This is a genomic window from Comamonas sp. 14P8.1.4 (genome assembly GCF_057799285.1).
The window spans coordinates 112,535-170,205 of sequence record NZ_JBYOKN010000004.1; the positions used below are offsets into that span (position 1 = coordinate 112,535).

Here is a 57,671-nt window from a genome sequence, read left to right on the forward strand (position 1 = left end):
CAAGTCGCTGTTCGGCATGATCCGCAACACCGAGGCCGTTTCGCCCCAGCACACGGTGGTGGCGTATTCGGACAACGCCTCCATCATGGAAGGTCATGCGGTGGAGCGATTCACCGCCAAATTCGATGCCAGCCAAGGCACAGCAAGCGCTCCCAGCTATCAAAAGCAGAACGCCACCAACCATGTGCTGATGAAGGTGGAAACGCACAACCACCCGACCGCCATTTCTCCGTTCCCTGGCGCATCGACTGGCGCGGGCGGTGAAATCCGTGACGAAGGTGCTACCGGCCGTGGCTCCAAGCCCAAAGCCGGTCTGACCGGTTTCACGGTTTCCAAGCTGTGGGGTAGTGAAGTGGGCAAGCCCGAGCACATTGCCAGCCCGTTGCAAATCATGATCGAAGGCCCGCTGGGTGGCGCGGCGTTCAACAACGAGTTTGGCCGCCCGAACCTGACCGGTTACTTCCGCGAGTACGAACAGCAAGTGGGTGATATCACCCGCGGCTACCACAAGCCCATCATGCTGGCCGGTGGCCTGGGCGTGATCGATGCCGATCAGACCAAGAAGATCCTGTTCCCCGCTGGTACGCTGCTGATTCAGCTGGGTGGCCCCGGCATGCGCATTGGCATGGGCGGTGGTGCAGCCAGCTCCATGGCATCGGGCACCAACGCGGCGGAGCTGGACTTTGACTCCGTGCAGCGCGGCAACCCTGAGATCGAGCGCCGTGCGCAAGAGGTGATCAACCACTGCTGGCAGCAAGGCGACAAGAACCCCATCTTGGCCATCCACGACGTGGGTGCCGGTGGTCTGTCCAATGCGTTCCCCGAGCTGACCAACGACGCCGGTCGCGGTGCACGCTTTGATCTGCGGGCCGTGAACCTGGAAGAGTCCGGTCTGGCTCCCAAGGAAATCTGGTCCAACGAATCGCAAGAGCGCTATGTGATGGCGATTGCGCCCGAGTCGCTGGCACAGTTCACCGCCTTCTGCGAGCGCGAGCGCTGCCCGTTTGCGGTGATCGGTACGGCCACCGAAGCGCGTGAGTTGATTCTGGAAGACACGGCGGTTGCGTCTGGCGACCAGCAGTTCCCCGTCAACATGCCCATGGACGTGTTGCTGGGCAAGCCGCCCAAAATGACCAAGGACGTGACCACCGCGCAGCGCGCGCTGCCCGCCATGGACTTGAATGGCTTGCCGCTGGAAAAAGCTGTGATCGAAGTGCTGGCCCACCCCACCGTGGCTTCCAAGCGTTTCCTGATCACCATCGGCGACCGTGCCGTGGGTGGTTTGACGCACCGCGACCAGATGGTCGGCCCCTGGCAAGTGCCCGTGGCTGACGTGGCCGTGACGCTGGCCGATTACCAAGGCTTCAAGGGCGAAGCCATGGCCATGGGCGAGCGCACACCGCTGGCAGCCATCAATGCGCCTGCATCGGGCCGTATGGCCGTGGCCGAAGCCATCACCAATATGTTGGCCGCGCCGATTGAGTTGAGCAAGGTGAAGATGTCGGCCAACTGGATGGCTGCATGCGGCGAACCCGGTGAAGACGCAGACCTGTACGCCACGGTGAAGGCTGTGGGCATGGAGCTGTGCCCTGCGCTGAACATCTCGATTCCGGTGGGCAAGGACAGCCTGTCCATGCGCACGCAGTGGACCGAGAACGGTGTGACCAAGAAGGTGACATCGCCTGTGAGCTTGCTGATCACCGGCTTTGCATCGATTGACGATGTGCGCACCACGCTGACACCCCAGTTGAACGCCGAAGTGGAAGATTCTTCGCTGGTGCTGATTGACCTGGGTCGTGGCAAGAACCGCATGGGCGGCTCCATCATTGGTCAGGTGTTGAACCAGTCCGGTAACGAAACCCCCGATCTGGACGACGCCAAGGATTTGATCGCGCTGGTGGATGCCGTGAATGCGCTGCGCGCTGCCGGAAAGATCTTGGCCTACCACGACAAGGGCGACGGCGGCTTGCTGGCCACCGTAGCGGAAATGGCCTTTGCCGGCCATGTGGGCGTGGCACTGAATGTGGACATGCTGATCACCGAAGGTGATGGCATCTCTGACAGCCGTATGGACAGCGGCGAAGGCAAAAACTGGGGCAAGCAGGTGGCGGGCCGTCGCGAAGAGCAGACGCTGCGCGCGCTGTTCAACGAAGAGCTGGGTGTGGTGTTGCAGATCAAGACGGAAGATCGCACCGCCGTGATGGACGTGCTGCGCACACACGGTTTGATCCAGTGCTCGAGCATCATCGGCAAGACCCGCCCCGCATCGTCCCCTGTGGAAGCCGGCAAGGGCGAGCTGCAGGTCTGGCGCGATGCGAACAAGGTGTTTGGCGCCACCTTGAGCGATCTGCACCAGGTGTGGGATGCCGTGAGCTGGAAGATTGCCCAGCAGCGCGACAACCCCGCTTGCGCCGACAGCGAACACGCAGCTGCCGGTGTGCCCAATGACCCGGGCATGCACGTGCACCTGACGTTTGACCCGCAAGAGAACGTGGCGGCACCTTTCATCAACGTGGCGGCCAAGCCCCGCGTGGCCGTGCTGCGCGAGCAGGGCGTGAACTCTCACGTGGAAATGGCCTACGCCTTCACCGAAGCTGGTTTTGAAGCCGTGGACGTGCACATGACCGACCTGCAGTCGGGCCGCGCACAGCTCAAGGACTTTGCCGGTGTGGTGGCCTGCGGTGGTTTCAGCTATGGCGACACCCTGGGTGCCGGCATTGGCTGGGCTCGTTCGATCACGTTCAACGACCGTCTGTCTGAGCAGTTCCAGCAGTTCTTTGGCCGCACCGACACCTTCGGTCTGGGCGTGTGCAACGGCTGCCAGATGTTTGCCGAGCTGGCCGACATCATCCCTGGCGCGCAAGACTGGCCACGCTTTACGCAAAACCAGAGCAACCGTTTTGAAGCGCGCCTCTCCATGGTGGAAGTGCTGGAGTCGCCCAGCCTGTTCCTGCAAGGTATGGCTGGCTCGCGCTTGCCGATCGCTGTGGCGCACGGTGAGGGTTATGCCAACTTCAAGTTCCGTGGCAATGCCGATCAGGCCATTGGCGCCATGCGCTATGTGGACAACTTCGGCCAGGCGACCGAGCAGTACCCGTTCAACCCCAACGGCTCTGCCGGTGGCTTGACGGCAGTAACCACGGCCGACGGCCGCTTCACCGCGATGATGCCGCACCCTGAGCGTGTGTTCCGCAATGTGCAGATGAGCTGGACTTCGGGCGACAAGTCCGAATTCAGTCCATGGCTGCGCGTGTGGCGCAACGCCCGCAAGTGGCTGGGTTGATACCAGGCATCTGCGCTGCGGCGACAAAAAGGCTCTGCATATGGCAGAGCCTTTTTTATTGGAAGCAATTTAAAAAGAGAAGCGAACAGCGCTTGTCATTGCTATGTTTCAGCTGGAAAACACATCGAAGTGAAGGCTGCATGCGCGCAAGCTGCTCCTGAAATGCGATCAGGCAGCGGGTGTGCGCGGCTAGAAACTCAGCCACTCCATCAATTTTCCCAGCCAGCGCAGCAGGGCCAGAATGGCTTCCAGAAAGTTGGTCGGTGGGTGGTCGGAGATCCAGAACATGGTGGCTGCATTGTGCAGCGCCAGCGGCGCGGGCGTGTAGGCAAGCGCCTATGATGTGGTCTTTGCCTGAGAGGCTAGGGCGCATGCGCCGCCGCAGGCAAGTTGTCTACACCACCAGCTATCTATGCCACGCAGCACATTGATTGGGGCGCTCAAGCTCAGCGCCCTGGGCGTCCTCGTTTTGACCTCGGGTTGCACCTACGTCAAAGGTTTGTACGGTGGCAAAACAGCACCCGCCAAGGTCGCTGCTGTTGCCACTGCTCCCGTGCTGTACGCGCCTGAGCGCCACTATGCGGCCGATATCAGCGCCGCCCGCGCCTATGTGGGCACGCAGCTGCCAGCCAGCCAGCGCATGAACTTGCTGGATGTGCGCGATGCCACGGAATACCGTCTGGGCCACCCGGAAGGGGCGCGGCATCTGCCTTATCCACGCGTGTACCAGCAGTGCCAGCCGCACCCCAGCGGTGCGCCGCAGGCGCAAATCCGCTCGGACGACGGCAGCGAGTGCCGTTTTGGTGTGGTGGCTGGCAGCGAAGTGCGCCAGAGTGCGGCCGCGTTCTGGCAGGCCGTGCAGGAAGCGCTGCCCTACAAAGATGCGCCCGTCGCTGTGCTGTGCCGCACGGGCGCCTGTGCCGCCGAGGCTGCCAATTTGATGGCACGCCCCGATCTGTGGGTGGACAAAGGGCAGGCCGGCCAAGGCTACAAAGAGGTCTATGTCATCCGCGAAGGTTTTGTGGGCGAGCCCATCACGGCCGTGGATGCCGCCACAGGCCGCCCGCTGAGTACCGACAAAAAGGGCGAGAAGTTCAAGTCTGCCGCCTCGGGGCAGGCGCTCTACAGCACGGCCCCGGTGGCGCTGGATGTGAACAAGGACGGCAAGATCACGCAAGCGGACTGGAGCGGCTGGCGCAACTTTTTGGGCCTGCCGTATGTGATGAGCATGCAGGCCAATCTGCTCAGCGACGCAGCGCACAGCTACTACGAACAGCCCTGAGCACGCGGCCCGCGCAGAGCGGTGCGGGTTTTGCGGGGCTCTTCCTACACGTTGACAACGCATCTGGTTGGAAGATGCATGCATTCTTTTTGAGGGGAAAACTATGGCCGGTGCGGGACTTTTGATGCTGCTCGATGACATTGCAGCGCTGCTCGATGATGTGGCGCTGATGACCAAGGTGGCCGCGCGCAAATCGGCGGTCATGGTGGACGATGTGGGGGTGATGAGCAAAGTCGCCATGCAGAAAACGGCAGGCGTGCTCGGGGATGACCTGGCACTCAACGCCGAGCAGGTGGCCGGCGTCAAATCCAACCGCGAACTGCCTGTGGTGTGGGCGGTGGCCAAAGGTTCTCTGCTGAATAAAGTGGTGCTGGTGCCCGCGTTTTTGCTGATCAGCGCCTTCATCCCCTGGCTCATCACGCCGCTGTTGATGGTGGGGGGCGCTTTTCTGTGCTTTGAGGGGGTGGAGAAAATCCTGCATTCGCTGCACAAACGCCAGAATCCTCCGGCGCTGCTGCAGGACTTTGAAGCCGCCAAAGCGCAAGGGGTGGCGCAGTCTTCCGTTATTGCTGCCCGTGAAGCGGGCATGGATGCGGCTGCCTACGAAAAGCAAAAAGTCAGCGGCGCTGTGCGCACCGACTTTATTTTGTCTGCAGAAATTCTGGCGATTGCGCTGAGCACGCTGGCCGATGCGCCGTTTGCCAAGCAAGTGATGGTGCTGGTGGTGGTGGCCCTGGCGATCACGGTGTTTGTCTACGGACTGGTGGCCTGCATTGTGCGCATGGACGATGTGGGGCTGTGGCTGATGCGCAAAGACAGCAGCGCCTTGCAGGCGCTGGGCCGTGGTCTGATCGCCTTCAACCCGTGGTTGATGAAAGGCCTGTCCGTGGTGGGCACGGCGGCCATGTTCCTGGTGGGCGGCAGCTTGCTGGTGCACGGAATTGCGCCCTTGCAGGCGTGGGTAGATACCGTATTACTGCCGCAGGGGGGCGCGGTGGCCACACTGCTGCCCCTGGTGGTGCATGTGGTGGTGGGCGCGATCATTGGCGGCGTCATTGTGCTGGCAGTGAGTGCCTGGCAGCGTTTGCGCGGCACCTCATCAACACAGGCACATTGAGGGCTGTGCAACAACTTGTTGCTCAATGCCAACATTTCAGTAAGTACTGAAATGGTTGTGCATGGTGCATTTGACCTAAGGCAAACCCGGAGTCGGGGTGCAGTGATGCAATGCATTCACGGGGGCTGTCCCCGGACTTTGATTCATCACCCATTATGAAAAAGACTCTGTTGGCCGTGGCCGCTCTGTGTGCAATGACTTCCGGTGCTGCTATGGCGCAGCAGCAAGATGGCAACTGGCAAGTGCGCCTGCGCGCTGTGCATTTGGACAGCGATAACGGCGGTGCTGCTGGCAAGGCTGGCGTGAGCGTCAATGACAAAGTGATTCCTGAGCTGGATATCAGCTACTACTTCACTCCGAACTTGGCTGCTGAACTGATTTTGACTTATCCACAAAAACACGACGTCAAGCTCAATGGCGCCAAGATTGGTTCTTTGAAGCACCTGCCACCCACATTGCTGGCGCAGTACCACTTCACCAATTTCGGCGCTTTCAAGCCTTACGTGGGCGCAGGTATCAACTACACACGTTTCTCTAGCGTGGATTTGCCCGCTGGTTTGGATGTAAAAAAGAATAGCTGGGGCGGTGCTCTGCAAGTGGGCTTTGACTACGCGCTGGACAAGAACTGGTCGCTGAACTTCGACATTAAGAAGGTCTATATCGACACCACCATCAACAGCGGTATTGGTAAATTCAAGGTTGACCCTCTGCTGGTTGGTGTGGGCGTTGGCTACCGCTTCTAAGCGCTGGCTCTCCTCCAAGGGAATTGAAAACCGCTGCCTAGGCAGCGGTTTTTTTCGTCTAGCCGTTCAGCGTTTTGACGTCGGCCCACTGCACAGGATGGGGCCGACGTCAGTGCCCACAGTGGTTTAGACCTGATCCAGGGCCTGGTTCAGATCGGCCAGCAGATCGTCAATGTGCTCAATGCCGACCGACAGGCGCACCATGCCTTCGGTCACGCCGGCCTTGGCCAGCTCGGCCGCATCGAGTTGGCGGTGGGTGGTCGAAGCCGGGTGGGTGGCCAGCGACTTGGCATCGCCAATGTTCACCAGGCGCGTGAACAGCTGCAGCGCATCCAGAAAGCGCGCACCGGCGGCGCGGCCGTCATCGCCCTTGAGGCTGAACGACAGAATGCCCGAGGCACGGCCTTGCGATTGCTTTTGCACGATGGCGTGGTCGGGGTGGTCTTTCAGGCCGGCGTAACGCACCCATTCCACCTTGGGGTGGTTTTGCAGAGTCTCGGCAATCTTTTGCGTGTTCTCGCAGATGCGGTCCATGCGCAAGGCCAAGGTCTCAATGCCTTGCAGGATCTGGAAAGCGTTCTGTGGCGAGATGGCCGCGCCCATATTGCGCAGCGGCACCACGCGGGCACGGCCGATGAAGGCTGCTGGGCCCAGGGCTTCGGTGTAAACCACGCCGTGATAGCTCACATCGGGCTCATTCAGGCGCTTGAAGCGGGCTTTGTGCTCGGCCCAAGGGAACTTGCCGCTGTCCACGATGGCGCCGCCCACGCTGGTGCCGTGCCCGCCCAGGTACTTGGTTAGCGAATGCACCACGATGTCGGCCCCAAACTCGAAGGGGCGCAGCAAATAGGGCGATGGCACGGTGTTGTCCACGATCAGCGGCACGCCATGGGCGTGGGCCACATCGGCCAGCGCGCGGATGTCGGTCACATTGCCCAGCGGGTTGCCGATGGACTCGATGAACACCGCCTTGGTCTTGGCATCAATCAGCTTGCCAAAGCTGGCAGGGTCGCGCGGGTCGGCAAAGCGCACTTCAATGCCTTGCTGCGGAAAGGTGTGGGCAAACAGGTTGTAGGTGCCGCCGTAGAGCGTGCTGGCGGAAACGATGTTGTCGCCCGCTTCGGCCAAGGTCTGGATGGCCGCAGTGATAGCGGCCATGCCCGAGGCCACGGCCAGTGCTGCAATGCCGCCTTCCAGCGCTGCCACGCGCTTTTCCAGCACGTCGGTGGTGGGGTTCATGATGCGGGTGTAGATATTGCCCGGCACCTTCAAATCAAACAGATCGGCGCCATGCTGGGCGCTGTCGAACGCATAGGCCACCGTCTGGTAGATGGGTACGGCCACTGCCTTGGTGGTGGGGTCGGGGCTGTAGCCCGCGTGAACGGCCAATGTTTCTAAGCGCATTTTTTGTCTCCGAAGGTTGGTGTGTAAACCAGCCATTGTGGAAAAGAAAAACTGCGCTGCCAACGATGCAAATGCTATGTGCTTATGCCTTGTGATCGAGGACAAGAAATCCTGAATCCATAGCTACAAGCACTTGCTGCGCAATGGGTGTTGGTCAATTTAACGGTTTTTTGGGTGCCTGGAACAAAGCCGCGCGTGGTGGGTGCGAAGGGCGTGGTGCGTGGGCTGCCTCGTGCGTGCGGGGTGGCTGGGCTGCACGGGGTGGGCGCTGAGGTTGGACTGCAGGCGCCTCAGCTTGCTGGGCCTCCCAGGCAGGCAGGGCCGCGTAGACCATGGCGGGGCCGTGCGCATCATTGGCGGCATAGCGGATTTGCGCGGGACTCAGTGTGGGCAGTGACCAGTTGCTGGTGGACTGCTTTTTGGACTTGTGAAAGTTCTGCCCCAGCACCAGGGCTATGGCGGCGCGCACGCCGGTGGAAGCCCCATAGCCGTAGCGCTTGAACACCCGGTCCAGATCCACAATGTGGGCCAGCTCCACGCCCAGTCGCTTGGGCAGGCTGGACTTGTCATTGTCCAGGCCAAAACCGACCTTGCAGATGCCTGCGTGACTGATGATTTCACGTGCCAGCGCCAGGGCCTGTGGGTGGTGCAGCTGCAGCAGCCAGGCCGCCTGGGGGGTCGCCAGTTGCACCACATGCGGGCCGGTATCTATCTGGTGAATGTGAAACAACGGCTTGCTCTCGGTGTCAAACCCCAGCGCTGATTGCGCCAGCAACTGCGTGCGTGCTTGCGCAAAGTCGGCGGCAGTGACGGGCACGTGGATGGCGCTATCCGGCAGGGCTGCATAGTCGGGCAGCAGCTGGCTTTCTTCTTTGGGGGGGGGCTTCAGGCGTGGCATGCGGCCGTATTGTCGCAGGCCTTATCGAGCTTGCAGAACGGCTGCATGTTGGGCACGTCACGCCTGCGGGCTTGTGGCGCTCGGCGCCACCGAGGTGGGGCAGGGTGGCCAGGCCAATGCATGCCAGGGGTGGGTGGCGCTTTGAACCCATTGCGCCACGTCGGCCGGGCTGAAGTCCACACCTAGAATGTCGGAGCGCCCATGCGCCAGCCACTGCTGGCGGCCTTGGGCATAGGCATGCCCATATTCCAGCCAACTGCCAAAACAGTCACGGGCACGGCGTGCGTTGAGCAGCAGCACCTCTTGCTGTAAATCCTGCGGTAGCCAGCCCATCATGTGGGCGCAACGCACAAAAAACGCGACCCGGGCACAAGCCAATGCCATGGCTGCGCGTGCCTCGTCTTGCGGATGCGGGGTCTGCAGATCCAGTTGAAACCAGCGCTGGCGTAGCTGCTGCGGAAACTGGCGGTGAATCTGTGCCTCTTCCAAATCCGTGCGCAGCCCCAGATGGTGCAACAGCATGGGGCGCAGCTGCTTGGCCAGATCATCATCAGGTGGCAGCAGCTCGGCATCGGCCACCCCCCCCAGCACGCAGTGAAAGGCCATGGGGTGGCACAGGGCCAGCGCGCTATTCAGCGCGTCATTGCCCGTCTGGTAATGGCTGACGTGGCCTTCGCGGCGCATGCGCTGGGCGCGCTGCAGGGCTTTGCGCAGCAGCCAGGCCAGCAGCAAGCCGACTGTGCCCAGGCCTAGCCAGCCGGCCAGGTGAAAGCCCAGCCAAGCCAGGCCCAGCAAGAGCAGCAGTGGGGGCAGCAGCAGCTTCATGGGTGCACTCCCGATGCAGTTGTGGGGCTGCCGGGCCGCTGCCGCGCCAGCGACAGTGTGGCCTGCACGGCATCGGTCAGTGGCTGCTTGTCCAGGGCTTTGAGCGCCTGTCCCTCATTGCGGGCCAGTGCCATCCACTGCGCCAGGGGCTGCAAGGACGGCAGTTGGTGCAGAAACTGCGGGTACTGCTGCATCAGCCACAGCTGCTCACTTTCGCTGTGCAGTGCCGCGACGGTCTTCCACGGCGTGGGTTGCGCACCCAGATCCAGCAAATGGTCGGGCAGGCGCACCAGCCCCATGGCAATCGCATCGTTGGGCAGCTGTGCGTCCAAAGGTAGGTGGTTGAGCAGCTGCAGCACATCAGGCAGGTAGCGTGCAATCGGAGGGCGGTTTTGTTTGCCCTTGATTTGTTCGATCTGCAGCAGACCGCTGGGCTGCACGAAGGCATTGAGGGTGATGCGTGGCTGGCCTTGGCCGGTGCGAAAGCTGAACAAGCGCATCTGTCCCTTGTGGCAGGCGTTGGCGTAACGCTCGCCATAGCCACCACGCAGGCGCTGACGGTCTGCAAATTGCCCCACACAGTGGCCCATCTCCTGGCTCTCAAAAGCCATTTCGGTGCGCAGCTGGGGGCTGTCAGGGCGAAACTCCACAAATACCCCGTTGGGGGTGCGCAGTACCGCCTGGACGGCATCGGGCTGGTGATCGATCTGGCCTGTGGCTTTGCGTTTTTCAAAGGCCAGGTGTTCCAGGGTCCAGCGGGCCAAGGCCTGGGGGGCATTGATACGCTGGAGCTTGCCTTCTAGCGAGGTGCCGGTGCGGCTGCCCAAAAACTCCAGCAATCGCTCTTCCAGCTGCAGCACGTGGCGACTGTCTGGGTCAACCCACCACAGCGCAGCCGGGCCAGGGGTATCGGGTGGCAGCATGGGCAATCGCTGCAATGCCCAGGCAGGGCTGTGCGTACCCATTTGCGCGCGCAAATCTTCCTGGCTGTGCAGAGGCTGCACCGCCGGGGGCGGTGCCTGCACATTGCCCACCACATGGCGGTAGAAGTGATTGCTCAGCCAGGCCGCAACGTCCACCCTGTCTGCGCGGGCTGCGCTGCGTGCCTGGATGCGGGCTTTGATGTGCGGCGCATTGGCCACATCGCGCGGGCTGTAGCCCAGCAAGCCTGGTGCCGTGGTCTGGGGGGTCACCACAGCTTCCACCAAGGTTTGCGGGTGGTGGCTTCGGCCAGCGCCTCCTGGCAGCGTTGCAGATCTTTGGGGGCATTCTCCGCTTCAAAGCTGCTGTCGGTGCTGGCAGCCAGTTCCACGGCTGTCTGCAGCAGCGGCAGGGCTTCGGCGTGCTGGCCGCAGTCCATCAGCACGCGTCCTAAACGCCGCTGCAGCACGATAAGGCGCAGGGGGCGCACTTCTTGCACCAAGGCGGGCAGGCGGGGGGCCACCAGTGCAGCGTGGCCGGTGGCAAAAAAGTCCAGCATGATCAGCAGGCATTCCAGGTACTGGTGCCGCTCCTCGGCATCGTCTTCATCGGCCTCTTCTTGCCACCACAGCTCCAGGCGCTCCAGCCAGATGCTGATCTCTGCCGAGCGATCCAGGTGGAACAGGGCCTCGGCCACCCAGTTGAAATACAGGTAGGGGTTGTGGCGGCCATAGCCATGCTCACGGGCAAAGTGCCACAAGCTCTCGGCAGTGCGTGCAATGCCGACGTAGTCGTCGGGCATGATGGAGCACCACAGCAGGCCATGCAGATGTTCGGCAAACGGACTGCTGGCCAGGCCGCGCTGGTGCAGATCGGCAGCACGTGCATAGTCTTCGTTGTGGCGCAGCTTGATCGCTAGGTTGTTGCACAGCATCGAATAAATGTGGATGTCGGCGTCCTTGAAGCCGCCTTGCCCGGTTTGCCAGAACTGCTCGAAATGGACCAGGCCCTGCTCGTAGTAGTGCTGCACCAATGCTTGGCGCAGTGCATGGGCGGGCAGGTTCTTCTTGCCGCCCATATAGGGCTTCATGTCGTCGTCATCGTCCAGCGCGACGGCCAGCCCATAGCTCCAGTGCCCCGAAGGCGCGGCAGGAATCGGCATCTGCAGTGCCGCCTCGCCGTGAATGTGAAAGCGGGTGGCCCAGAGCATGAGGACCACTTCAGAGTTGCACAGCTGGGGGTGCTGTGCGCAGGCTTGCTCGAGCAGCGGCAGGGCCTTGTCCCACTGTTTGCGGCTGCGTGCCAGCTCCAGGCCTTTCATCAACATCACGATGCCGTCATCGGGCGATTCGGCCTGCACCATCGCCAGATAGTGCTGCGCGGGATGGGGCGGGGCAGGTACGCGTTCGCGGCATTCGCGGTCCATGCAGCACCAGGCCAGAATCCGGGCCCAGGTGGCGCGGTGCGACGTGTCACGTTCTATGCATTCTTGGGCCACTTTCCAGCCCACTTGCAAGCTGGCAGGGCGGCTGTGGAAGACGCTTTCCAGGGCAATGGGGGCCAGCTCATCGAGCAGGTCCTGGGCATACAGCCACTCCATCCAGGTGGCGACAAAGTCATCCCCTTCATAGCCTGACAGCTCATAGCGCCCCAGACGCCCCCAAGCAATGGCTTGATCGAGCTGGCCCAACTGGGCGCAGGCCAGGGCCTGCAGCCGCGCGGTATAGATGGCGCGGTGCTGCCGGACGGCGGGGCTGGGTGCTGTCGCCTCGGTGCGCTGCACATGGGTTTGGCTGGTGCTGGCCCAATGTGCCACGCTGGCCGGGCACACGGGCAGCAGCATGTCGCCCAGCTGTGCCCAGGTGTCGAAGTCCGGGTGTGCATCATCTTGCTGCAGCTGGGCCATCTGCGCGATGGCTGCATGGGCATGGCTCAGAGCCGCCGCATCATCTGCGCGGACCTGAGCCAGGCGGGTTTTGTCCAGCCAAGGTTGGACCCGGTCGGTAAAGCTTTGCGCATCGTGGGTGAGCAAGGGTGCCAGCCAGTCGATGGCCTGCTCGGCCAGGGTGTGGGCCTCGCACGACTGTGCCAGCGACAACCAGTGTGGGTACAGCGGCGCGAGTGTTTCTGCATCCAGCTGGCGCATGGGGGGCAGGGCATCGGCCAAGGCCTGCTGGGCAGCGGTGGCATCTTCGCTCAGCAGACTTTGCGCGCGGTGCAGGGCAATGCTGGCTTGGGCATGCCACAGCGCGGTGCCTTGCAAGCTGTGGGTGACCGTGTCGCTGTGCTGCGCCAAGGTCTGAACCGCCATGGCGGGTTGATCGGCATACATCCAGGCGCTGTGCAACTGCACCAGCTCGGAAAGGGTTTGGGGGGCAAATTGCTGCTGGCTGAGCAGTTCAGCCAGCGCGTGTTCGCGGTCTGTGTGGCTGATGCGGGCGCTGCGGTGTTCGCTGAACAGTTGTTCGAGAGATTGGTCCAGGAAGGAGAGCAACGCTTCGCCCTGCAAAGGGGCGGAGGCCGCATGGTGGTGGGCAGTTGGAGGCATGCAGTCGCAAGGAAGGTAAGAGCAGTCTTTGCAAATTGAGAGCAAAGACGCCTTGTTGGCTGGGCGTTGCACCTGATTTTTAGTCAAAGTGCAGCGCCGGAATCCTAACGACGAACGGCACGCTTGTGTGCCTGATGTGTCACCAACTGTGACGAGGCGCTGAAGCGAGGCTTACGCTTTGACCTGGGGGGCAGGGCGCGTGCGGTAGAACTGCATGGGGAACTCTTTCATCTCCTTGGCATGCTGGTTCAGCACCGACTGCTTCATCTTGCCCACCACATGCATTTCGCAGGGCTTGCAGTCAAAGCGCAGGGTGAGCTTTTCCTTGCCGTTGATCAGTTGCAGCGGCTCTGCCTTGATGGTGCCCTTCACGCCAATCACACCCTTGGCCTGTTTGGGGCACAGGCTCATCGAGAAGCGCACGCAGTGCTTGGTGATCATCAGACTGACTTCGCCCAGCTCTTCCTTGCTTTCGTACGCCGCGTCGATCACCTTCACACCATGCTTCATGTAGAAGTCGTGCGCTTTTTGGTTGTAGACGTTGGCCAGATAGCTCAGCGTGTCTTCGGGGAACGGAGCGGGTGGCTCCACGGGCTTGGCGCGCGGCAGGCGCGTAAAGCCGCTGGCGCGGGCGGACTCCAAAGCCTCCAGTGCATCGCGGCGCAGCTGGTTCAGGGTTGAGGCTGGCAAAAACCACGGCTGGCTCACGCTTAGACTGATGTCGTTGACTGCAAAAATCGACGCGCCAAAGCGGCCCAGCTGTTCACGCAGTGTGGCTTCGGCCTTCGATGCATCGGTGGCTGCCTGGTGTGCTTGCGCGATCGTGGCGCTGCCCACAAAGCCGTCTTCATCGGTCAGCGTGAGCGCAAAGCCGTTGGCGGTGTCCTTGAACTCGGCCCACAGGCCGATGCGGCGGTCACTGGACTTTTTGTCCAGCATGCGCACCCAGTTCATGTCACGGTTGCGGTTGACTTCCAGGCCCTTGCGCAAGTCCTTAAAGCCCGCAATCGGGTCTTTCGGGAACATGCGCCAGATGCCTTTTTTGGCATTCACGCACTCGGCGCGGTTGATGTGCAGGCCCACCAGTTCCTTTTGCAGGTCGTAGTAGCACAGGCCGTCGCCGTTGTTGAAGATGGCGGCTTTGTCGTTGCTCTCGAACTCAAACCACTTGTCGCCCACTTGCGTGACCCAGCCCACAGCACGCCCCGGCGTTTTGGGTGTGTCGAAGGCGCCGATGTCGTCTTGGCGGCCATTGACAAAGTAGTCGGTGAACTCGCGGTTGAAGTTCTGGTCGGGGTCGGGGTTGAAGGTGAAGGTGGTCGCGCCGGAGGACGAGCGTGCCAGCGGCATCTCGGAGAACTCGCGCTCTTCAATGATCTCGTCCAGGATCTTGCGGTAGTGCGCCGTGATGTTCTTCACGTACGCCATGTCTTTGTAGCGGCCTTCAATCTTGAAGCTGCGCACGCCCGCATCCACCAGCGCGCGCATGTTGTCGGTCTGGTTGTTGTCCTTCATCGACAGTACATGCTTTTCGTGCGCAATGATGCGGCCCTTGTCGTCCATCACCTCATAGGGCAGGCGGCAAGCCTGGTTGCAGTCACCCCGGTTGGCGCTGCGCCCGGTGTGGGCGTGCGTGATGAAGCACTGGCCCGAATACGCCACGCACAGCGCGCCGTGGATGAAGTATTCAATGGTGGTGTGCGGATCTAGCACGTTGTGCACGGCCTTGATCTGCTTCAAGTCCAGCTCGCGCGCCAGCACGATCTGGGAAAGGCCTGCGTCTTGCAGGAACTTGGCTTTCTCGGGGGTGCGAATGTCGTTTTGGGTGGAGGCATGCAACTGGATGGGCGGCAGGTCCAGCTCCAGCAGGCCCATGTCTTGGATGATCAGCGCATCGGCGCCGATGTTGTACATGTCCCAGGCCATCTTGCGGGCACCTTCGAGTTCATCGTCGCGCAAGATGGTGTTGAGCGTGATGAAGATGCGGCTGTTAAAGCGGTGCGCGTGTTGGACGAGGCGCTCCAAGTCACGGATCTCATTGCCCGCCGTGGCGCGTGCACCAAAGCCGGGGCCACCGATGTAGACGGCGTCCGCACCGTGGTTCACCGCCTCGATGCCGATATCGGCGTTGCGGGCGGGGGATAAGAGTTCGAGTTGGTGGGGCAGCAAAGACATAGGGGGCGGATTATCCCAGTCTGTACAGGTTTGCGCATGCGCGGGTGAATCTGCCCAGGGGCATTGATAATCCTTGCCCATGACCACACGGACACCCGATCACGCCCACTGGATGCGCCACGCCCTGTTGCTGGCGCAGCAAGCCGCTGCCGCTGGCGAAGTGCCCGTGGGCGCGGTGGTGGTCAAAGACGGGCAGGTGGTGGGCGAGGGCTGCAATGCCCCGCTGGCTGGCCAGGACCCGACCGCCCATGCCGAGGTGCTGGCGCTGCGTGCGGCGGCACGCAAGCTGGGTAATTACCGCCTGGACGGCTGCACCCTGTACGTGACGCTGGAGCCGTGCACCATGTGCAGCGGCGCCATGCTGCATGCGCGTGTGGATACCGTGGTCTACGGCGCAGCCGAGCCCAAAACGGGGGCCGCGGGCTCGGTGCTCAATGTCTTTGGCTATGCGCAGATCAACCACCAGACCGAGGTGGTGCGCGGCGTATTGGCCGAAGAATGCGCGGCGGTGCTGGCCGCATTTTTCCAGCAGCGCCGTGCGGCCAACCGGGCGGTGGCATTGGCCAATCACCCGCTCAAAGACACGGCACTGCGTCAGCCCAACAGCGCTTTCGCGAATTTGCCCGACTGGCCGTATGCCCCGCAGTGGCGCAGTGACTTGGCCGCCCTGGAGGGGCTGCGCATGGCGGTGGTGGACGAAGGCCCGCAGCAGGCACCGCTGACCTGGCTGTGCCTGCACGGCGCGGCCAGCTGGGGCTATGCATTTCGCCATCTGGTGGCGTGCTGGCTGGCAGCGGGCCACCGCGTGGTCGTACCCGATTTGCCCGGTTTTGGCCGCAGTGACCAGCCCAAACGGGACAAGGCGCACACGGCGGCGGGGCACATTCAGACCGTGGTGGATCTGGTGCAGGCGCTGGATTTGCGCCATGTGGTGCTGGTGGGTGAGGGCGATGGTGCCCGGCTGGGGCTGGCCGTGGCGCAGGCGGCACCAACGCGTTGGGTGGGGGCTTGGTTGATTGACGCCTGGCCCCATGCCGCACCGCCCCAGACACTGGCGCGGTGGCTGCAATCGGCGGCCAACAAACCCTCGTGGGAAGTCGAGCACGCCATGGTTCAAGCAGGTTTTTGGTCTTATGGGCAGGCTGGGATTGCGCCACTAGCTATTCCTTTTGAAAAACCTGGCCATCGTGCTGCGCTCAAAGCCTGGCCCAGGGTGCAGGCGCAATGGCCTGCTGTGCCCCAGGATGTGGTGCTGCCATGGCTGGCGCAGGGCAAGTGCTGGATTACGCGCAGTGCAAGCAATGCCCTGATGCCGCAGGCCGCATGGGCAGCCGCCTGGCAGCAGGCGTTGCCTGTACTGGCGCAACACCCCCAGGTGCTGCAACAGACCCTCATGCACCCTATGGTTCCAGCGCAAGCCGCCACCAGTGCGACGCAGGCTATGGAATACTTTGGGGCAACAGCCAGGGCCACAGGGCCCTAGCCGACAGAATTTCTCTCTCATCTACGGAGCATGCGGCCCAGCGGTTGCATGACACGCTGTGGCGACTTCCAAGAAAACAACCTCTGCTGGGTCTGAGCACGCTCACGACCATGATCACGACACGCATGCACACGGCTGCGGCGCGCACGAATGCTGCCAGCATGACCACGGGCATGCACACCAGGCCCACACCCATGACACGGGGCACGCCCATGCCCATGCCCATGATGCGCACTGCGGCCACGATCATGAGCACCATGACGGCTGCTGCGGCCATGAGCACAGCGTTGGCCCCAAGCACATCTATGTGTATTCACCCTCTGGCGCGGTGCGTGACAAAGCAGCATTCAAGCGTGCGGTCAAACGCCTCGAAGCGATGGGCCATCACGTAGAAATTGACAGCGATGCCCTGAGCAGCCACCTGCGTTTTGCGGGCGACGATGCGACGCGTATTGCGTCGATTGAACGTGCCGCCGCCAGCGGCGCGGATGTGGCGCTGATCAGCCGCGGGGGCTATGGGCTCTCGCGCATCCTGCCCGGCATCAACTACCAGGCCGTGGCCAAGGCGGTGCAGCAGGGTACGCACTTTGTGGGTTTGAGCGATTTCACTGCATTCCAAAATGCGTTGTTGGCGCAAACCGGCGCCATCAGCTGGGCAGGCCCCGCATTGATCGCGGATTTTGGTCAAAAGGACGAAGTGGACGACATCATGCTCGACTGCTTTGAAGACCTGATCTACTGCCACGGTGAAGGTGCGGGTTGGCGCATGCCCAAGCAGCCCGCCGGTGCGGTGCCCGACGACTTTTATGTCGAAGGCGGTGCCACGCTGTGGGGCAGCAACCTGGCTGTGCTGGTGTCGCTGCTGGGCACCCCGTACTTCCCGCAGGTGGAAGGCGGCATCCTGTTCCTGGAGGACGTGGGCGAGCACCCCTACAAAATCGAGCGCATGCTCACCCAGCTGCTGCACGCGGGTGTGCTGGCCAAGCAAAAAGCGATTGTGTTCGGCCAGTTCACGGAGTTCAAACTCACCCCGCACGACAAGGGTTACAAGCTGCAAAGCGTGATCGATTGGTTGCGCACACAGCTGAGCATCCCGGTGCTGCAAGGGCTGCCTTATGGCCATGTGGCCACCAAGGTGCTGCTGCCCGTGGGTGCGCCCGTGTCGTTGTCGGTTGAAGGGCGTGATGCGCTGATTTACTGGGGACACACCCATTAATTAAAAAGAGAGCTGCTTGCGCAGGTGTAGCAAGCGCTGGCGGCTGTTTTTGTTCATAAACTCACACGCATTTCACGAGGCAATTCATGGGCAAAGCCGCCTTGCACTGGACGGACGACATGCTGGCCCAACTGGGTCAGGAAAAAGATGCCGTCCTGGCCGAGCGCTGGGGCACATCTGCCAAGACGGTGAACCTCAAGCGCAATGCGCTGGGTATACCGGCGTTTGGCCTGGTGCAATGGACCCCCGAGATGTTGGCGGCCCTGGGGACGGACAGCGATGCCGAGCTGGCTGCGCGCTGGGGCATGAGCAAGGCCAGTGTGGTGGCCAAGCGCCAGGCGCAGGGGATTGCCTCGCTGACGCAAAAGCAAGGCGGTGCGCTGGTCTGGACGGCCGATGCCGTCGCGCTGCTGGGCACGGCCTCTGATGCGCAAGTGGCTGCGCAATTGGGCGTCGCACGCCTGACGGTCTACAACGCACGTGTGGCACGCGGTATTCCTTCTGCACCGCGCGGTGCCAAGCCCGTGGATACGTCCAGCTAAGTGCGCGAGCCGCTGCGGCGTAGTTGGGTTTCTTTCAAAAATCTGACAGTCGGTGCGTGCGCCGAGGCAGGCGTGGTGGCGGCGTGAATGCAGTCCTGCATCAAATGTAAGCAATTGTTGTTATTAACTGCGTGCTTTGCGTGCTAACTGCTGGCATCGGGCGAGCGCATGGTGGTGGGCACTGCGCGGGGTGCCACTGTGCTGCGGATAGGCAAGCGGCAGCGGCCGTGCTAGTTTTGAGTCATATCAAGCTGTAAGGCACGGCTTGTGTGGCCCTTGAGACAAGCGTTGCGAAGAACTATGCGGCTGATCCACCCCAAAGAACTGGTCCTCCACGAACCCCTGCCATGGACGCTGTATGACGAGCAGGGCAACTTGCTGCTGCGCGAAGGCTATGTGCTGAGCCTGCCCAGGCACATTGACTCTTTGCTGGCCCGGGGTGCCTATGTGCGGGTGGAAGAGGGGCAGCAAGACCCCCAAGATGAAAGCGTGACCGCAGTGTTGGCCGAGCCGCCCAGTGCGGAAACCGTGCAGGAGCCGGTGTTTGCGCGCGCCACACGGCTGGCAAACAGTCTAGAGCGGCTGCACGCGGACGTGCATGCTGGCCATCTGCGCAGCGAAATGCGCATGCTGGTGCTGGGCATGGCACATGTGATTGAGCACGCGTGCGCGCAAGATGCCGATGCTTTGCTGGCCGCACTGCACACCAATCGGCAGCACCCTTATTTGGTGGTGCAGCAGCTTTTGGCTGCGGCGGTGACGGAGATTGTCGCCAGTGAAGCGCAGGTCGACGCTGCGACCCGCACGGCGTGGGTGTGTGCGGCATTGACGCGCGATATGGGGCTGATCGAGATTCAGTCCACCCTGGACCGGCAAACCACACCGCTGACCGGCGAGCAAGCCATGATGGTGCAGCATCACCCAGACCATGCAGCAGCCTTGCTGACGCAGATGGGGGTGAGTGATGCGCTGTGGCTGCAGGTGGTGCGTCAGCACCAAGAGCGCAGCGACGGCTCTGGCTATCCGCAGGGCTTGCGAGACGCTGATATTGCGCCTGGCGCCAAGCTGCTGGCCATTGCAGATTCCTATGCGGCCATGGTGACACCGCGCGCCAATCGTGAGGCCAAGTTGCCGCATGAGGCGATGAAGGTGCTGCATGCGGCACGCGATGCCGCCTACGACGCTGTGTGGGTGCCCAAAGTGATCAAGGCATTGACGATGTTTCCCCCTGGCAGCGTGGTGCTGTTGGCCAACGGCGAAAAAGCGGTGGTGCGCGCACGTGCTACATCGCTGCAAAACCTGGAGGTCTGGAGTTTGTGCGATGCACAGTCGCACCCTTTGGAGACACCGCAGCCACGCGCAAGCACCGAGGCCGCTTATGCCGTGGTGCGCCCGCTGGCACTGAGCACGTTGGGGGAATCCATGTGTCGCGTGGCATTGCTGTGGGGTTAGAGCATGCAGGGGGCATGTGTAGAAGCCGCTGTCAACCGGCGTAAAAAAGCCGCCCGGCTTGCGCGGGGCGGCTTGTCTCAGTCATCTTCATCGCGCTGGCTCATGCCAGTGGTGCTGAAAATTATTTCTTAGGCAGTGCGTAGGCAATGATGTAGTCGCCACGGTCTGCAGTCATGCGGGCACCACCGGCCACGGTCACCACCATCTGGCGGCCCGACTTGGGCGACAGATAGGTCATGGGTGTAGCTTGCGCACCCACGGGCAGGCGATCCTTCCACACTTCCTTACCGGTCAAGGTGTCGTAGGCGCGGATGTAGTAGTCCTGTGTGCCCACGTGGAAGATCAGATTGCCGGAAGTGGCAATAGGACCGGACAGCGAAGGCATGCCGATTGGCACGGGCAGCGAAGCGCGAACGCCGTGCAGCACGCTGTCTTCGACAGTACCCATTGGGACTTGCCAGGCAATCTTCTTGGTCGTCAGGTCGATGGCCGTGAGGTTACCCCACGAAGGTGCGTGGCAAGGAATGTCCAGCGGCGAGTTGAAGGGGCCACGGATGGCTACATAAGGAGTGCCCTTTTGCTGGGGAACGCCTGCGCCCTTGCCCATGCCCTTGGCGATGGTCTTGGCTTCTTCGAACTTGTCCTGGGGCATCAGCCAGCCGATTTGCGGCATCTTCATGTCGTTGACGATCAGCAGGTTGTGCTGCTTGTCCACGGCCATACCGCCCCAGTTGAAACCGCCGTAATAACCCGGCCAGATCAGCGTGGGCTTGTCGGTCATCTTGGTGAAAGCACCTTCGTTGCGCAGCTGCTTGAACTTGATGCGGCAGTACAGCTGGTCAAACATGGTGGCGCCCCACATGTCGGACTCTTCCAGCTTGGTCTTGGCCAGCTGAGGCATGCCCACAGAGAAAGGCTGTGTGGGGGAGACACGGTCGCCTTCCAGGATCTCTTGCGAGACGGGCTGCTCTTCCACTTGCGTCACTGGCTTGCCATCGCGGCGGTCCAGCATGAACAACTGGTGGGTCTTGGTGGCTACGACCAGTGCAGGTGTTTCACCACCCTTGCCGTCAGGCAGATCCACCAAAGTGGGGGGGGTACCGATGTCGTAGTCCCAGGTGTCGTTGTGGATGGCTTGGAACTTCCAGGCCAGCTTGCCGGTGTCTGCATGCAGGGCCACCATGGCGCTGGAGTGTTCGTCCGTCTCCTTGGTGCGGTGGCCGCCCCAGAAGTCAGGCGTACCGTTGCCCAGCGGCAGGTAGATCAGGTTGAGCTTGGCGTCATACGCGCCGGACGACCACCAGTTGGGTGTGCCCTTGGTGTAGGTTTCACCTTCGGCAGGCAGTTTGGTAATGGCGGGGTTGGCCAGATCCCAGGCCCAGTCGATGGCGCCGGTCTTCAGGTCAAATGCACGAACCACGCCCGAGGGCTCGTCGGTGCGCTGGCTGTCCCACACCCAGCCGCCGATGACTACACGGTCACCCACGACGAAAGGTTGCGAAGTGGGCATGTAGAAATGCTCTTCGTAAGGACCCATGCCTTCGGACAGGTCGGTCGAGCCTTGCTTGCCAAAGTTCTGGCAGACCTCACCGGTCTTGGCGTCCAGCGCCCAGAGCTTGGCATCTTTGGTGGTGGTGATGATGCGGGCATCACACTTGCCATCGGCAGACTTCATCTCCTGGGGCATTTCGTAATAGCCCACGCCGCGGCAGCGGTTCCAGAAAGAGGCTTCCTTGACGTTGGGGTTCCACTCCCAGCGCTTTTCACCGGTTTCGGCATCCAGCGCCATCACACGGTTTTCAGGCGTGCAGATGTACAGGCTGTCACCCACTTGGATGGGGGTGTTCTGGTCTTCGTAGTTGCCGCCGGTCTTGGAGCCAGTGCGGAACGTCCAGGCCACTTCCAGCTGATTGACGTTGTCCTTGTTGATCTGGTCCAGCGGCGCAAAGCGGCCGCTGTCGTCGTTACGGCCGTATTGCAGCCACTGGTTGTCAGCGCTTTGCGCATCGCCCACCGCTTGCACATCACGCACTGGGGTTTGGCCCAGCTTGGCCGTGTTTTCCACGGTGCCATGCGGTGTGAAGACCGAAGCAGCACCCACAACCACCACCACAGCTTGTACGGCAGCTGCAGGCAAGGCGATTTTGTTTTGCTTGTTGGACAGCACGCGGGTGCACAGTGCAGCCAGGCAGCCCAGCACCAGCACAGGTGCCAGGCGAGGCACCAGGCCCCAGAACGAGGTGCCAACTTCTGCCAGCGACCAGATCACGGTACCAATCACCACCACCAAGTACAGCAAACCGCCGTTGGGGTTGCGCTTGAAGAGCAATGCGCCGGAGACCACGGTCAGCAGACCGACAATCAGGTAGTACCAAGAGCCACCCAGCGTGACCAGGCGGAGACCGCCCAGCAGCAGCGCCAGGCCAACCAGCGCGAGGACAACACCATACGCGACTGGCAGCCAGCCACACTTGGTGGCTGGTGTGTTTGTTGTAGACATAAACGATCTTTCAGAGACAAAGGCCCGGCCACCAGTGCAGGTTGCGGGCATACACCAGAACCTTTTTCATGGTTAAAACCCATTGGTAAAGTTCTTGTGCATGAATTGTACTAATTGGTCATTTTTAGTGCTTTTATCTCTAAAGGCCCTAAATTTTTGTTTTTAGAAATTTCATGAATTTGTGAAAATTAATGGGCAGACGAAAAAAAACCATGCGACATGACTGGTGCATGTCGCATGGCTGTAGGAAGAAGGGGGCGTGGCTGAAGCGGTTTAGCGCGCTCCGGTTTGGCTGAAGATGGCCTGAATCTGTGCCATGGTCAGGTCGCTGGCATGGTCGTCGTCTGGTGCATCAGGTGCACGCACGGCATCTTCCAGCAACAGAATCCAGAACGGCGCGCCGAGCAGTTTGGAGGCGGCCTGGGGGGTGATGCCTGCCAGCTCGCCTTCATCAATGGCCATCTGAAAGAGGGCTGCAAAGTGGTCGTGCCAAGGGTTGAACACAGATTGGATATACAGCTGCGCCAAGGCGGGGCGGCTGTTGGCTTCGCCCAGGATGAAGCGCGCCAGCGCTGCACGCCCGGAGGTCCGAAATTGCCGCATCGGGGACACCGCCAGGCGTGTGATGTAGCTGCGCATGGACTCATCGGGCAAGCGAGGGGCCTGCATGGACGAGACCAGAGAGAAGAAGCTGGTCGCCTGCAGGGCCGCTTGCAGCAAAGCCTCTTTGCTCTCGAAATGCAGGTACAGCGTGCCTTTGGCCAAATGCGCGCGCTTGGCGATCTTGTCCATGGTGGCCTGGGCAAAGCCCACCTCGGTGAACTCCTCCAGTGCCGCTTGCAGAATTTCCTTGCGCGTTAGCTCGGTTTTCTGGGGGCTGGGGCCGCGCGTGCGGCGCAGCACCGGCGTGTCGGCTGGGGGGCGAGGGGCAGTGGTGGGGGTAGAGGCAGTCATAGATAGCGTGAACCAAGAAAGGGCACAGCAAGGTGCTCACTCTAATCTCTAGTGCGCAGTGGTCGAGAAAAGTTCAATTAATGCACGATTTATTTTGTTTTTAAGGCGAAATCGGATTTATTTAGAGTGGAGTTGTGTTTTTCCTAGGTTAAAAAATATATTATTTTCCTGAAATGGCGTTGGTGTCAGTCATTGGCTGACACGAGAACAGGGCTTGTGGCGCTGCACGGTGTCTTGTTACATCTTTAGCCTGATTGCATTTTGATACATGCCTGTGGTGCAAGGAGGGTGCATGCAGTCTTTGATCTCCGCCCGTGTTGCGTTCATGCCATCGCGCCGTCAGGTACTGCTGAAAACGGTGGCTACTACCGCGGCCCTGGCTCTGGTGGCGGGGTGTGCAGTGTCCGTACCGTCCCATATCCAGCCAGTCACAGGCTTTGACGTGGCCCGTTACGCAGGGACCTGGTATGAGATTGCGCGCATTGAGCAGTGGTTTGAGAAAGGCTTGGTGCGTACCAGTGCTCGCTACACCATCCAGCCCAACGGCATGCTGCAGGTGCTGAACCGCGGTTTTGATCCCGAAAAAGGTGTGTGGAAAGAGAGCCAAGGCAAGGCCCGTTTTCTCAGCGACTCCAGCGTGGCGGCGCTGAAAGTGTCGTTCTTCGGCCCCTTTTACGGGGGGTACAACGTGGTCAGCCTGGATCCGGACTACCAGGTTGCCCTGGTGATTGGTCAAAGCACGGATGACTTCTGGCTGCTCTCGCGCAAACCGCAGATGGCACAGGACGAGATCTACCGGCTGTTGCAAAAAGCCCAGGCCATGGGGGTGGATCTGAACAAGGTCATGCTGGTCAGCCAGTGAGGGCACGGCGCAGCGCCCGCCAATGGCGGCGGCAGTCCAACGGGTTAAATAAAAAAGAGAGCTGCTAGCGCTTGATGGATAATGACTAGCAGCCAATTTCATTGCAATGATTCGGCCATCAACGGGCCAGGTGCGCGGTGATCAGCGCCAGGCACAGCGGTGTTTGTTCCTTGTGCGGCATGTGGCCGCAGCCCGGTAGGATTTGCAAGGTGGCAGGGCCTTGCACCATGCGGGCAATGGTCTGCGGGTGCTGCGCAGAACCATATTCATCGAGCGCACCATGAATCACCAGCACAGGGCAGTGCACCTGCGGCAGGAAGGGGTCCAGCGTCCAGTGCGCAAACGGCTCGGACAGCCAGGTGTCCGTCCAGGCATGCAGCACCCATTCGGCCTTGTCGGCGTGGTATTTGGCCAGGCGCTCCATGGCGCCGGGTTGTGCAAACTGCTGCTGGGCATCGCTGATGCCCGCGACGGTGTGCGCTTCCACCAGCGCTTGTGCAGCGATCGTGATCAGCTCCTCGCAGGCTGGGCCGTATGCGGCGGCGCTACACACCGCCATGCCGCCCCCCACGCTGTGACCCAGTGCCACAAAACGCTGCAGATCAAAATACTGCAGCACAGCGGCCAGGCCTTGGTGCGCTTCGTCGGCCACAAAGCTCAGCGGCAAGGCGCCGGGGTGGGGAGCTGACTGGCCAAATCCCAGGCGGTCATAGGCCACCACGGTACGTCCGGTCGCTTCAGCCAGCTGGGCGGGAAAGTCACGCCACAGCGTCACGCAGCCCAGTGAATCGTGCAGCATCACAATCGGCGCACCTTGGCTGAGATCGGGGCTCCAGGTTTGTGCAAACAATGCGCCACGGGGCGTGGGGATGCTGTGGGTCTGGCTGGTAATGGCGGTCATGCAAGCACGAAGATCACGTAGGAAGCCGCATGCTAGAGACAGTCTGCCGTGCGGACAGGCGCATTGGCGACTGAGGGCAGCGCATGCGGTCAGAAGTGTGCAGGCATGCCCACACAGCGCATGTGACGGTGTGCGATGGGCGGAGCAGACAGTCGGCTGCTGCGCACGCAGTGCTCCCCAAACTGCGGGCAGCCCCCGTTGGGGCAAGGGCAAGGCGTGGGGAGTACAGTGCCCTGCAGGCAGCAGGTGTACCAGCCAGAAAGCGTTGCTTTAATCTAGGTTAAATACCGACTGGGCGGTTTTTAACTAAAATTTACGGCTAATCCCTCCCTCAGTCCCAGCGTGTGCCGCACAGCGTGGCATACCGGCAGGCCCTTGCAGGGCCAGCATGCACCGCATGGATATGTCTGCCCACCCAGGTCAGGCAGGGGTGGCATTCCGATCGTTTTGTATGACCGAAAATTCTGTAGCAACCGCTTCTTCCGCTTCTGACTCCACACCCAGTTTCATGCTTTGGAACGGGTTGATTTTTTTGGGTGTGTGCGCATCGTTTTGGCTGACCACGGTGATGCCGCAATGGTCATCGTGGGAGAACGGCCCGCTGGAGAGCGCGCAGAACTTCATCTTGCTGGGCGGTTGCTGGGCCGCTCTGGCTGCGGCACGCCAGCTGCGCATGCCCAGCCACAAGGCGCTGCTGGCGATTTCAGCGCTGTTCTGGCTGGCTTTCTTTGGCCGTGAAGTAGGTTGGGGCGCAGCCTTCATGCCTGCCCACGGCATGACGCAGTGGGGCCCCACCTGGAGTTCCAAATACCTGTGGTACCGCCCGGCTGTGCCGTATGTAGTGGGCGCCATGGCCGTGCTGGCGGCGTACTGGTGGGTGCGTTACAAGGTCTGGAGCCAGCTGCTGGTGCCGCTGGTGCGTGGCAGGGCCTTGCCCGTGCTGGCCCTGGCGCAATTTGTGGCGTGCATGGTGATCTCCACCAACGCTGAAGGACACGGCTTCTTTCGCTTGGAGACCTGGTATGGCACCCAGGTGATGGTGCTGGAAGAGCTGGTCGAAGTGTGCGGCTATCTGGCTTTGCTGCTGGCCCAGACCATGGTGGTCTACCACCTGCGCCATTCCACAAAAGACCGCTGATCGCCGCCCTGCGCGCTACAGTAGGGCTTGCAGCGTTTGCAGACTGCTCACATCGTCAGCCAGCGCTACGGGAAGGCGCAGCATGGTAGAGGCCTGCTGGTTCGCCGAAAACAGCACCCCCGGTGCCAGCAGCACCCCTTGCGCAGCCACGCGGCGCGCCAGGGCTTCGGTGTCTTGCCCGGCATCCACCCAGACAAACATGCCGGCCAGCGGCTCCTGGTGCACCACCAGGCCGATGTGCTCCAACAGTTGCAGGCAGCGCTGGCGCGTATCGTCCAGCCGCTCGCGCAGGCGCAGCACGTGTTTGCGGTACTGGCCCTCCACCAAAATGCGGTGCACCACCCGCTCACCCAGCTCGGGGCTGGTCAGGCCGCTGAGCAGCTTGGTGTCGGTCAGCGCCTGAATGCGCTCGGGCGCCGCTGCGATATAGCCCACGCGCAGGCTGCCCGCCAGGGTTTTGGAAAAGCCGCCAATCAGGATCACCCGGCGCAGTCGGTCCAGCGTGGCCAGCCGCGTAGGTTGGGCCACAAAATCGGCATAGGTGTCGTCTTCCAGCAGCAAAAAATTGTGCTGCTCGGCCAGGCGCAGCACGTCATAGGCCACGGGTAGCGACAGGCCCGACCCCGTCGGGTTGTGCACGACCGAGTTGATGATGAACAGCTTGGGCCGGTGTGTCTGCGCCAGCTGCTCCAGCACCTGCAGATCCGGACCGTCACGCAGGCGCGGCACGGGCAGCACCTGCACGCCCAGTGAGCGCAGCAGGCCAAACACCAGAAACCAAGCCGGGTCTTCCACCAGCACGGTATCGCCTGGGCGCAGCATGCTGCGCAGCACCAGATCCATGCCCTGCGTGACGCCGGTGACGGTCATCAGCTCTTGCTCCGGGTCGATGGCCAGGCCCTGCGTCATCAGGTAGGCGGCCAGTTGCTGGCGCAGCGGCGCATAGCCCTGGGGCGCACCGTAGCTGAGCAGCTGCATGCCGGCGCTGCGGCCCACGCTGCGTACGGCGGCGTTGAGCATGTCGTGGTCCATCCAGCTCGCGGGCAGCATGCCGGTGCTGCCGTCAAAGCGCACGCCATCGTGCTGGCGAAAAATGCTGCGCAGCAAAAACGGTGTGTCAAAGGCTGCATCCGGTGCCAGGCTCAGTGTTTCAGGTGTTTTTGCGCTGTAGCCCTTGCTGGATAAGCGCTGTGCGCTCACAAAAAATCCAGCACCTGGGCGCGAATGCAAAGCCCCTTGGGCCACCAGGCGGTCGTAGGCCTGCACCACGGTATCGCGGCTGACAGCGGCGCTGTCGGCCAGCTGGCGCACCGAGGGCATGCGCGTGCCCGCGCGCAGGCTGTGGCTGTGCAGCAGCTGCAGGCAGTGCTGCACCAGCTGGTCGCCCAGCGGCGGCATACCGGGCGCTCGCTGGGGTTGCCAGCCCAGGGCATTACTGCCAACTGTGGGGGTGGTTTGATCCATACAGTAGGTGAATTGACTTGTTAAACCGTATTGGTACTGTACTGTTTAACGCTTCTAAGATGCAAGCACTGAATACCCGGAGCCTCTTATGAATCTGCCGCTGGAAGTGTCTGCCCTGGCTGCCCACCCCACCTTGTTGCCGCTGACCACCTTTATTGTGGTCAGCTCCATCACGCCCGGCCCCAACAATGTGATGCTCACGGCATCGGGGGCCAACTTCGGCTACCAGCGCAGCGTGCCGCACATGCTGGGTATTACGGTGGGCTGTGCGCTGATGCTGTTTCTGGTGGGTGCAGGCCTGGGCGCGGTGTTTGAGCAGTTGCCACAGATGTACACGGTGCTGCAGTACCTGGGTGCGGCCTACCTGATCTGGCTGGCCTGGAAGATCGCCACCTCCGGCCAAGCCGGGCAAGCCGATGCGAAAGCTCGGCCCTTTGGCTTTTGGCAGGCGGCAGCGTTCCAGTGGGTCAACCCCAAAGCCTGGTTGATGTCGGTGGGGGTGGTGGCCGCTTACACCAGTCCGACCAGTTACTGGGCCAGCTTGCTGCTGGGCACCATCGTCATGCTGCTGGTGAACTACCCCTGCATCAGCGTGTGGACGCTGTTTGGCACGGTGATTGGCCGCTGGCTGCAGTCCCCGCGCGCGCTGCAGACCTTCAACTGGGCCATGGCGGGGCTGCTGCTGCTGTCGCTGTACCCGCTGCTGGCCGGGCATGTGTAAAACAAAAAACCGCCGAAGGGCGGTTTTTTTATATGAAATTGGCCGATAACCCTTGCAGTGTCTGCGCTATCAGCTCTCTTTTTTGTGAAGTGATGCGCTGCACCAAGGGCTGTGCCAGGCTTTAGCCACCGCTGGCGGCGGGCGCGTTGGCGTTGGCCGTGTCGATGTGGGCAATCACCGACATGCCGGGGCGCAGGCGCTGTGCCAGTGCCTGTCCCTCGTTGATGGCGATCTTGATAGGCAGGCGCTGGACCACTTTGGTGAAGTTGCCCGTGGCGTTGTCGCCCTTGAGGACGGTGAACTCCGAGCCCGTGGCGGGGGCAATCTCCAGCACCTTGCCGTGCAGCTGCGCACCGTCGAGTGCATCTACGCTGAAGAGGGCGGGCTGGCCAATGCGCACCTGGGCGGTCTGGGTTTCCTTGAAGTTGGCAATCACCCACATGGCGTGGGGCACGACATACAGCAGCTGGCTGCCCGCGCTGACGTACTGGCCCTGGCGCACGCTGGCTTCGCTGACCTGTCCATCGGCCGGGGCACGCACGGTGGTGTTCTCCAGATTGATTTCGGCTTGGCGCAGCTGGGCCTGGGCCATTTGTACGGCGGCCTCCAGCGCACCGCGGTTGACGTCGGTGGCCTTGATGGCTTCCTGGGTGATGGCGATATCGGCCTGGGCCTTGTCGGTGTTCGACTGCGCCAGCCGCGCGGTGGCGCGCACACGGTCACGGTCGTTCAGTGCCACAGCCCCTTGGTTGGCCAGCGTTTGCATGCGCTGCAGCTCGGCGGCGGCGCGTTCGGTTTCTGCATGGGCGGCAGCCAGGCTGGCGTGCTTGGCTTTGAGCGTGGCCTGGTTCTGCGACTGGGACTGGGCCGAGTTGCTCAGCTGTGCCTGTGCGCTGGCCAGCTGGGCCTGTGCCTGGGCCAGGGCGGCTGCATAGCTGCGGCTGTCGATGGTGACCAGGGGCTGGCCGGCAGCCACGTGCTCAAAGTCTTTGACCAGGACTTCGGTCACATAGCCGTTCACCTGCGGCGCCAGCACCGTGACCTGGCCGCGCACATAGGCGTTGTCGGTGGAAATACCCGTCGTCTGGAACGGACCCACATGCCAGGCGCGCAGCACCAGCACCATGCCGATGAGCGCAATCACCACGGCAATCAGGGCGCTGCGCAGCGAAGGGCGCTCTTTCTTGGGGGTGGGCGAAGGCGTTGCCGAAGGGGCGTGGGCTGCAGCCTGGGGGGCTGCGGCAGGGGTAGAAGCGGTGGCATTCATAGCAATGCAGGTGTGGCAAAGTGAGCGGTGGTGAAGGGGCAACCCGAGGGATGGTTTAGCGGGCAGGCGCAGCGGTGGCAGCTGTGGTGGGCGGTGGCTCCGCCTCGGCTTCCATGGCCGCGTCAGTGCCCACTTCATGTGAGTTGTTGGCCTGCTGGCGCGCGGCTTTGGCTGCGGCGATCTTGGTTTGCCCCAGCAGCAGCAACGACCACACCAGGTAGGCCAGCGCCACATAGGCCACCAGGTGGAACACATCGTTGTAAGCGCGCACATTGGCCTCGCGGCGCACGGTTTGCACCAGCTGGGCGGTGGCCTGGGCCGTGCGCTGCACGGGGTCGGTGATGGTGCTGGCCAGCGATTGCTGTAGGATCTGCAGGCGCTGTGCCACCTGCGGGTTGGCTGGGTTGAGCTGCTCGACCATGGCCGCCGAGTAGGTTTTTTCGCGCACGGACTGGTAGGTGCCCAGCAGGGCTGAGCCCATCAGCCCGCCCAGCGACTGGGTGATGGAGATGGTCAAAATGGCGGTCAGCATGAAGTGCGCACCATTTTTGATGCCCTGGGCAATGCCCACCAGCATCAGTGGCCCCATGAAGATGCCCGAGCCCATGGCCATCAGAAACTGGCTGATGAAAAAGTCCTGCGGACGGTCGAGGCTCGTGCGGTCAAAGTCCATGTAGGTGCCCACGCCCAGCAGCACCAGGGCTGCCAGCAGCTGCGGGCCTACGGTCTGCAGCCCAAACGTGGCGGCGGACAGCAGCATGCCGACGATGGTGCCCAGCAAAATGACGGCGAACAGCGACTGCATCTGCTCGGGCGCCATGCCCAGGGTGCGCATCAGGCCCACGACGCCATAGCTTTGCTCGGCCGTCAGAAAACGCAGCACGATGGCGCCCAGCAGAAAGCGGATGGTGGCCCCCTGTGTGAACCAGCGCGTACGGAACATGGGGTGTGGGCGGTGGTGCTCCAGGTACAGGCCAGCGCTGAGCAGGCCTATCGCGCCCACCAGCAGCCACGCCAGCTCAGGCGCATCCAGCCACCAGCGCGTGGTGCCTTGCACCAGCACGGCCACCAGCAGGCCGACACCGGGAATCAGCAGTGCCATGCTGAGGAAGTCGCGCCGCTCAAAAGCCTGAATGTGCACCCCGGCGGGTAGCTTGAGCAGCACCACCGCGGCAAAGGACAGCAGCGCCAGCCCGGCCTCCAGCATGTAGAGGTTGTGCCACTGCCCGTGCATGAGCAAGCTGGGCGAGAGCAGCCACGCCAGGGGCGTGGCCAGCTGGCTGATACCTACGCCCAGCACCAGCATCTTGAGTACATAGGTGCGCGGCAGCGCCTGCAGCATGTACAGCGTACCCAAAGAGGTGCAGGCCGCTGCAGCCAGACCGCTGGCGCCGCGCAACCACAGCAGCGTGTCGACACTGCCCAAGAACAGGTGCAGCACGCACAGCAAGGCATACAGGCCCAGGCTGATTTCCGTGAACAGGCGCATGCCGTATTGCTGGCGGAATTTGTAGACCAACAAATTGGCCGTCACGTTGAAGGTGACGAAAGCGCCGGTGAGCCAGGCGGCCTCCAGCGTCGTCAAGCCCATCTGCCCCTGGATGGTGGGCAAATTGGCCGTAAACAGCGCATTGCCCAAACCGCCGGTGATGCCAACCAGCAGCGCCACCAGCGCATAGCACAGGCGCTCGATTGGCGGGTGGTGCGGCATGGCCGGTGAGCCAGGCAGGGCCGGTTTTTCGTGCTCTTCCCAATCTGGGGGGCGACGCAGGTAAATGGTGGGTGGTGGGGTCACGATGGGGGAGGGTTCAAGCCTCAGGCTGCAGGCCGCGGCGGATCAGAATCAGTGCTTGCTGGGCCAGGCGCAGACGCTCCCCATCAGAGCTGCCGCGCAAAGCCGCGCCGAGCATGCCGGACAGCAAAGGGATATCGCGCACCTGGAAGTCGGCGCGCACCAGTCCGTGTGCCTGGGCACGTTCCAGAGCGGGCAGGAAAATTTCGGCCACGCGCTGGCGTGCGGGGGCAAAGCGCTCGTCTTGCAGGCCGCTGGTGCGCCAGTAGTCGGACAGTGCAGGCGATTGCACGATGCGCTGGGCCAGGTATTCCAGCAGGGAGAAAAAAGCGTCCGGGGCATCGTGCAGCGCCAGTGCCTGGGCTTGCATGCGCTGCACAGAGCGGTCCATCAACGCAAGCAGGATGCTGTGGCGATCCGGGAACTGGCGGTACAGCGTGGCACGCCCTACACCCGCGTGTTCCACCACCAGCTCCAGCGGGGCATGCACACCATGGGCGGTGAACACCGCATCCGCCGCATCCAGCAGCTGGGCACGGCGGGTGGAGGCATCAGGGCGTTTGCTGGGTGTGGACATGGTGGCGAATTATCGGACAATTTTGTCCGTTGTGTGGGGCAGTGCTGCAACCCTGGTGACAGCGGCTGGTGCTGCTCAGCGGATGGGTGCTTGGAATACACCTAAAAAAATAGCTGCCAGCGCTTGTCTGGCAAGCGTTGGCAGCTATTGAGGCTGTGATTGTTGTGACTTAGCTGAATACGCCGACAGCTTCAACCAGGCGTTGGGTTTGGCTCTCCAGGCTTTGCGCGGCGGCGGCGCTTTGCTCGACCAGCGCAGCGTTTTGCTGGGTGATGGAATCCATCTGCCCCACCGATTGGCTGGCTTCCAGAATGCCATCGCGCTGCTCGCGGGTGGCGGCACTGATGTCGGTGATCAGCGCCGAGACCTGTTGCACCTGGTGGACGATGGCCTCAATCTCTGCCTGCGTGCTGGCCACCAGGGCCGTGCCGCTTTGCACCTTGTCGACACAGGTGCCAATCAGCACCTTGATCTCTTTGGCTGCCGTAGCGCTGCGCTGGGCCAGCGAGCGCACTTCGGAGGCCACCACGGCAAAGCCACGGCCCTGCTCACCGGCGCGGGCGGCTTCGACGGCGGCGTTCAGCGCCAGGATGTTCGTCTGGAAGGCGATGGAGTCGATGGTGCCGATGATGTCGCTCATGCGGTTGGAGCTGGCGGAAATCTCTGACATGACTGCCGACACCTTGTGCATGGCCTGACCGCCGTGGTCTGCGGTGGCCGAGGACTGCTGCGCCAGCTCGGTGGCTTGGGCCGAGGTGCCCGCGTTGTTTTCCACCGTGCTGGTCATCTGCTCCATGAACGAGGCAGTTTGCTGCACATTGGCGGCCGAGCGCTCGGTGCGCTCGCTCAAATCCAGGTTGCCCTTGGCAATCTCTTCGACCGCGGAGCGCACGCTCAGCACTTGCTGGCTGACGTCGTCAATCAACCAGCGGAACATCAACCCCAGCTGGCTGATGGTGCGCATGGTCATGCCGATCTCATCGACACGATCCACCATCAACGCGGAGCGGTTGTTGCCCGTGGCCACATCCAGGGCCTGCTGGCGCAGGCGTTCAATCGGGCGAGCAAACTGGGCTTCCAGCATCAGGCAGCCAGCCGCAAAAATCAGGGTCAGCAGTCCAGACATGGCCCAGCCTGCAGGGTTGAAGCCCTGCAGGGCCAGCACACCCAGCATGGCCACCAGCCACAGCCCCAGCATGTTCAGCCGCACACGTGCGCGCACGGACATGAGCTGGCGCATGGAGAAAATTTTGCCCAGGCCGCTGCGCACCACAATGCCTTTGTAAATGCGCTTGCCCTTGACGGCCCCAGCACGCATGGCGGCATACAGATCAGAGGCGGCTTGTATTTCTTCACGCTGCGGCTTGGTGCGCACCGACATATAGCCTTTGACGGCGCCGTTACGCACGATGGGCACTGCATTGGCGCGCACCCAGTAGAAGTCGCCGTTGGCGCAGCGGTTTTTGACCAGTGCGCTCCAGGGCTCGCCATTTTTGAGCGTGGCCCACATGTCAGCGAAGGCCTCGGGCGGCATATCGGGGTGGCGCACGATATTGTGGGGCTGGCTGCGCAGCTCCTCGGTGGTGTAGCCACTGGCCTCAACGAATGCCGCATTGGCATAGCTGATACGGCTGGTGGGATCGGTGGTGGACATCAACGTCGCGTTGTCGTCCATCACGTATTCGTGGCTGGTCACCGGTTGGTTATTGCGCATGCTGCTCTCGCTACCCTTGTGTTGGCAAATGTCACCGCAGCACGACGTGGTGGTGCTGGGGCTGATGCAGGCAAGCAGTACATAAAATTACATGCTTAACCTTTTTTTGCTAATTTAGTTTCCAACTCTTACACAGCCTGTAAGCGCTTTTCGCATTGGCGTGGCAGCCAAGGTATCAAGGTGCAACACAAGACGGGGCTTGAATTGCTTGCTGTCAATTTTGAGGCGATGGCAGCGTGTAAGCACCAGGGTGGTGCATGCGCCTGGCGGAGCCAGGTGTGAGCATTTGTCTCACAGTGGCTGGGCAATGGTGGCGTAGCGGCGCACCTGTGCCAGCAATTCCTGGGGTGAATACGGTTTGGTCAAAAACGCCTGGGCACCCATGCCAATGGCTTTTTGGCTGATCGGGCCTGCTGCGTGCGCGGTCAGCATGACGACGGGCAGTTGTTGCCAGCGCTGATCGGCACGCACGCGGCGCAGCAGCTCCATGCCGTCCATGTCCGGCATTTCCACGTCGGCAATCAGCAGGGCGGGTGCATGGCCTTCTTCCAGCAGTTGCAAGGCCTCCAGCCCATCGGCGGCCGTGGCCACACGGTAGCCATTGGCTTGCAGCAGGTGCTGCGCCAGGCGGCGCACGCTCATGGAGTCATCGGCCAGCAAGACCAAGGGGCGCTCAGGCTCGTGCTGCGCGGGTGTCTCCAGGGTGTGCGCAGCATGCTGGTCGAGCATGCGGGTTTCATGGGCCGCCAGCACGGCAGTCGGCTCATACACCTGCAGCACGTGGCCGGATGGCTGGGCGGCGGTGCCCAGCAAGCCGGGAATGGGCACCTCCAGATCGGCCGGGGCTTGCAAGGTCACCTCCTGGGTGCCCAGCACTTCGTCCACGATCAAGCCCCAGCGTGCGGTGTCACCGCGCACGATCAGCAGGCTGCGCTGGCCGTCCAGCGGCGGCTCCAGGCTGCGGGCGGATTGTTGCCAGACGGCACCGGCCCAGTAAATGGGCAGGGGGGCTGCGGCTTTGTCCTGCAGCACGCCCTGGGTCAGGGCTTGCTCGGCCATGGCCGCTGGAATGCGACGCACCGTCTCCAGGCTGCGCGCTGGAATGGCCACGCGCCAGTTGCCTGCGCGCAGGGCCAGCACCTGCTCGACCTGCGGGGGCGCGGGCAGAGTGATGTCAAAGCGGCAGCCCTTGCCCGGGTTGCTGGTGATGTGCAGCTTGCCGCCCAGGCTGGCCACGGTGTCGGCCACCACATCCATGCCCATGCCGCGTCCGGCCAGCTCCGTGACGGCGTTGGCTGTGCTCAGGCCGGGGTGCAAGATCAGCTCGGCCGCGCGGGCATGGTCCACCGGCTCATCGGCGGCGATCAGGCCCAGGGCCAGTGCTTTTTGGCGGATGGCTGCAGTGCCCAGTCCGGCACCATCGTCAAACAGACTGAGAACCTGCTGGTGCCCAGCCGTGTGCAGGCGCATCAATACTTTTCCGGTGCTGGCCTTTTTGCTGGCTTTGCGCTGGGCAGGCGCTTCAATGCCGTGCGCCACGCAGTTGCGCAGCAGGTGTTCCAGTGCCGGGGTCAGCGCTTCCTGCACGCTGCGCTCCATCACGGTTTCAGCGCCTTGCCAGAACATGTCGACGGTTTTGCCCGTGTCTTGCGCGGCCAGTTGCACGCAGGCGTTCAAGCGCTCTTGAATGTGGGTCAGCGGCAGCAGGCGCGTGTACAACAAGGTGTGCTGCAGAGCGCGCAAATGCTCGGCCTGGGTGTGCAGCGCCTGCTGGGCATCACCCATGCCCTGTTGCAGCTGTTGCTGGGCGGTGCCCAGGTCATCGGTGCAGTCGTTGAGTGCGTGCACCAGGGCATGCAGCTCTTCGTGCCATTCATAGGGCAGATCGACATCGCCGTGCAGCATGAGGGTGTCGGCCCAGGCCGCGCAGTCCTGAATCTGGTTGCGCAGCTTGTGCAGGCAGCTGGCAATTTCGTTCATCGACAGCTGGCTGGCGGTCAGCGCTTGCTGGCCGTTGTCCTGGCTGTTCCACAGGGCTTGCGTGTGGCGGGCCACGGCTTCCAGCGGGCTGAGGTTCAAACGGCCGGGCTGGCGCTCCGGATGGCGATCGGCCATTTCTTGTTGCAAGGCCACAAAGGCGATGCGCAAGGCTTCCAGCGGTTGGGGCAGCGATGCGGGGCCACGCGGGCCATCGGTGCATGGCACTTCCAGCGCCAGGCCTTCCAGGGCGTGCACCTGGCTGGCCCAGGGCATGGCCCCGGCCAAGCGCGCGCTGCCTTTGAGGGTGTGCAGGCAACGCAGCAAGATTTGGCGTGCCTCTTGCGCCTGTGGCACTTTGATCCATTGTTTGAGCGCGCTTTGCAGCTTGGGCCACAGGGAGAGCATTTCTTCTTCAAACACGGAGAAATGCATGGCGTCCAGCACTGGCGCGGGTGAGGCGGGCAGTGGCTCGGCGGCAGCGGCCAAGGCTGCTTCATCGGCGTCATCCGTTCCCCAGTCCAGAACAATCCGGTCATCGGGTGCAGCGGCGGTTTCGACCGGCGCTGGTGCCGGGGTGGGTGCGGCGGGCTCTGGCAGCTGCGCGTACAGCTGGTGCAGCGCATCCATGACCTGCGGGTGCGCGCGGCGCATGAACCCGGCGGCAAACTGGTGCAGCAGGCGGTGAATTTCTTCCCCCGCGTGCAGGCAGGTCTGGCGCTGGGCTTCGCTGGAATCAGCGGGCATGCGCAGCAGGCAGCGCTGCAGCAGGTGGGTGAGGGTGGCAATTTCGGTACAACCCGAGGCCCAGGCCAAGCGCGATAGCTCGCCCGCATGTTCGGCGGTGGCGCTGGGTGGTGTGGCCTGTGCGTCACTCAGCCAGGCCGACAGCCCGGCTGCCAGCTGCTGCGACAAGGTTTCGGCCGCCTGCAAGAACTCCAGATCTGGCTCGATCTGGGCCGTGTTGGCCAGGCCGTTGACCAGGGTTTCGGCGGGGCGAATTTCGGGCGCTGACTGAAACTCTGGCAAGGCAGGCGCCAGCGCTGGGGTGTCCAGCACAAAGCCGGTGTCGGCCGACGCGGCATCCACGGCGCCAGCCGCAGGGTGGCAGTGCTGGTGGATGGCGGCGAGCAAGCCGGGCAGGCTTTGCTTGCGCTGCGCAGCGGCCTCGGTGGCCTGCGCACAGAAAAACAGCAGGTCGCGCACCAGGTGGGTGGCAGGCGTTTCTTCGCCTTTGGCCACGCTGGCGTAGTGCGCCAGCAGGCGTGAGGCCAGGCGCTTGGCGTAAAGGTCCACCTCCAGCAAACCGTATTCGATGGCCTCCAGCCAGGCAGCAGCCAGCTGCCAGGTGGTGGCATCGGCGGCGTGGGCTGCCAGGCCCAGGCTGAGCTGCTGCAAGGTGGTGCAGAACGTGGGGTTGCCGGTTTGCAGCAGGGCCAGCACGTGCTGGTCCAGCTGGGTGCGCAGCTCGGTGCTGGGGGGCGTGGCCGTGATGCCGGATGGGGCGGCCAGCGTGGGCGCGGACCAGGGGGCATCCCACAGGTCGGCCGGGTGGGCGGTGTCTTTGCCGTTGAGCTTGGTCAGCGTGCGGTAGCTTGGGAACAGGTCTTGTGGCGATGGGGCGCTGTGGCTGGCCAGCGCCTGTAAAAAGGCCTGTGCATCCCGTGCGGCCAGTTGCAGCAGCTCGCCGGTTTTATCGGCCGGGGCTGAGCCGGTGCCCGTATACGCCTGCAGGGGCGGCAGCATGGCCTGCATGAGCTGACCCAGGCTGCGCAGCTCCAGCACCTGCACGGCGCTGGCCATCTGCTGCAACAGTTGCCGCGCCTGCATGGCCTGCACGGCGTTGGCCGGCGGCAGCATCTGGGCCAGGTCTTGCACCATGGCCGTCAAAGCGGGCACCAGCAGCTGGCGGGGCGTTGGCGGTGCGGTGTCTGCAGACGGCTGCGCAATCTCGGTCATGGGCAAAGGGGCGCGAAAAGAGGCTCTGAACTATAGGGCAGGGTGCGGGCGCACGCGCTTATTCGACAAACTTACCGTTTTCCTTGCGGCGCTGGCGCACGCCTTTGCGAATGAAGAATTCCGTGCCATCCAGGGCGATGAACGGCAGTGTCATGTCGGTGCTGGTGTGGGCCTGCAGGCGCTGGGGCAGATCGGCCAGCACGGCCTGGACGGTGTGCACGGCGGGCGTGCTGCTGTCTTGCTGGGTGCTCAGAAAGTCTTGCAGGTACAGGCGCACTTCAACTTCCAGCTGCGCCAGCGTGGCGGGCGCGCCCACATACTCGGGCTGCTGGCTGCCGCTGACTTCCGTGCCATAGAGGTAGCAACCAATGTAGTCACGGAAGGTTTCGCCCACATTGGGGCCTCTGGTGAGTTTGCGCAGAAGATCTGTGAGCCACATGACAGCAGGCTTTCATAACAGCCATGCGCAAAAACAAGAGCGGCTTGCGCATGTAAATAAAGGGTTACAGACTGAAATGTACTGCAAACCCTTGAAATGCCAGCGTAAGCCGCTTCTGATTTAGTGGGAGATCAGGGCTGGCAGAAGTCTTCGATCAGCTGCGCAATCTGCGCGGGCTGGTCGTGGTGCAGCATGTGCCCGGCATCGTCCACCTGGGCGATGCGTGATTGGGGCACTGCTTTCAGGCGCTCATGGTACTCGTCCAGTGAGTACTGCGCCTTCCACCACTGGCCCAGACTGTCGCCCGTGGCTTCAATGGCCAGCACCGGCGCGGTGATGGCGGCGTAGTGGGCCAGCACCTCTTCCACGCGGAACAGTTGCGGGTTGATCACTTTGTGCGCCGCATCGCCCAAGATGGCCCAGCGGCCCTGGGCATCGGGCGCGGCCCATTCACCGGCCAGCCACAGTGCCTTGTCAGCGCCCAGGCGGTGGTTGGTTTTTTGCAGGCGTGCGGCCACGGCTTCCACGCTGTCATAGGTTTTGAGCGCAATTGCACCGCTGCGCAGCTCTTTCAAGGCGTCAAGCCACTGGCCGATGCGCTGCGGCGCCTGGCTGGCTTGCGTGGCAGGCATGCCAAAGCCCTCCAGGTTGACCAAACGGCGAATGCGCGCAGGCCGTGCCCCTGCATAGAGCATGGCGATATTGCCACCCATGCTGTGGCCCACCAGATCGACGGCTTGGTCTGCGGGCGCGTAGTGGTCGAGCAAAGCGTCCAGATCGCCCAGGTAGTCGGCAAATGTGTAGTGGTCACAGGGCGCGGACGGCATGCTGTACCCAAACCCGCGCCAGTCCGGCGCAATGGTGTGGCGGTCGCTGTAGAAGGCCTGAGTGAAGGCATCCACCACAAACTGGTAGGAGGCGCCCACATCCATCCAGCCATGCGCCAGCACCAGCGGCGGCACGCCGGGCTGGGGCTGACCCCAGGTGCGCACACGGTAGCTCATGTGACGAATGGGCAGGTCTTCGGTGGTGCTGGGGCGCAAAGGTGTGTACATGCAGCGCATTATTGGTGCAGTCGGTACTGACCACAGTCAAGAGCGCGACGCGGCGGCCTACACTTGCGACCTATGAATAGCCCAACGATGACCCCTGTGCGGCTGGGCCGCAGCGATCTGATGGTGAGCCCGATTTGCCTGGGCACCATGACTTTTGGTGAGCAAGTGTCCGAGCGCGACGCCTTTGCCATCATGGACCGTGCGCTGGAGCGCGGCTTGACGTTTTGGGACACGGCCGAGATGTATGCCGTGCCCGCACGCGAAGCCACCTATGGCGCCACTGAAACCATCATTGGCCGCTGGCTGGCGGCGCGCCCGGGTGCGCGCGGGCAGATCGTGCTGGCCAGCAAGGTGGCGGGCCCTTCGCGCGGCATGCCGTGGATTCGTGCCGGTGCCGGCATGACGGCGGCCGACATCGTGGCCTCGTGCGAAGGCAGCCTGCGTCGCCTGCAAACCGAGGTGATTGACCTCTACCAGATTCACTGGCCCGAGCGCCATGTGCCCGCGTTTGGCAACCTCTACTACGACCCGGCCAAGGAAGTGACGCAGACCAGCATTCACACCCAGCTGGAGACGCTGGCGCAGCTGGTTCAGCAGGGCAAGATTCGCAGCATTGGCCTGTCCAATGAAACCCCGTATGGCGTGCATGAGTTTGTGCGCCTGGCCGAGCAATACGGCCTGCCGCGTGTGGCCAGCGTGCAAAACCCGTACTGCCTGATCAACCGCAGCTGGGAGAACGCCATGGATGAAAGCTGCGACCGCCTGGGCGTGGGGCTGCTGGCGTATTCACCGCTGGGCGTGGGATTGCTGACGGGCAAGTACGACCGCACGGGCATTACTGGGCCAGATGCCCCGCAGGGCACACGGCTGTCTTACCCTTCGGTGCAAAAGCAGCGCTGGGGCCGCCCTGAGGCGCTGGACGCTGCACGCCAGTACAACCAGCTGGCGCGCTCGCATGGCCTGACGCCCACGCAGCTGGCGCTGGCCTTTTGCTACCGCAGTTGGCGTGTGGCCAGCACCATCATCGGGGTGACCAGCGTGGCGCATTTAGATGAAGCGGTGGACGCTTGGGACGTGCAGCTTTCGCCTGAGTTGTTGGCACAAATCGATGCGTTGCGCTGGCAATGGCGTGACCCAGGCCAATAAGCGAAGAGAGCGGCGAATGGCAAAAAAAGACAAAGTGCACGTGAGCGAAACCCCGGCAACACAGATGCTGAAAGCGCACAAAGTGCTGTTTACTGAGCACCCTTATGACTATGTGGAGCACGGCGGCACGGCCGAATCGGCCCGGCAGCTGGGGCTGGACGAGCATGCCGTGGTGAAAACCCTGGTCATGCAGGACCAGGATGCCAAGCCTTTGATCGTGCTGATGCATGGCGACTGCACGGTCTCCACCAAAAACCTGGCGCGCCAGATCGGTGCCAAGAGCGTGGAGCCCTGCAAGCCCGAGGTGGCCAACCGCCACAGCGGCTACCTGGTGGGCGGCACGTCCCCGTTTGGCGTGCGTAAGGCGATGCCTGTGTATATCGAGCAGTCCATCCTGGATTTGCCGCGCATTGCCATCAACGGCGGGCGGCGCGGCTTTCTGGTGCAGATCGATCCCCGGGTTTGTGTGGATCTGTTGGCTGCCCAGCCTGTGCAGTGTGCGCTGGCACAATAAGGGGTTCAGTGCTCGGCGTTCAACGCCGACCAACCCAGATGACAAAAGTCTGCCCTGAAGGCAGGCAAGGATTGCAGTTTTGAATTCCTCCCTCCCTGTTGTGGCCGCTGTGGTGGCCTATTTGATTGGATCGCTGTCGTTTGCGGTCATCGTCAGCTCTGTCATGGGGCTTAACGACCCCCGCACCTACGGCAGCGGCAACCCGGGTGCCACCAATGTGCTGCGCTCGGGCAGCAAGGCTGCGGCTGCGCTGACCCTGTTGCTGGACGCCGTCAAGGGCCTGGTGCCGGTGCTGCTGGCCAAGTACTGGGGCCCGGACTACGGCCTGCATGACGGCACGCTGGCGCTGGTGGCCATTGCGGCTTTCCTGGGCCACTTGTTCCCTGTGTTCTTCAAGTTCAAGGGCGGCAAGGGCGTGGCGACGGCGCTGGGCGTGTTGCTGGGCCTGAGCGGCTGGCTGGGTTTGTTTGTCTTGCTGACCTGGTTGCTGGTGGCGTTCACCACGCGTTACTCCTCGCTGTCGGCGCTGGTGGCAGCGGTACTGGCCCCCGTGTATTACGTGTTGCTGGGCGGCAGCCTGTGGCCGTATGACAAGTCTGTGCTGCTGGCTGTGATCGCCATGTCGGCCTTGCTGCTGTGGCGCCATGCAGAGAACATTGGCCGCTTGCTCAAAGGCCAGGAAAGCAAGATTGGCAGCAAAAAAGACAAGGCGGCGGTGCAGAGCCCAGCTGCTGGCAAGTCCAAAGCCAAGCGTTAAACCGCGCTGGTCAGGACGACTTGGTCCCCACCACCATCGAAAGCCCGCAGCAGCGGGCTTTTTTTATTGGAAAAAATAGCGGCAAGCGAAGGGTGCATAAGGGGTTGAGCCACTTTTTTCTCTCAAACTGTGGCTGGGTTGTTGTGCTGCGGGCAGTGGATGGTAGCTGCAGCAATCCAGACTTACGCGGGTATGAAAAGCACGATCGTGCGTTTCTAATGACTGCTTACCTTCACGCAAGGTGGCCGTCGCGTGCGGCCACCCCGTATTGCTGCTGCTTTGGAATGACTGGATGACTGCTGCTTACCCCCACTTGCTGGCCCCACTGGATCTGGGATTTACGACCTTGCGCAACCGCGTGCTCATGGGCTCCATGCACACCGGCCTGGAAGACCAGCGCAAAGACTTGCCCCGTTTGGCCGCCTATTTTGAAGAGCGTGCGCAGGGCGGGGTGGGGTTGATTGTGACGGGGGGCTTTGCACCCAACCGCGCTGGCTGGGTGAAGCCCTTTGCAGGCACCATGCGCAACGCAGCCGATGCACGCGCGCACCAGCCCATCACCGAAGCCGTGCACCGCCATGGCGGCAAGATTGCGCTGCAAATCTTGCATGCGGGCCGCTATGGCTATCACCCCATTTCGGTAGCGCCCTCGCGCATCAAGTCGCCCATCACCCCGTTCACGCCTTGGGCACTGAGCACACGCGGCGTAGAAGGGCAGATTCAGGACTTCGTGGATTGCGCGCGCCATGCCCAGGATGCGGGCTATGACGGCGTTGAAGTCATGGGCAGCGAGGGCTATTTCATCAACGAATTCCTGGCGGTGCACACCAATCAGCGCACCGACAAATGGGGCGGCGACTACACCCAGCGCATGCAGCTGCCCGTGGAAATTGTGCGCCGCACGCGCGAGGCCGTGGGGCCCAATTTCATCATCATCTACCGCCTGTCGATGCTGGACCTGATTCCCGATGGCAGCGACTGGAGCGAGGTGGTGCAGCTGGCGCGGGCGATTGAGGCGGCAGGTGCCACCATCATCAACACCGGCATCGGCTGGCATGAGGCGCGGGTGCCCACCATTGCCACCTCGGTGCCACGCGGAGCATTCGCCTGGGTGACGCGCAAGCTCAAAGGTGCGGTGGGCATACCGTTGGTTGCCACCAACCGCATCAACACGCCCGACACGGCCGAGCGCATTCTGGCGCAAGGTGATGCTGACATGGTGTCCATGGCGCGGCCGCTGCTGGCGGACAGCCACTTTGTGGCCAAGGCGGCGCAGGGCAAGCCGCAGAGCATCAACACCTGCATTGCCTGCAACCAGGCCTGTCTGGACCATGTGTTCCAGAACCAAACTGTCTCCTGCCTGGTCAACCCGCGCGCCTGCCACGAGACCGAATTGAACTACACGCCCACCACCGCCGCCAAGCGGGTGGCCGTGGTCGGTGCAGGCCCTGCGGGGCTGGCCGCTGCCACGGTGCTGGCCGAGCGTGGCCACCAGGTGGAACTGCTGGAAGCCAGTGCCGAAATTGGCGGCCAGTTCAACATGGCCAAGCGCATTCCCGGCAAGGAAGAGTTTCATGAAACCTTGCGCTATTTTGAGCAACGCCTGCTGAGCACCGGGGTCAAGGTGCGCCTGCAGCACATGGCCACGGCCCAGGGCTTGATCGACGCCCAGTTTGACGCAGTGATTGTGGCCACCGGCGTGCAGCCCCGGAACCCCCGTATTCCGGGGCAGGAAGCGGGCGAGGCCAGCGGCATGGTGCTCAGCTATATCGATGTGCTGGCGCAGCGCCAACCGGTGGGCCAGCGGGTGGCCGTGGTGGGGGCTGGAGGCATTGGCTTTGACGTGGCCTACTACCTGGCCAACGGCGAGCATTCCACAGCCACCGACCTGGCCGCCTGGCAAAGCGAGTGGGGGGTGGGAGACCCGGCTTTGCTGCGCGGTGGTGTGCAAGCGGCGCAGCCGCTGCCGCCGTTGCGCCAAGTCACGCTACTTCAGCGCAAACCGACGCAGGTGGGCAAAGGGTTGGGCAAAACCACGGGCTGGATTCACCGGGCAGAGCTGCGCATGAAGCACGTCAAGATGCTGGCCGGGGTGAACTACGAGCGCATCGATGCGCAGGGCTTGCACATCAGCTACGGCCCCAAGCGCGAAGGGGCCACAGTGCTGGAGGTGGACACCATCGTGCTGTGCACAGGCCAGGAACCCCAGCGGGCGCTGCATGAAGCCCTGGCGGCGGCGGGCGTCACTACGCATCTGATTGGCGGAGCCGATGTTGCGGCCGAGCTGGATGCCAAGCGCGCCATTGCCCAGGGCAGCAGGTTGGCCGCGCAGCTGTAAACAGGCGCTGGGCGGGCGCAGTACCCTCTGCCAAGACCAAGGTGAGGCCACCCTTGAACGGTGGCTGCGGCGGTCATGCGCCTTGCGCGTTCGGTCACCACGGGCTGAGGGTGACGGCAGTGCAGGATTTTCAATATTCCAAAAAAGATACAAACCATGAGAATTTGTATTTCTATGGAGAAAGGTTTGTATCTTTTTTGAGATTAGCATGTGTCCTTAGCAACCTTTAAGCCTGTGCGTGCGCTGCACACAGGCAAGTGGATATGGAACTGCAGTCTCTCCAGCCCCTGGCACAGCAACTGTTTGCCGACATTCGTGCGCTGACGTTCGATGGCGTCGGCGTCACCCGCGCCAGCTACGGCGCTGGCGAAAATGCCTGCGCGGCCTACCTGAAAAAATTTGCGCGCGGCGAAGGGCTGGATGTGGCCATCGATCGTGCGGGCAACTTCGTCTACTTTGATCCGGCGGACATCCGCAGCGGGCCTGCCATCTGGACGGGCTCGCACCTGGACTCCGTGCCCCAGGGGGGCAACTACGACGGCTTGGCCGGGGTGGTGGCGGGCTTGCTGGTGCTGCTGGCGGCCAAGCGCGAGGGCGTGACCTTGCCCGCACCGCTGCAGGTGATTGGCTTTCGCGGGGAAGAAAGCGCCTGGTTTGGCAAGGCCTATATGGGATCGGGAGCGTTGTGGGGCAAGCTCAGCGCGGCCGATTTGGCTTTGAAGCGCCGTGGCGATGCCGTGACCCTGCATGACGCGCTGGCAGCCTGCGGCGCGGAGGTAGAGGCGATTGCCCGCCAGGAGAAATTGTTCCACCCGGCCGACATTCACGCCTATGTGGAGCTGCACATTGAGCAAGGCCCGGTGATGGTGGCGCGGGACATCCCTGTGGCCGTGGTCAGCGGCATTCGCGGCAATGTGCGCCACAACAAGATTGAATGCTTTGGCGATGCCCAGCACTCGGGCGTGGTGCCGCGCTGGCTGCGCAAGGATGCGGTGTTTGCCGTGTCCGACCTGATCGTGCGGCTGGACAACCATTGGCGTGCCCTGCTGGAGCGCGGCACGGATCTGGTGGTGACCTGCGGTGTGGTGCAAACCGATCCGGCCGAGCATTCCATCTCGCGCGTGCCCGGCTATGCACATTTCAGCTTTGAAGCGCGCAGCAAGAGCAGCGACACGCTGGAGGCCTTCTACCAGCTGGTGCAGGCCGAAATGGCTTCGATTGAGCGTGAGCGTGGGGTGAAGTTTGCGTTGGACCGCCGTTTGCTCAGCGAGCCCGCTGTGTGCGATGCGCAGCTGTGCGATCTGATGGCCAAGGCCTGCCGTGAGCGCGGCATTGCGCACGAGCGTATTCCCAGCGGCGCTGGCCATGATGCGGCCCTGTTTGCCAATGGCGGCATTCCTTCTGCCATGGTGTTTGTGCGCAACCAGCATGGCTCGCACAATCCGCACGAAGCCATGGAACTGGCGGACTTCATGCTCGGCACTCAGGTGATGGCCGACACGATTGCGGCCATCAGCCCCCGCGCTGCCTCGGTATAGTCACGCGCCATGACGACGCCCACCTTTGCCTCTCCCATTGACTACGCCGCCCTGGGCGACCGCCTGCGTGCCTACCGCATGGGGGCAGGGCTGCAGGCCGACGAGGTGGCGGTGCAGCTGGGGGTGTCGCGGGCGGTGGTCTACCGTATGGAAAAGGGCGAAATCGTCAAGATTGAGATGCTGGAGCGCCTGGCGCAGTTGCTGGGCACCAGCTTGGCATCGCTGCTGGGGGTGGAGGCGGAGTACTACGCCTCGGCCCTGGCGCTGTTTGAGCGCATGCGCCAGATCGAGTGCAGCACCGACCGCATCTTGGCGCACTTTGAACCGGTTTCGGTGCTGCTGCTGTCCGAAGACTATCTGGGCTATTTGGCGCTGATGCTGCAAGAGGCCTTGCCGCAAGGCGCTGATGTGGCTGCGCAAGCGCGCCAAACCCAGCAGATCATGGACATCTTGCGTGCCCGCAAACGCAATTTTGAACAGCGCAAGCCCCATATCGTCAGCCTGATTGGCCTGCGCGATCTGGAGCGTTTTGTGCAAACCGGCCTGATCGGGCGCCTGGATGTGGCGCCCACCGTGCGCCGTGTGCGGGTGCAGGCTGCACGCCAGGAAGTAGCGCGCATGGCGCAGCTGATGGACAACGCGCCCTGGTATGCCCAGATCGGGCTGGTGGACGACGCCATGCCTTCGGCCACCTACCAGGTGCTGACCGGCGCCAGCCATCGCGTGCTGATGCTCAGCCCGTTTCGCCTGGGCGAGCTGCCCAATGTGCGCAACGGCATTGCCATGGTCACGGCTTCGCAAGAAGCGGTGGCGCTGCACGAACAAATGACGACCCAGCTGTGGAGCCACGCCAGCAAAGGCCCTGAGGGCGCAGCGCGCCTGCGCGCCATGCTGGAGCGCACCCACAGTGATTGAAAAACAGAAAGCCTTTGAGATGACATACCCTATGAGCCAGCAAGCTGCAGCTTGGTTGTTGGAAGCCGGTTGCGTGGAAGTGCGCACCGATGCGCCGTTTGTGCTGCCCTCGGGCTGGGCCAGCCCGGTTTATATGGATGCCACACGCCTGATCTCGCTGCCCACCATTCGCCGTGAGTTGATGAAGCAAGGCGTGCAGCGCCTGCTGGATGCCGGTGCGCTGCAAGGCCTGAGCGCGGTGGCCGGGGGCGAGTCCAGCGGCATTGCCTTTGCCGCCTGGTTTGCCGAGAAGCTGGACATGCCGCTGCAGTACGTGCGCAAGCGCGCCGTGGGTAGCCGCCAGATCGAAGGCGTGGTGGCGCAGGGCGGCAAGGTGCTGCTGGTGGACGACATGGTGTCGGCCGGGCAGTACAAGCTGAACTTCATCGACGCGCTGCGCAGCGAAGGCGCGCGCGTGGAAGATTTGTTTGTGGTGTTTGATTACGCCTGTTTTGGCTCGGACGCCGTGCTGGCAGCGCACGGTGTGCGCGTGCATGCGCTGTGCAACTGGCAGGATGTGCTGGCCGTGGCGGGCCAGCGCGGCGCGTTCTCGGCGGAGCAACTGGCCGTGTGGGAGGCCTTCTTGCAAGACCCTGCGCGCTGGTCCCTGGCGCATGGCGGCGTGGGTGCATCCATCAGTTAATTCAAAAATAGGAGCGGGTAGCGCTGGTTAATGCTTTGCTTCAGATGCTTTTGTACCTGAAATGAAGATTTGATAAGCGCAAGCTGCTCTCTTTATTCAAAGAGAGGCTGCGGTGTTTGTCATTTCGAAATTGCTCTCTGCCATCACGCAGCCGCTGTTTTGGCTGGGGCTGTGGTGGTTGCTGGCGCTGTGGCTGTTGGCACGCAAGCCGAAAGCGGCGCGGCGCATGCTGTGGACGGGGCTGGCTGCGCTGGGCCTGCTGGGCTTTCAAGCGCTGCCCGATGCCTTGCTGCGTCCGCTGGAAGCGCGTTACCCCGTACCGACGCCGCAGCAGTTGGAGGGGCATGCCGGCCTGATTGTGCTGGGTGGCGCTGTGGAGCACCCGGGCAGCTGGCAAGCCCACGGCCAGGTGCCTTTGGGCCAATCGGCAGAACGCATGACGGTGCCCGCAGGGCTGATGCACCAGCACCCCGCGTGGCAGTTGGTGTTCAGTAGTGGCGAGGGGCGCTTGCTGACCACGGGCGTGACCGAAGGCCAGCTGGCCCAGCAGTTCTACCAAGAGCAGGGGCTGGACTTGGCGCGCATCACCATCGAACAGGGCTCGCGCACCACACGCGAAAACGCGCGGCAGGTGGCGCTTAGCTTGGGCCCAGACTGCGGCAGCCAGCGCTGGCTGCTGGTCACCTCGGCCTGGCACATGCCGCGTGCCGTGCCGGAGTTTGCCGCTGTGGGCTGCCATGTCACGCCTTACCCCGTGGACTTTCGCACCGGCGCGGCCACCGCTTGGCACAGCTACCACATGGCCGATAGCCTGCTGCGCTGGCAACTGGCTCTGCACGAGTGGCTGGGGCAGCTGGCGTATGCCGTCACACGCGGCTAAACGGGCACCATAAAAAAGGCCTGCTGGTGGCAGCAGGCCTTTTTTGCGTCTTCAAAGACGGGGCGATCAGGCAGCAGTCACTGCCTTGACATCGTTGGCAGCGCTGGCAAACGCTGTGGCAACGGCATCAGGGCCCAGGCCCAGACCTTCGGCACGCACGATGCGCACATCGGTAATGCCAAAGAAGCCCATCACCACCTTCAGGTAGCTTTCCTGGTGTTCCAGGGCCTGCATGCCTTCGGTGGTGGAGTACACACCACCGCGGCTGGAGGCCACGATCACGGTCTTGCCCTTGGCCAGACCTTCAGGGCCGCTGGCGGTGTAACGGAAGGTGCGGCCAGGTTGGGCCAAGCGGTCAATCCAGGCCTTCAGCTGCGTGGGGATGCTGAAGTTGTAGAACGGTGCGCCAATCACCACTACGTCAGCGGCCAGGAACTGGCTGACCAGCTGCTCGGAGACGGCATTCTCAGCCACTTGCTCTGCACTCAGGCCTTCGGTCTGGCCAGTGCGGGGTGTCAAGGCGGCCATGGTGAAGTGCTGGGGTGCGTTGGTCACCAGGTCCAGGTATTCCACCTGGGTGTCGGCATGCTGGGCCACCCAGGCGTTCACGATTTGTTGGGTCAGCTTGCGCGAGGCCGAGTTGTCACCGGTGATGGAAGAGTCAATGTGCAGCAGTTTCAAGAGAAGCTCCAATGTGTTTTGCTTGATGTCTGGAAGTATGGATTACACACGCAGATTTGATAAGTCTGCATTTATGCGATAGATTGTTCCAAGTTTGGAACGATCAAGGAGTGCATCTGGTGCAAGACCTCAACGACATGCTGTACTTTGCCGAGGTGGTGGAACGCGGTGGCTTTGCCGCTGCGGGGCGTGCGCTGGGTATTCCGAAGTCGCGCCTGTCACGCCGGATTGCCGAGCTGGAGGCCAGCCTGGGCCTGCGACTGCTGCAGCGCACCACGCGCAAACTGTCGCTGACCGAGGTGGGCGCAGCGTATTTGCGCCACTGCCAGGCGATGCGCGATGCGGCGCAGGCGGCGCAGGACACGGTCGAGCAGGTGCAAAGCGAGCCGCGTGGCACGGTGCGGGTGAGCTGCCCAGTCACTTTGTCGCAGACCGTGCTGGCACCGTTGATGCCGCGCTTTCTGGAACGCTACCCCGAGGTGCGTGTGGAAATGATGGTGGTGAACCGCCCCGTGAATGTGGTGGAAGAGGGCATGGATGTGGCGCTGCGTGTGCGGGCTTCCTTGGACGACAGCGCCAGCATGGTGGTCAAGCGGCTGGATACGGCCAACCAGATTTTGTTGGCCAGCCCGGCCTACTTGGCGCGCATGGGCGAGCCGCAGTTGCCGCAAGACTTGATGGCGCACCAGGTGCTGTCCATGTCGTCCTTTGAAGGCGTAGCGCACTGGCGGCTGCGCAGCGACACGGGGGCCGAGGTGCAGTTGCAGCCCCAGGTGCGCTATGTGGCCGATGACCTGATGACCCTCAAGCTGGCCGTGCTGGGCGGCGCGGGGGTGTGCTACTTGCCCGACTATATGTGCCAGCCTGAAATAGAACGCGGTGAACTGGTGCATGTGCTGCCGCAGTGGCGTTTTCCACCCGGCATCGTGCATGCGGTGTTCAGCTCGCGCCGGGGGCTGACACCCGCTGTACGCAGCTTTCTGGACTTTTTGGGCGACTTTATGCCTGGCCAGAGTAGCCGGGCCTGAGCAGTCAGCGCTGCGGTGCTGGCCGTGGCGCGCAGGCTCAGTGTGTGCCTTGGCCTGTCACGTGGCGCAGGCGCGGCAAACAGCGCATCCCCAAAAAAAGCACCTCCGTGCTTTCCTTAGCTTGTGCGCACGCTGCGCGCTTCCCATGATGCATGCCAACCCCTAACTTTGGTGTGAGGCACATGGCATGCAGCAAGACGCTACAACCCCGTTCGATGTTCTGATCATTGGTGCAGGCCTGTCGGGCATTGGGCTGGCCTGTTATTTGCGCCAGCATTTGCCGCGCAAGCGTTTTGCCTTGCTGGAGGCCCGCGCTCAAACCGGGGGAACGTGGGATTTGTTTCGCTACCCCGGGATTCGCTCCGATTCTGATTTGCATACCTTCGGCTATGCATTCAAGCCGTGGGAAGGGCGCAAAGCGATTGCGGATGGACCGGCCATCCTCAACTACCTGCGCGAAACCGCACGTGACTATGACATTGATGCCCACATTCGCTTGCAGCACCGGGTGCTCGGCGCGAACTGGGACAGCGGGAAATGCCTGTGGCAGGTGGAGGTGGAGCGCACCGATGCGGCGGGCACGCAGCACCTGCAACTTCAAGCACGCTGGCTGTTCAGCGCTGCGGGCTATTACAACTATGCCCATGGTTACCAGCCCCAGCTGGAAGGCCTGGAGCAGTTTCAGGGCACCGTGATTCACCCCCAGCAGTGGCCCGGCAACTTCGACTACAGCGGCAAGCAGGTGCTGGTGATTGGCAGCGGCGCCACGGCCGTGACCCTGGTGCCCGCCATGAGCGAGCAGGCGGCCCACGTCACCATGCTGCAGCGCACGCCCACCTATGTGCTGAGCATGCCGTCCGAGGATGTGGTGGCGCAGTGGCTCAAGAAAATACTCTCGCCCCAGCGCGCCTATGCCTTGACGCGGCGCAAAAATATTTTTCTCTCGCGTCTGATCTGGCGCATGTGCCAGAAGTACCCGCAGCGGGCGCGGCAATGGATTCGCAAGCTCAACCTCAAGGCGTTGCCTGCGGGCTTCGATGTGGACAAACACTTCAAACCGCCTTATGGCCCGTGGGATCAGCGCCTGTGCGTGGTGCCCGATGGCGACTTGTTCAAAGCGCTGCGCAGTGGGAAGGCCTCGATCGTCACAGACCAGATCGCGCATTTCACGCCCGACGGGGTACGGCTGAAATCTGGCGACACGCTGAAGGCTGATGTGGTCATCACAGCGACGGGGTTGGATCTGCAGCTATTCGGCGGTGCCACGCTGCGGGTGGATGGGCAGGCTGTGGATTTGTCGCAGCGTGTGGCATTCAAGGGATTGATGCTCAACGACATCCCCAACTTTGCTTTTGCGGTGGGCTACACCAATGCGTCATGGACGCTCAAGGTCGGGCTGCTGTGCGAACACTTGTGCCGTGTGCTGGCACATATGGATGCCCAGGGTTTCAAGGCCTGCAAGCCGGTATTGCCCCATCCCCATATGCCTGTGCGGCCCTTGCTGGACTTTGCCGCCGGCTATGTGCAGCGCGCCATGAACACGCTGCCCAAGCAAGGGCCGAGCGCACCGTGGTGCATGAGCATGGATTACCGTGCGGATGCGCAGCTGATGCTGCAGCAACCCGTGGACGATGGGCACTTGAAGTGGAGTTCCGACGGCTTGTTCGCTGCTACGCACAGCGGGCTGACCGTGGATACCTCGCAAGACCGTTTCTGTGATCGTGGCAACGGCATGGTGCTGTGTTATCGCGTCTATGGTGAAGCCGACGGCACACCGCTGGTGCTGGTGGCCGGTCTGGGGCTGCAGCTGACGTCGTGGCCCAGCAGCATGATTGATGGCTTGGTCGCGCAAGGTTTCCGGGTGCTGGTGCTCGATAACCGCGATGTTGGCCGCTCCAGCCAGGCGCTGACAGCGCCTTCGAGCATGTGGAATATTGTGCGCAAGCGCACCAGTGCCCAGGCCTACGTGCTGCAAGACATGGCCGACGATGTGCTGGCGGTCATGGGAGATGCAGGCATGGCATCCGCACACATTGCGGGCATGTCCATGGGCGGCATGATCGCGCAGACCATGGCAGCATCCGCCCCGGATCGGGTGCGTACGCTGACGTCGATTTTTTCCACCACCGGCCACCCCAAGGTGGGCCAGCCTGCGCGGTCTACCATGCGCCGCCTGATGCGCCCAGCCCCCGCCACCGTAGAGCAAGCCGAGGGGCTGTACTGGGATATGGTGCGCCACATTGGGCCTCGGGGCTGGCCGCTGGATGAGTCCACCGTGCGCGCGCAAGCCCGTTTTGCGTGGTGGCGCGGGCGCGGCCCATGGGCTGCCTTGGGGGTACGCCGGCAGATTGAGGCCATCGTCAAGTCTGGCGACCGCACCGCACAGCTGCAGCGCATCACGGCGCCAACCTTGGTGCTGCACGGTGATGTCGATTGGATGGTGAATGTCAGCGGAGGGGAGGCCACAGCCCAGGCCATCCCAGGTGCGACCCTGGTCAAACTCCAGGGGATGGGGCATTATTTTCCGGAAGCGCTGGTCCCCACCGTGGTGGATCTCATGGTGGGCCATGCCCAGGCACAGGTGGCCTCGGCGATTCGTCAGCAAACCCAAAAAGGGGTGGCTTTGCATGTGCAGCCGCAATTGCTGACAGCTTAAGTTCAAAGGATGCAGGAGCCAAGGATGCAGTCGTTTATCGATAAGGTGGTGGTGATTACGGGGGCGGGTTCCGGCATGGGGCGTGCGTACGCGTTGGAATTTGCACGCCTGGGTGCCAAGCTGGCACTCAACGACTTCAATGCTGCAGGGCTGGATGCCACGCGGTCCATGCTGGCGGCGCAAGGCATGCTGGCGCAGCGCATTTATACCCAGGCTTTTGATGTGAGTGACAGGGCGCAGATGTTCGCGTTTGCCGAGCAGGTGCGCACGCAGCTGGGGGGCGCGCATGTGGTCATCAACAACGCTGGCATCAGTGGTCAGGGCCTGTCGGTGCAGGAGATGCCATTTGAAGACTTTGACCGGGTGATGCGCATCAATTTCAACGGCGTGCTGCACGTCACGCAGGCGTTTTTGCCGCAGTTGCTGGCCAATGAGGAAGCGGCACTGGTGAATGTCTCCAGCGTTTTTGGCCTGATTGGCATGCCGGGTAATGCCGAGTATTGCGCTTCCAAATTCGCGGTGCGCGGCATGACAGAAGCCTTAATGGTGGAGTTGGCGCATACCCATGTGGGCGTGCATCTGGTGCACCCTGGCGGTGTGCGGACAGGCATTGCCGATGGCTCTGAGAAAGGCCGCCAATTTGCCGAGAAGTTTTTGAAAACACCAGCGGACGAGATCGTCAAGGTGGTGATTGACGGCATCCGTAAAAAGCGAGCGCGTATTGTGTATGGACACCAGGCACGCCAGACGTGGCTGATTTCATGGGCGATATCGCTGGGTATGCGTACCCGCTTGCTGGCCAAAAGGACCCGATCCCTGGGGTAGTGCGCCAGATGCATGGCCTGAGTTGCAGGTGTTTTTGTGCTGAGTCAGTGCGCGCGCAAAGCGCATGAGAAGATGGATTAGAATTCGCTTAATAGGAATTATTCTTATTAATTGTTGGGTTTGCCCAGCGTTGATTCTTGTAACCATTCACCCTCGGGTGAGGCGCCACCAACACCGTGGCGTGTTTTCTCTGACTGAAGGCTTTTCAAAATGAAACTTTGGAAGACAGCTCTGTGCATGGGCTTGGTGGGTGCAGCCACCTTGGTGCAGGCGGCAGCACCTCAGGCCGTGACGGTCTACTCCTCGCGCATTGAGGACTTGCTCAAGCCCACGTTGGATGAATACACCAAGCAAACAGGTGTGAAGATCAATCTGCTGACCGATCGTGGCGGCTCCCTGTCCGAGCGTCTGGCCGCTGAAGGCGCCAGCTCGCCAGCGGACGTGCTGATCACGGTGGACGTTGGCAATCTGTGGAATGCCGCAGAGCGTGGCTTGCTGCAGAAAGTGGATTCGCCTGCTTTGAATGCCAATGTGCCTGCCAACTTCCGCGATGCCGGCAACCGCTGGTGGGGCCTGTCGCAGCGCGAACGCACCATTTTTTACGCGGCAGACCGCATCAAGCCTGAGCAGCTGAGCACCTACGAAGATCTGGCAGACCCCAAGTGGAAGGGCAAGCTGTGCTTGCGCACCTCCAAGCAGGCCTATACCCAGTCGCTGGTGGCCATGCTGATTGCCAAGCACGGTGTGGCCAAGGCTGAAACCATCACCAAGGGCTGGGTGAACAACCTGGCGGGCGATGTGTTCACCAACGATGCCAGCTTGCTCAAGGCGATTGCTGCGGGCCAGTGCGATGTCGGCATTGCCAACACCTACTACTTTGGCCGCATTCTGGCCAAAGAGCCTGATTTCAACAAGCAAGTGAAACTGTTCTGGGCCAACCAGGGCAAGGATGAGGGCGGTGCCCACGTGAACCTGTCGGGTGCCGGCGTGGTCAAGCATGCCAAGAACCCTGAAGGTGCGCGCAAGCTGCTGGAGTGGCTGTCGTCCGAGAAGGTGCAAACGGCCTATACCCATGGCACGTATGAAAGCCCCATCAACAAGAAGGCGGAAGAAGACCCGATCGTGAAGGCGTGGGGCAAATTCATTCCCAGCCCCTTGAACGCTGGCGATATTGGCTCGCACCAGGCCGAGGCCATCAAGCTGCTGGATCGTGTAGGCTATCGTTAATTCGATTTCTTGATTAGGTTAGCTACTTGTCTGCTGTAGACCATACCGCGCCAGCTCACCGCTGGCGCGGTTTTGCTTTTGCGCTGCCCATTGCGTTGCTCACCATCGTGCCTTTGCTGGCGGTGGTGTGGATGGCCGTGACGCCACAACCAGAGATTTGGCAGCATTTGTGGAATTACGTGCTGCCGCGCGTGCTGGGCAATACCTTGCTGCTGATGCTGCTGGTGAGCGTGGCGGTGCTGGCGGTTGGCGTGCCCCTGGCGTGGCTGACGTCCATGTGTGACTTCCCAGGGCGCAAGTTTTTCTCCTGGGCGCTGGTGCTGCCGCTGGCCATCCCGGCGTATGTGCTGGCGTTTGTGCAGATGGGCTTGTTCGAGTACGCAGGGCCCGTGCAAAGCATGATGCGCGATGTCTTTGGCAGCAGCCGCTGGTTTCCGGACATTCGGGGCAGTGTGTGGGGGCTGGTCATGGTGTTGGTCATGGCTTTTTACCCCTATGTGTATTTGATGGCACGCAGTGCGTTTCTCACACAGGGCCACCGCAGCATGGAAGCGGCGCAGGCACTGGGGCGGAGCCCTGCGAAAGCGTTCTTTAAAGTGGCTTTGCCGCTGGCACGCCCCTGGATTGGTGCGGGCCTGGCGTTGGTGCTCATGGAAGTGCTGGCAGACTTTGGCGCGATTGCTGTCTTCAACTTCGACACCTTCACCACCGCACTCTACAAATCGTGGTTTGACCTGCACAACATTGGAGCCGCAGCGCAGTTGGCCGCCATTTTGGTGTTGGTGGTGCTGGTGCTGGTGGCGGCAGAGCAACGCTCGCGCAGTGCCAAGCGCTTTCATGTCAGCAACCCACAGCAGCAGCGCATGGCACTTCAAGGGCTGCGTGGTTGGGGGGCTACGGCTATTTGCCTGCTGGTATTTGCCGCGTCGTTTGCCGTGCCCATGGTGCAGATGGTCCATTGGTCACTGGGCATCTGGAAAGAAGATCTCAACAGCGACTATTGGGGCTATGCCTGGAATACGCTGTCGCTGGCACTGATTACGGCAGCGATTGCCACGGTGCTGGCCTTGCTGCTGTCTTGGACACGCCGTCACCATGCCGATCCGCTGACGGGCTGGACGGTGCGCCTGGCAGTGCTGGGCTATGCCATGCCAGGTGTGGTGCTGGCGGTGGGCGTTTTTGTGCCCATTGCCTGGCTGGATGAAAAGCTCATGGCGCTGGTGCAGCCCTTGGGGATTGAAACACTGGGCATTTTGAAGGGCAGCCTGGCCGGCATGCTGCTGGCGCTGGCCGTGCGTTTTTTGGCCGTGGCCTACAACGCGACCGATGCCGCCATGCAGCGCATCACGCGCAGCCAAGAAGAGGCGTGTGCCTCGCTGGGCCTGGGGCCTTGGCAAACCTTGCGCCGGCTGCATTTGCCGTTGCTGCGCACCGGCTTGCTTTCGGCTTTCCTGATGGTGGTGGTGGACGTGATGAAGGAAATGCCCATCACGCTCATGATGCGCCAGTTTGGCTGGGACACGCTGGCTGTGCGCGTGTTTCAGCTCACCTCCGAGTCCATGTGGCAGGAAGCATCCTTGCCCGCACTGGCGATTGTGCTGGTAGGGTTGCTGCCGGTGATCTTGCTGGTGCTGCACTCCGAAAAAACACCGTCTTCGGCGGGTTGAAGATGGCCGAGGTTTTGTGATGCTTGAAGTTAAAAATGTTTCATTGGGCTATGGTGCCCACATCGTCGTGCAAAACGTCAGCATGCGTTTGGACCCCGGTGAAATCGGGTGTCTGCTGGGCCCCTCGGGCTGTGGCAAGACCACGTTGCTGCGCGCGATTGCAGGGTTTGAGCCCGTGCGTGCTGGCCAGATTGATGTGCAGGGGCAGCTGGTGGCTGCGCCCTCGCAGAGCGTGCCACCACAGTTGCGCGATATTGGCATGGTGTTTCAGGACCATGCCCTGTTTCCGCACCTGAATGTGGCGGGCAATATTGGTTTTGGGCTGCACCGCCTCGACAAGGCTGCGCGAGCAGCGCGCGTGCAGGAGATGCTGGCGCTGGTGGGGCTGGACGGCATGGGCGAGCGCTGGCCGCACGAGCTTTCGGGTGGCCAGCAGCAGCGCGTGGCACTGGCCCGGGCGCTGGCACCACAACCCAGCCTGCTGTTGATGGATGAGCCGTTTTCCAGTCTGGACACCAGCATGCGTGAGAGCATTGCGCGCGAAGTGCGTGCCATCCTCAAGCAGGCCAAGGCCACCGCCTTGATGGTCACGCACGACCAGAACGAAGCCTTTGCCATGGCCGACAACGTGGGTGTCATGGCGCGTGGACAGCTCATGCAATGGGGCAATGCGGTGCAGGTGTACTGCCAGCCCGCTACGCAGGATGTGGCGCAGTTTGTGGGTGAAGGCGCCCTGGTACATGCGCAGGCGACGGCAGGCGGCCAGTGGCAGACCGCTCTGGGCTTGCTGCCTGCAGGCCACCCGCACTACCAGAGTGCCCAGGGGGTGCAGGTGCTGCTGCGGCCCGAGCATGTCTGCCTGCAGGAGCAGGGCGTGCAGGGCCAGGTGCGCGAGCGCACCTTCCGCGGTAGCCACTTTGTCTTTGAGGTGGAACTGCCCGACGGTCAGCGCGTGATGGCCAAGGCATCACTGCAGGCCCTGTATGGCAGCTGTGAAACCGTGCACCTGGGGCTGGCTCCCGGTATGTGAGCACTGATTATTTGTAGCAAAAAGCGCTTGCCCCCTATGGGGTAGAGCGCTTTTTTTATGCTCGGGTGGAGTGTTGCGTACCTTCTAGATGCCGCCATGCTTGCGGTGCCAGAGGTGCCCTCCGTGCCCGCTGCAGTGCGGGATGCACATGCTTATGCATATAAGAAAACAACCAATGAGTTGTTGGGATTTGCGCAGGGGGCTTTCACAATCGGCGCCCCAAAGGAGAGTTTGTCATGTCCCGCACAGCACCCCGCATCATCATCGTTCCGGGTTGGCGCAATTCCGGCGCAGAACACTGGCAAAGCCTGTGGGCTCAGGCCTTGCCCGATGCCCAGCGCGTGGAGCAAGACGACTGGCTGACCCCCAAGCGGGCCGACTGGGTGCGCACGCTGGAGGCCCTCATCCTGTCGCAGCCAGAGCCCGTGATTGTGGTGGCGCACAGCCTGGGTTGTATCACTACGGCCCATCTGGGCGCGCAAGCCGCAGCGCGCATTCAAAGTGCTTTGCTGGTGGCGCCTGCCGACCCAGAGCGCCGAGCCCATCTGGCCGACTTTGCCCCGGTGCCCTACCAGGCA

45 protein-coding genes (2 of these 45 running past the window's edge) are annotated in these 57,671 nt (G+C 62.4%); 26 read left to right on the plus strand and 19 right to left on the minus strand.

Features of this window, described 5'->3' with window-relative positions; genetic code table 11:
* From purL to AC27VO_RS09810, 4 genes are all read left to right on the plus strand, one after another.
* On the plus strand, positions 1-3,283 hold the 3' portion of the coding sequence (gene purL, locus AC27VO_RS09795; RefSeq protein WP_488666524.1) for a phosphoribosylformylglycinamidine synthase. Its footprint begins 728 nt before the window's first position; only the last 3,283 of its 4,011 coding nucleotides appear in the window; its start codon lies beyond the left edge, outside the window; its stop codon occupies positions 3,281-3,283.
* 412 nt (positions 3,284-3,695) lie between these two features.
* Positions 3,696-4,565, plus strand: coding sequence for a rhodanese-like domain-containing protein (locus AC27VO_RS09800; RefSeq protein WP_488666525.1), 870 nt, complete (start codon positions 3,696-3,698; stop codon positions 4,563-4,565).
* 103 nt (positions 4,566-4,668) lie between these two features.
* Positions 4,669-5,682, plus strand: a complete 1,014-nt coding sequence (locus AC27VO_RS09805) for a DUF808 domain-containing protein (protein WP_488666526.1) — start codon at positions 4,669-4,671, stop codon at positions 5,680-5,682.
* A 155-nt stretch (positions 5,683-5,837) separates the two neighbouring features.
* Positions 5,838-6,425: an OmpW/AlkL family protein gene (locus tag AC27VO_RS09810; RefSeq protein WP_488666527.1), complete on the plus strand. Its 588-nt coding sequence runs from the start codon at positions 5,838-5,840 to the stop codon at positions 6,423-6,425.
* A 126-nt stretch (positions 6,426-6,551) separates the two neighbouring features.
* On the opposite strand, the gene AC27VO_RS09815 is transcribed toward AC27VO_RS09810, so the two are convergent.
* The 6 genes from AC27VO_RS09815 to AC27VO_RS09840 all read right to left on the minus strand — a co-directional run bounded on the left by AC27VO_RS09815 (position 6,552) and on the right by AC27VO_RS09840 (position 15,196).
* Entirely contained in the window at positions 6,552-7,829 is a 1,278-nt protein-coding gene (locus tag AC27VO_RS09815; protein ID WP_488666528.1) for an O-acetylhomoserine aminocarboxypropyltransferase/cysteine synthase family protein, read from the minus strand.
* Positions 7,830-7,983: 154 nt separating this feature from the next.
* Complete coding sequence (locus tag AC27VO_RS09820) at positions 7,984-8,727, minus strand: 3'-5' exonuclease (RefSeq protein WP_488666529.1); 744 nt, start codon at positions 8,725-8,727, stop codon at positions 7,984-7,986.
* Positions 8,728-8,784: 57 nt separating this feature from the next.
* Positions 8,785-9,552 carry a DUF1266 domain-containing protein gene (locus AC27VO_RS09825; protein ID WP_488666530.1) on the minus strand — a complete coding sequence of 256 codons (768 nt, stop codon included), beginning with the start codon at positions 9,550-9,552 and terminating at the stop codon, positions 8,785-8,787.
* Positions 9,549-10,745, minus strand: coding sequence for a hypothetical protein (locus tag AC27VO_RS09830; RefSeq protein ID WP_488666531.1), 1,197 nt, complete (start codon positions 10,743-10,745; stop codon positions 9,549-9,551). Before AC27VO_RS09830 ends, AC27VO_RS09825 begins: the two co-directional genes overlap by 4 nt.
* Positions 10,742-13,021, minus strand: coding sequence for a hypothetical protein (locus tag AC27VO_RS09835; RefSeq protein WP_488666532.1), 2,280 nt, complete (start codon positions 13,019-13,021; stop codon positions 10,742-10,744). The genes AC27VO_RS09830 and AC27VO_RS09835 overlap by 4 nt, the downstream gene beginning before the upstream one ends.
* A 171-nt stretch (positions 13,022-13,192) precedes the next feature.
* Positions 13,193-15,196: a peptidase U32 family protein gene (locus tag AC27VO_RS09840; RefSeq protein ID WP_488666533.1), complete on the minus strand. Its 2,004-nt coding sequence runs from the start codon at positions 15,194-15,196 to the stop codon at positions 13,193-13,195.
* Between the two features lie 79 nt (positions 15,197-15,275).
* Here AC27VO_RS09840 and tadA point away from each other — a divergent pair, with 79 nt between their 5' ends.
* Positions 15,276-16,679, plus strand: coding sequence for a tRNA adenosine(34) deaminase TadA (gene tadA / locus AC27VO_RS09845; RefSeq protein WP_488666534.1), 1,404 nt, complete (start codon positions 15,276-15,278; stop codon positions 16,677-16,679).
* Here tadA and AC27VO_RS09850 read toward each other — a convergent pair.
* On the minus strand, positions 16,636-16,956 hold the full coding sequence (locus tag AC27VO_RS09850; RefSeq protein WP_488666622.1) for a hypothetical protein: 321 nt from the start codon (positions 16,954-16,956) through the stop codon (positions 16,636-16,638). The genes tadA and AC27VO_RS09850 overlap by 44 nt on opposite strands.
* Positions 16,957-16,980: 24 nt before the next feature.
* Between AC27VO_RS09850 and AC27VO_RS09855 the strand changes: the two genes are divergently transcribed.
* The 3 genes from AC27VO_RS09855 (at position 16,981) to AC27VO_RS09865 (ending at position 19,889) form a co-directional block, all read left to right on the plus strand.
* Positions 16,981-17,895, plus strand: a complete 915-nt coding sequence (locus tag AC27VO_RS09855) for an LD-carboxypeptidase (RefSeq protein ID WP_488666618.1) — start codon at positions 16,981-16,983, stop codon at positions 17,893-17,895.
* An 86-nt stretch (positions 17,896-17,981) separates the two neighbouring features.
* Positions 17,982-18,437, plus strand: a complete 456-nt coding sequence (locus AC27VO_RS09860) for a hypothetical protein (protein WP_488666535.1) — start codon at positions 17,982-17,984, stop codon at positions 18,435-18,437.
* A gap of 300 nt (positions 18,438-18,737) precedes the next feature.
* Entirely contained in the window at positions 18,738-19,889 is a 1,152-nt protein-coding gene (locus tag AC27VO_RS09865; RefSeq protein ID WP_488666536.1) for an HD-GYP domain-containing protein, read from the plus strand.
* A 121-nt stretch (positions 19,890-20,010) separates the two neighbouring features.
* On the opposite strand, the gene AC27VO_RS09870 is transcribed toward AC27VO_RS09865, so the two are convergent.
* Positions 20,011-22,389, minus strand: coding sequence for a membrane-bound PQQ-dependent dehydrogenase, glucose/quinate/shikimate family (locus AC27VO_RS09870; RefSeq protein ID WP_488666537.1), 2,379 nt, complete (start codon positions 22,387-22,389; stop codon positions 20,011-20,013).
* A 273-nt stretch (positions 22,390-22,662) separates the two neighbouring features.
* Entirely contained in the window at positions 22,663-23,343 is a 681-nt protein-coding gene (locus AC27VO_RS09875; RefSeq protein WP_488666538.1) for a TetR/AcrR family transcriptional regulator, read from the minus strand.
* A gap of 292 nt (positions 23,344-23,635) precedes the next feature.
* Here AC27VO_RS09875 and AC27VO_RS09880 point away from each other — a divergent pair, with 292 nt between their 5' ends.
* Positions 23,636-24,205 (plus strand): lipocalin family protein, encoded by a 570-nt coding sequence (locus AC27VO_RS09880; protein ID WP_488666539.1) that lies wholly within the window; start codon positions 23,636-23,638, stop codon positions 24,203-24,205.
* A gap of 118 nt (positions 24,206-24,323) precedes the next feature.
* On the opposite strand, the gene AC27VO_RS09885 is transcribed toward AC27VO_RS09880, so the two are convergent.
* Positions 24,324-25,106 (minus strand): alpha/beta fold hydrolase, encoded by a 783-nt coding sequence (locus AC27VO_RS09885; RefSeq protein ID WP_488666540.1) that lies wholly within the window; start codon positions 25,104-25,106, stop codon positions 24,324-24,326.
* Positions 25,107-25,557: 451 nt separating this feature from the next.
* On the opposite strand from AC27VO_RS09885, the gene AC27VO_RS09890 reads away from it, so the two are divergent.
* Complete coding sequence (locus AC27VO_RS09890) at positions 25,558-26,244, plus strand: hypothetical protein (protein ID WP_488666541.1); 687 nt, start codon at positions 25,558-25,560, stop codon at positions 26,242-26,244.
* Positions 26,245-26,259: 15 nt separating this feature from the next.
* Here the strand turns inward: AC27VO_RS09890 and AC27VO_RS09895 are convergent, their stop codons facing one another.
* Entirely contained in the window at positions 26,260-27,708 is a 1,449-nt protein-coding gene (locus AC27VO_RS09895; protein ID WP_488666542.1) for an aminotransferase-like domain-containing protein, read from the minus strand.
* A gap of 88 nt (positions 27,709-27,796) precedes the next feature.
* Here AC27VO_RS09895 and AC27VO_RS09900 point away from each other — a divergent pair, with 88 nt between their 5' ends.
* Positions 27,797-28,429, plus strand: a complete 633-nt coding sequence (locus AC27VO_RS09900; protein WP_488666543.1) for a LysE family translocator — start codon at positions 27,797-27,799, stop codon at positions 28,427-28,429.
* Positions 28,430-28,550: 121 nt separating this feature from the next.
* Here the strand turns inward: AC27VO_RS09900 and AC27VO_RS09905 are convergent, their stop codons facing one another.
* The 7 genes from AC27VO_RS09905 to AC27VO_RS09935 all read right to left on the minus strand — a co-directional run bounded on the left by AC27VO_RS09905 (position 28,551) and on the right by AC27VO_RS09935 (position 39,209).
* A complete protein-coding gene (locus AC27VO_RS09905) occupies positions 28,551-29,696 on the minus strand; it encodes an HlyD family secretion protein (RefSeq protein ID WP_488666544.1) in 1,146 nt (381 codons plus the stop codon).
* A 55-nt stretch (positions 29,697-29,751) separates the two neighbouring features.
* Positions 29,752-31,491, minus strand: a complete 1,740-nt coding sequence (locus AC27VO_RS09910) for an MFS transporter (protein WP_488666545.1) — start codon at positions 31,489-31,491, stop codon at positions 29,752-29,754.
* Between the two features lie 13 nt (positions 31,492-31,504).
* Positions 31,505-32,065, minus strand: coding sequence for a TetR/AcrR family transcriptional regulator (locus AC27VO_RS09915; RefSeq protein ID WP_488666546.1), 561 nt, complete (start codon positions 32,063-32,065; stop codon positions 31,505-31,507).
* 169 nt (positions 32,066-32,234) lie between these two features.
* The gene (locus AC27VO_RS09920; RefSeq protein WP_488666547.1) at positions 32,235-33,779 is read right to left on the minus strand and encodes a methyl-accepting chemotaxis protein; all 1,545 of its coding nucleotides are present in this window, start codon (positions 33,777-33,779) and stop codon (positions 32,235-32,237) included.
* Positions 33,780-34,070: 291 nt separating this feature from the next.
* A complete protein-coding gene (locus AC27VO_RS09925; protein WP_488666548.1) occupies positions 34,071-37,715 on the minus strand; it encodes a hybrid sensor histidine kinase/response regulator in 3,645 nt (1,214 codons plus the stop codon).
* A 58-nt stretch (positions 37,716-37,773) separates the two neighbouring features.
* Positions 37,774-38,109 carry a hypothetical protein gene (locus AC27VO_RS09930; RefSeq protein WP_488666549.1) on the minus strand — a complete coding sequence of 112 codons (336 nt, stop codon included), beginning with the start codon at positions 38,107-38,109 and terminating at the stop codon, positions 37,774-37,776.
* A gap of 176 nt (positions 38,110-38,285) precedes the next feature.
* On the minus strand, positions 38,286-39,209 hold the full coding sequence (locus AC27VO_RS09935) for an alpha/beta fold hydrolase (protein ID WP_488666550.1): 924 nt from the start codon (positions 39,207-39,209) through the stop codon (positions 38,286-38,288).
* Between the two features lie 87 nt (positions 39,210-39,296).
* On the opposite strand from AC27VO_RS09935, the gene AC27VO_RS09940 reads away from it, so the two are divergent.
* The 8 genes from AC27VO_RS09940 (at position 39,297) to AC27VO_RS09975 (ending at position 47,979) form a co-directional block, all read left to right on the plus strand.
* Positions 39,297-40,355 carry an aldo/keto reductase gene (locus AC27VO_RS09940; RefSeq protein WP_488666619.1) on the plus strand — a complete coding sequence of 353 codons (1,059 nt, stop codon included), beginning with the start codon at positions 39,297-39,299 and terminating at the stop codon, positions 40,353-40,355.
* A gap of 16 nt (positions 40,356-40,371) precedes the next feature.
* Positions 40,372-40,869, plus strand: coding sequence for a Cys-tRNA(Pro) deacylase (ybaK, locus tag AC27VO_RS09945; RefSeq protein WP_488666551.1), 498 nt, complete (start codon positions 40,372-40,374; stop codon positions 40,867-40,869).
* 79 nt (positions 40,870-40,948) lie between these two features.
* Positions 40,949-41,626 (plus strand): glycerol-3-phosphate 1-O-acyltransferase PlsY, encoded by a 678-nt coding sequence (gene plsY / locus AC27VO_RS09950; RefSeq protein ID WP_488666552.1) that lies wholly within the window; start codon positions 40,949-40,951, stop codon positions 41,624-41,626.
* Positions 41,627-41,918: 292 nt separating this feature from the next.
* Positions 41,919-43,964: an oxidoreductase gene (locus AC27VO_RS09955; RefSeq protein ID WP_488666553.1), complete on the plus strand. Its 2,046-nt coding sequence runs from the start codon at positions 41,919-41,921 to the stop codon at positions 43,962-43,964.
* 263 nt (positions 43,965-44,227) lie between these two features.
* The gene (locus tag AC27VO_RS09960) at positions 44,228-45,502 is read left to right on the plus strand and encodes a hydantoinase/carbamoylase family amidase (protein WP_488666554.1); all 1,275 of its coding nucleotides are present in this window, start codon (positions 44,228-44,230) and stop codon (positions 45,500-45,502) included.
* A 9-nt stretch (positions 45,503-45,511) separates the two neighbouring features.
* Positions 45,512-46,417, plus strand: coding sequence for a helix-turn-helix domain-containing protein (locus AC27VO_RS09965; protein WP_488666555.1), 906 nt, complete (start codon positions 45,512-45,514; stop codon positions 46,415-46,417).
* 31 nt (positions 46,418-46,448) lie between these two features.
* Entirely contained in the window at positions 46,449-47,099 is a 651-nt protein-coding gene (locus AC27VO_RS09970) for an orotate phosphoribosyltransferase (RefSeq protein ID WP_488666556.1), read from the plus strand.
* A 112-nt stretch (positions 47,100-47,211) separates the two neighbouring features.
* The gene (locus AC27VO_RS09975; RefSeq protein WP_488666557.1) at positions 47,212-47,979 is read left to right on the plus strand and encodes a YdcF family protein; all 768 of its coding nucleotides are present in this window, start codon (positions 47,212-47,214) and stop codon (positions 47,977-47,979) included.
* A 66-nt stretch (positions 47,980-48,045) separates the two neighbouring features.
* On the opposite strand, the gene AC27VO_RS09980 is transcribed toward AC27VO_RS09975, so the two are convergent.
* On the minus strand, positions 48,046-48,660 hold the full coding sequence (locus tag AC27VO_RS09980) for an FMN-dependent NADH-azoreductase (protein WP_488666558.1): 615 nt from the start codon (positions 48,658-48,660) through the stop codon (positions 48,046-48,048).
* 119 nt (positions 48,661-48,779) lie between these two features.
* On the opposite strand from AC27VO_RS09980, the gene AC27VO_RS09985 reads away from it, so the two are divergent.
* The 7 genes from AC27VO_RS09985 to AC27VO_RS10015 form a co-directional block, all read left to right on the plus strand.
* Entirely contained in the window at positions 48,780-49,688 is a 909-nt protein-coding gene (locus AC27VO_RS09985; protein ID WP_488666559.1) for a LysR substrate-binding domain-containing protein, read from the plus strand.
* 187 nt (positions 49,689-49,875) lie between these two features.
* Entirely contained in the window at positions 49,876-52,344 is a 2,469-nt protein-coding gene (locus AC27VO_RS09990; RefSeq protein ID WP_488666560.1) for an alpha/beta fold hydrolase, read from the plus strand.
* A gap of 24 nt (positions 52,345-52,368) precedes the next feature.
* Entirely contained in the window at positions 52,369-53,169 is an 801-nt protein-coding gene (locus AC27VO_RS09995; RefSeq protein WP_488666561.1) for an SDR family NAD(P)-dependent oxidoreductase, read from the plus strand.
* A gap of 210 nt (positions 53,170-53,379) precedes the next feature.
* Complete coding sequence (locus AC27VO_RS10000; RefSeq protein ID WP_488666562.1) at positions 53,380-54,396, plus strand: extracellular solute-binding protein; 1,017 nt, start codon at positions 53,380-53,382, stop codon at positions 54,394-54,396.
* 26 nt (positions 54,397-54,422) lie between these two features.
* A complete protein-coding gene (locus AC27VO_RS10005) occupies positions 54,423-56,063 on the plus strand; it encodes an ABC transporter permease (protein WP_488666563.1) in 1,641 nt (546 codons plus the stop codon).
* 19 nt (positions 56,064-56,082) lie between these two features.
* Positions 56,083-57,093 carry an ABC transporter ATP-binding protein gene (locus AC27VO_RS10010; RefSeq protein ID WP_488666564.1) on the plus strand — a complete coding sequence of 337 codons (1,011 nt, stop codon included), beginning with the start codon at positions 56,083-56,085 and terminating at the stop codon, positions 57,091-57,093.
* Positions 57,094-57,329: 236 nt separating this feature from the next.
* A protein-coding gene (locus AC27VO_RS10015; RefSeq protein ID WP_488666565.1) for an RBBP9/YdeN family alpha/beta hydrolase crosses the window boundary here: on the plus strand, positions 57,330-57,671 show its 5' portion. The gene runs 228 nt beyond the window's last position; the window shows 342 of its 570 coding nt (coding positions 1-342); the start codon lies at positions 57,330-57,332; its stop codon lies beyond the right edge, outside the window.

Coding starts and splice junctions, on each gene's coding strand:
- AC27VO_RS09960 (WP_488666554.1), top strand. CDS start 44,228: ATGGAACTGCAGTCTCTCCAGCCCCTGGCACAGCAACTGTTTGCCGAC.
- AC27VO_RS09940 (WP_488666619.1), top strand. CDS start 39,297: ATGACCCCTGTGCGGCTGGGCCGCAGCGATCTGATGGTGAGCCCGATT.
- AC27VO_RS10010 (WP_488666564.1), top strand. CDS start 56,083: ATGCTTGAAGTTAAAAATGTTTCATTGGGCTATGGTGCCCACATCGTC.
- AC27VO_RS09850 (WP_488666622.1), bottom strand. CDS start 16,956: ATGGCCGCAGCAGCCGTCATGGTGCTCATGATCGTGGCCGCAGTGCGC.
- AC27VO_RS09865 (WP_488666536.1), top strand. CDS start 18,738: ATGCGGCTGATCCACCCCAAAGAACTGGTCCTCCACGAACCCCTGCCA.
- AC27VO_RS09995 (WP_488666561.1), top strand. CDS start 52,369: ATGCAGTCGTTTATCGATAAGGTGGTGGTGATTACGGGGGCGGGTTCC.
- AC27VO_RS09840 (WP_488666533.1), bottom strand. CDS start 15,196: ATGTCTTTGCTGCCCCACCAACTCGAACTCTTATCCCCCGCCCGCAAC.
- AC27VO_RS09810 (WP_488666527.1), top strand. CDS start 5,838: ATGAAAAAGACTCTGTTGGCCGTGGCCGCTCTGTGTGCAATGACTTCC.
- AC27VO_RS09970 (WP_488666556.1), top strand. CDS start 46,449: ATGAGCCAGCAAGCTGCAGCTTGGTTGTTGGAAGCCGGTTGCGTGGAA.
- AC27VO_RS09890 (WP_488666541.1), top strand. CDS start 25,558: ATGACCGAAAATTCTGTAGCAACCGCTTCTTCCGCTTCTGACTCCACA.
- AC27VO_RS09825 (WP_488666530.1), bottom strand. CDS start 9,552: ATGAAGCTGCTGCTGCCCCCACTGCTGCTCTTGCTGGGCCTGGCTTGG.
- AC27VO_RS09895 (WP_488666542.1), bottom strand. CDS start 27,708: ATGGATCAAACCACCCCCACAGTTGGCAGTAATGCCCTGGGCTGGCAA.
- AC27VO_RS09925 (WP_488666548.1), bottom strand. CDS start 37,715: ATGACCGAGATTGCGCAGCCGTCTGCAGACACCGCACCGCCAACGCCC.
- AC27VO_RS09955 (WP_488666553.1), top strand. CDS start 41,919: ATGACTGCTGCTTACCCCCACTTGCTGGCCCCACTGGATCTGGGATTT.
- AC27VO_RS09860 (WP_488666535.1), top strand. CDS start 17,982: ATGGGCAAAGCCGCCTTGCACTGGACGGACGACATGCTGGCCCAACTG.
- AC27VO_RS10000 (WP_488666562.1), top strand. CDS start 53,380: ATGAAACTTTGGAAGACAGCTCTGTGCATGGGCTTGGTGGGTGCAGCC.
- ybaK (WP_488666551.1), top strand. CDS start 40,372: ATGGCAAAAAAAGACAAAGTGCACGTGAGCGAAACCCCGGCAACACAG.
- AC27VO_RS09885 (WP_488666540.1), bottom strand. CDS start 25,106: ATGACCGCCATTACCAGCCAGACCCACAGCATCCCCACGCCCCGTGGC.
- AC27VO_RS09800 (WP_488666525.1), top strand. CDS start 3,696: ATGCCACGCAGCACATTGATTGGGGCGCTCAAGCTCAGCGCCCTGGGC.
- AC27VO_RS09905 (WP_488666544.1), bottom strand. CDS start 29,696: ATGAATGCCACCGCTTCTACCCCTGCCGCAGCCCCCCAGGCTGCAGCC.
- AC27VO_RS09920 (WP_488666547.1), bottom strand. CDS start 33,779: ATGCGCAATAACCAACCGGTGACCAGCCACGAATACGTGATGGACGAC.
- AC27VO_RS09835 (WP_488666532.1), bottom strand. CDS start 13,021: ATGCCTCCAACTGCCCACCACCATGCGGCCTCCGCCCCTTTGCAGGGC.
- AC27VO_RS09805 (WP_488666526.1), top strand. CDS start 4,669: ATGGCCGGTGCGGGACTTTTGATGCTGCTCGATGACATTGCAGCGCTG.
- AC27VO_RS09900 (WP_488666543.1), top strand. CDS start 27,797: ATGAATCTGCCGCTGGAAGTGTCTGCCCTGGCTGCCCACCCCACCTTG.
- AC27VO_RS09875 (WP_488666538.1), bottom strand. CDS start 23,343: ATGACTGCCTCTACCCCCACCACTGCCCCTCGCCCCCCAGCCGACACG.
- AC27VO_RS09915 (WP_488666546.1), bottom strand. CDS start 32,065: ATGTCCACACCCAGCAAACGCCCTGATGCCTCCACCCGCCGTGCCCAG.
- AC27VO_RS09870 (WP_488666537.1), bottom strand. CDS start 22,389: ATGTCTACAACAAACACACCAGCCACCAAGTGTGGCTGGCTGCCAGTC.
- tadA (WP_488666534.1), top strand. CDS start 15,276: ATGACCACACGGACACCCGATCACGCCCACTGGATGCGCCACGCCCTG.
- AC27VO_RS09815 (WP_488666528.1), bottom strand. CDS start 7,829: ATGCGCTTAGAAACATTGGCCGTTCACGCGGGCTACAGCCCCGACCCC.
- AC27VO_RS09880 (WP_488666539.1), top strand. CDS start 23,636: ATGCAGTCTTTGATCTCCGCCCGTGTTGCGTTCATGCCATCGCGCCGT.
- AC27VO_RS09935 (WP_488666550.1), bottom strand. CDS start 39,209: ATGTACACACCTTTGCGCCCCAGCACCACCGAAGACCTGCCCATTCGT.
- AC27VO_RS09990 (WP_488666560.1), top strand. CDS start 49,876: ATGCAGCAAGACGCTACAACCCCGTTCGATGTTCTGATCATTGGTGCA.
- AC27VO_RS09965 (WP_488666555.1), top strand. CDS start 45,512: ATGACGACGCCCACCTTTGCCTCTCCCATTGACTACGCCGCCCTGGGC.
- AC27VO_RS09820 (WP_488666529.1), bottom strand. CDS start 8,727: ATGCCACGCCTGAAGCCCCCCCCCAAAGAAGAAAGCCAGCTGCTGCCC.